Genomic DNA, 57,671 nt, shown 5'->3' on the forward strand with positions numbered 1-57,671 from the left:
ATGGTCACGAAAGCCCTCACGAGTGCGGCCACTACCGCACTTCTGGTCAGTGCCGTAGTCGCATGCGGAAGCACCAGCAATGTAGGCCAAAGCACCACCCAGGCCGCGCAGGACGGCCAGATCTGCGGCGCAAACGCGGCCGCCACACCCGACTATCCTTTGCCCATCAAGAAACTCGACGGAGCCGCGAACACGTTGTCGGGAGCGGGCTCTACATTTGTAGCCCCGGTGATGTCGATATGGACCAAGGACTACAGCACCTCCGACGGCGTGCAAGTCGCTTACCAATCAATCGGATCCGGTGGAGGCGTTCAGCAAATTAGCGCAGCCACAGTCGATTTCGGTGCGTCGGATACGCCGATGAAGGACAGTGAACTCGCCGCGGCGAAGGGCGGGCCCATCCTGCACATCCCGCTGGTGCTCGGTGCCGTCGTCCCCGCCTACAACGTCAAAGGCGTGGACAGCGGCCTGAAGTTCGACGGCGAAACGCTCGGTAAGATCTTCGCCGGGAAAATCACCAAATGGAACGACGACGCCCTCAAGGCGCTTAATCCCGGTGTCAACCTTCCCGACGAACCCATCGCGGTCGCACACCGTTCCGATGGGTCGGGCACTACCGCGGTATGGACCGATTACCTGACCAAGGAAAGCCCGACCTGGGTCCGTGCCCTGGGCGGATCCGACAAGAGCTTCGGAAAGGAAGTGGCCTGGCCTGTCGGGATCGGCGGTAAAGGCAACGAAGGCGTGTCAGGTGTTGTCAATCAGACCGAAGGTGGTCTGGGCTACGTCGAACTGGCCTATGCCATACAACAGAACCTCCGATACGGCCAGGTGAAGAACAAGGCCGGCAAATTCATTCAGGCGTGCACCGCCACCATCACCCAGGGCACCGTAGGCACGATTTACCCTCCGGATCTGCGCGCCAGCTTCACCGACGGTGCTGACCCGAATGCGTACCCGATCACCGGAACGACGTATGCGTTGGTGTACGTCAACCAACCTGATGCCGCCAAAGGTAAGGCGGTGGTCAACTTCTTCGCTTGGGTGCTGTCCAACGGCCAGGACGAGGTAGCGCGCGTCAACTACGCGCCGCTCGGAAAAGACTTGCAGCAGAGGGCCGTTGAACGGCTGAAAATGATCACGATTGCCGGAGCACCGCTGGGCTAATGACACGGGCGCGCAGCGCTGAAGAAGGTGGAGCGGCCCGTGCGACGAAGGCCTTCCTCCCCGATCGGCCCGTCAAACGCCACCTCCACTTCTCTGCGCGAAATCACCGAGGCGATGCGACGTTCCGATCCCTGACGGCGGGCGCTGCCGTCTTCGTGATGCTGACCCTGGCGGGAACCGCGCTCTACCTGATCCTTCAGGCCTGGCCGGCACTTACTCACTACGGCCCATTGGGATTTCTGACGTCCGACCGGTGGGCGCCGTCAGAGGCAACCCTTGAATCCAGAAACCCCAATCCGTACGGGATCTTGCAATTTGTCGTCGGAACGCTGGTGACTTCGGCCATCGCCCTGCTCATCGCCGTTCCCGTATCAATTGCGCTCGGGCTCTACATCACAGATGTGGCTCCCACACGAATGCGTCGATCGTTGTCGTCGCTAGTCGATCTGCTTGCCGCGATCCCCAGCGTCGTCTATGGATTCTGGGGCGTGTTCGCCTTGCTGCCTGTGATCACACCGATCGGCACCACACTGAGCCGGCTATCAGTGCTCCCCGTGATCGGCAGCATCTTCCGTGGTCCGTTCTTCGGCTACTCGGTGTTCTCGGCCAGCATCGTCCTAGCAATCATGGTCCTTCCGATCGTGACCGCCATCTGCCGCGAGGTATTTGCTACCGCCCCCGTGGCCGAAAAGGAGGCAGCACTCGGGCTCGGAGCCACCCGATGGGAAATGCTGCGACTCGCCGTGATTCCCCGCTCCCGCGCCGGCATCACCGGCGCCGCCATCTTGGGTCTCGGCCGCGCCTTCGGCGAAACCATCGCCGTCACGATGCTAATCGGCAACAACGTCCTGTCGCTCCCCAAAAGCATTCTCTCCCAAGGAGCTACCATGCCCAGCGTCATCGCCAACGAATTCACCGAAGCCAACCAGCCCTACCACCTCAACTCACTATTCGTCGTCGCCAGCGCGCTGCTGGCAGTGTCACTGTTGGTCAACTTCATCGGCAAGTGGGTCGTCAGCCGCGCGGGTGAACACATCGCATGATGGTCACCGCACCAACGCTCAGCATCGAAGCCGCACGTACCGGGCGCCGGCGCACATTCACGAACTGGGCGATGACCGCTCTTCTGACCGCCACGATGGCCGCCACCATCGCCGTATTGCTATGGGTCCTAGGCTATGTCGCCGCCGAAGGACTGAAGTACCTAGGGCCCGAATTTCTCACTCAAACTCCTCCGGGCAACCCTGCTCAGCCAGGTGGCGGATTCGTCAACGGCATCATCGGCAGCCTCATCATCGTGGGGATCGCGACCGTGCTGTCGATTCCGATCGGACTCGCCGCCGCCATCTACTTCGTCGAATACGGCGGCCGCCTCGCGAGGTATGCGCGGTTCGTGACCGACGTGATGGTCGGGATCCCAACCATCGTCACCGGCGCTTTCGTATACGCAGTCTGGGTCGTGCATTTCGGCTTTTCCGGCATCGCCGGTGGGATCGCCCTGGCCCTGATCATGCTCCCGCTGATCATCCGATCGGTCGAGGAAATGCTACGGCTCGTACCCAACGAGATTCGAGAGGCATCACTTGCGCTCGGAGTCACCCGGGCGCGCACGATTGTCGCGGTGGTTCTGCCCACCGCCAGCTCGGGCATCATCACCGGCATCATGCTCGCCGTCGCACGAGCAATGGGCGAGACGGCCCCACTGCTGTTGACGGCGTTAGGCAACGACCTCTTCACGGAACTCAACCCGGACAAACGGATGTCGACACTGTCGTTACAGATATTCGGCAACGCCATCACTGGCTTCAAAGCGGCTCAAGCACGGGCCTGGGCCGGCGCCCTGACGCTCGTTGTGTTGGTGCTTCTGTTCACCCTGGCAGCCAGGCTCATCGCTCGCCGTTCCACCATCAGCCAGGGACGCTGAGAACCGCAAAACCCTACAACGCCAAAGCTATTGGCATCCGCCGATGACCATGGACGCGGCTTTCTACCGAGATGGCACAACGTCAGCTACAGCAGTTTGGGTCGAGAACCGCGCAGAGGGCTGCCATCGCATCTCGATGGGGGCGGTGGTAGACGCTCATGCCGCGGCGATCCGATTCCACCAGCCCCGCCGTACGGAGTTGGCTGAGGTGGTGGCTGACGGTCGACTCGCTCAATTTGAGAACAGCCGCAAGATCACGTGTGTTCTGCTCGCGAGCAGACGAATTGAACAGCAGCGACATGATCTTGACCCGAGCCGGGTCGGCCAACGCCTTGAGCCGCAGAGCTACCCGTAACGCATCGTCATCACTCATCGGCCCAGCGGCCAGCGGCGAGCAACATACCGGCGCTGCGATGTCGATCACGGGCAGGGTTCTTGGCATCCCACCATTCTGCCACAGAGATTTGACATATATCAAAAAGGTGGCATCCTGGGGACGTCAGACGATTTCGATATATGTCTCACACCTATGGAGGTCCACTCTCATGTCGCGCGTCCAACTCGCCCTCAACGTCGATAACCTCGACGAGGCAATCTTGTTCTACTCCAAGCTCTTCAACATCCAGCCTGCGAAACGCAAGCCGGGGTACGCCAATTTCGCCGTCGCCGAGCCCCCACTGAAGCTCGTGCTCCTGGAGAACCCGGGACAAGGCGGCACGCTTAATCACCTCGGCGTCGAGGTCCAGTCCAGCGATACGGTGCATGAGGAGATCGCCCGCTTGCAGGGTGAGGGAATGTTCACCGACGAGGAGATCGGAACGACGTGCTGCTTCGCCACACAAGACAAGGTCTGGGTTACCGGACCGGGTGGCGAGAAGTGGGAGGTCTATACCGTGCTCGCCGATTCCGACACCTTCGGCACCAGCCCACAGCATTCGGAGGGCGGCACTGCCGAAGGTGGGGTCTGCTGCGGCGGCACAACCTCCGAGGAGACGGAGCAGGCGTCCCGCACGACATCGTGCTGCTGATCAGACAGATCGCGTGCTCGACCGGTTGCGCATCTGCAAGTGAGGGTGCGCAACCGTCTTGTACGGTCGAATCGGCGCACTTGCTCAGGCCATTTCGATCCAGTTTGCGGCAACCCCGACCCCGCCATGTCTGAAGAAGTTCAAACGCAGTCCCATCCAGCCAACGAGCGCGGTCTGCGTTGGACGCTAATTGCCTTGTGCCTGACCCAGATTACGAGTTGGGGCGTTTTGTACTACGCCTTTTCGGTGTTATCGGTCCGGATTTCTGCGCGAACTGGTTGGTCCCCTCCGGCAGTCACCGCGGCGTTCTCAGGAGCGTTGGTCACCTCGGCACTGGTCGGCGTCATCGTGGGTAGGTGGTTGGATCGACATGGCCCGCGTGGCGTTATGACCGCCGGTGCGGTGGCCGGCCCACTTGCAGTGGTGGGCGTTGCGCTAGCTCCGACGTTTCCGTGGTTCGTGGCCGCATGGGTGGCGGCAGGAGTGGCCATGGCCGCGGTGCTGTATCCGCCTGCGTTCGCGGCGTTGACGCGCTGGTTCGGCCCCCGCCACGTCGGCGCCCTGACGATTCTGACGCTTGTGGCGGGGCTTTCGAGTACGGTGTTTGCGCCGCTCACCGCCGCGCTGGCCGACCGACTTGATTGGCGCACAACCTATCTCGTTCTCGCGCTGCTATTGGCGGCCGTGACCATTCCGGCGCACTTCTTTGGCCTTCGCCAGCCATGGCCGGCGGCGCCGGGGGTACACGTCAGCGAACCACCCAGCCGAATCACACGGACTCGCCCGTTCGTTGCACTGGCAGTCGCGCTCACCTTGGCTGCCTTGGCCTCCTATTCGGTCATCGTCAACCTCGTGCCGCTGATGACTGAGCACGGTATCGACGCGCGCATGTCAGCCATGGCGCTCGGCCTGGGCGGCATTGGACAAGTGTTCGGCAGACTCGGCTACCGAACGCTGATCACCCGCTGCGGCATACGGGCGCGAGTGGCATCGATTTTGGCAGGAGTGGCGGTGACGACGGCACTACTGGGAATCTTCAGCTCGGTGGTGCCGCTGATCGTCGTGGCGATTCTCGCGGGCTTCGTGCGGGGCATCATGACCCTGCTACAAGCGACTGCCGTCACCGAACGTTGGGGCCATTCCCACTACGGACATCTGAACGGCGTCCTATCCGCCCCAATCACCTTGGCCACCGCGACCAGTCCGTGGATCGGTGCCGCCCTGGCGAGCTGGCTCGGCGGATACGGCTTGATGTTCATGGCGCTCGGCGCTTTCGGAGCTCTTGCAGCCGTCATCGGCTTGGCCAGTGTTCCCGCTCGCTCCGATGACAGCGATGTTCCACGTCTGTCGCCGAGCGCTCACGCGGATTAAACTTGCACGTGCGCCTGAGTCCATCGTCTGGCGCCGACGCCCGCTATCTCACTCCGTCCACGGCTTGCGTTTCAGTTCGATAAGCATCAATATAGATGGGTGTCTAAATCACGGCTTCCGCTTCCAGACGCGTCCGTGTGCGCGTACGCACCTTTAGTAACCGAGCCGCTCTCACCCGAGGCGGCCGCCGACATCGCGGCCAAGCTGAAAGCACTGGCTGATCCGATCCGACTGCGCCTATTCAGCATGGTGGCCAGCCGCGCGGGCGGCGAGGCATGCGTGTGCGACGTATCTGAGGGATTCGACGTAACCCAGCCGACCATCTCGCATCACCTCAAGGTCCTCAAGGATGCGGGGCTATTGACCTCCGAACGGCGCGCCTCTTGGGTGTACTACGCAGTCGTCCCGGAGGCATTGACGAACTTGTCGACGGTACTCAGAGTTGACGTTTCCGCGGCGAAGGCATCGGCATGACCACCACCCAGTCGCACGGTCATCCCGCCGTCGTCGAAAAGCTTTCGCTCCTGGACAGATTCCTGCCCGTCTGGATTGGCATCGCCATGGGCGCCGGCTTGTTGTTGGGCCGGCTCGTACCGGGGCTCAATACCGCTCTTGAGCGCGTCCAGGTCGACGGCATCTCGCTGCCCATCGCGCTTGGCCTGTTGATAATGATGTATCCGGTATTGGCCAAAGTCCGCTACGACAAGCTGGACTCGGTAACAGGCGACCGACGGTTACTGCTCAGCTCCCTGATTTTGAACTGGATACTCGGGCCCGCCGTGATGTTCGCCTTGGCGTGGCTTCTGCTACCCGATCTGCCCGAATACCGCACCGGATTGATCATCGTCGGCTTAGCGAGATGCATTGCGATGGTGATCATCTGGAACGACCTCGCCTGTGGAGACCGCGAGGCCGCAGCGGTCCTGGTTGCATTGAACTCGATTTTCCAGGTGGTGATGTTTGCAGTCCTGGGCTGGTTCTATCTGTCAGTCCTGCCGGGCTGGCTCGGCTTACCGCAGACCACAATCAGTACCTCCCCCTGGCAGATCGCCAAGTCGGTACTGATATTTCTTGGCATCCCTCTACTGGCCGGGTACCTATCGCGGCGTTTCGGCGAGAAGGCCAAGGGCCGGACCTGGTACGAAAACAGGTTTCTCACGGTTATCGGTCCTTGGGCCCTGTACGGCCTGCTATTCACTATCGTGATCCTCTTCGCCTTACAGGGCGATCAAATCACCAGCAGGCCATTCGATGTCGCCCGAATCGCTTTGCCGCTGCTGGCGTACTTCGCCATCATGTGGGGCGGTGGATACCTCTTGGGGGCCGCGCTCAACTTGGGCTATCAGCGCACAACCACGCTGGCTTTCACGGCTGCCGGCAACAACTTTGAACTCGCGATAGCAGTTGCGATCGCGACGTACGGGGCGACCTCCGGGCAAGCCCTCGCCGGGGTCGTCGGCCCTCTCATCGAAGTACCAGTGCTTGTCGGCCTCGTCTACGTCTCTCTGGCGTTGCGGCGACGTTTCGCCGCGGATGCTTCGAACGCCGCGCCGGCCAGCGGAGCACACCATGACCGATAGCTCGCCGTCACCCAGTACAGACCAGCTCGGGCATCAATCAGGCGACCAGCAACTGGCCCCGAAGGACGTTACGGATCGGCTCCACGCCGAGTTCGGCGAGCACGTCGGCCGCGACGATATCGAGCGGTCGCTGCGCTCCTATTGCGAACGATTCAACGGTCGCGCCATCGATGCGAAATCGCTAACCGCGCGAGCGGAACGGTGGACGCGCCAACGCCTCGCAGCACGCGTGCGTGTCAGCGGGCAACTCGTTGACACGCGCCCGACTGTCTTGTTCTTGTGCACGCATAACGCCGGGCGCTCACAGATGGCTCTCGGATTCTTCAATCACCTCGCGGGCGACCAGGCAGTGGCGTGGTCGGGCGGATCTGAACCCGGCGATCAAATTAACCCGTCCGCGGTGCAGGCCATGGCGGAAGTCGGTGTCGACATCACCCGTGAATTCCCCAAACCGTGGTCCGACGAAATCGTTCAGGCCGCCGATGTCGTCGTCAAGATGGGATGCGGCGACACGTGCCCCCTGTTTCCCGGCAAGCGTTACGAGGATTGGGAACTCGAGGATCCCGCCGGGCAAGGGGTCGAAGCCGTGCGTCCCATCCGCGATGAAATCGAAGAGCGTGTTCGCCGACTGCTGTCCGAACTAGGCATACAGTCGCAGCGGTAATCAAGGAGCAGAGCCATGAATGAAGCCAAGCCGCCCTCGGTGCTGTTCGTGTGCGTTAAGAACAGCGGGAAGTCGCAAATGGCGGCCGGCCTAATGCGCAAGCTCGCCGGTGACGCAGTTCTTGTTTACTCGGCCGGAACGAAGCCGGGCGAGGGCATCAACACCCTGTCCGCCGAGTCGCTGGCCGAAATCGAAGTCGACATCTCCGGCGAAAGACCCAAACCCATCGATCCAAACCTCCTTCAGAATGTCGACTTCGTGATCACGATTGGGCGCGAAGCCAAGGTCCAGCGCGCGCCCGGGATTACCGTCGAGAACTGGGACACCGACGAACCCTCCGAGCGCGGAATCGACGGCATCGAACGAATGCGCCTCGTACGCGACGACATCGCGACACGTGTTGCCGATCTCTTCAGCCGCATCCGAGCCGGCGCAACGTAGAGCCACAAGATCTGGCCGTCGCGATGGTGGCCCGGCTAGCCCAGGAGGTGATCAACCTCGACACCCGAAATCGCCGACACTGAGACAATGATCGGGGAGCGATTTCGCCGCCACCGGTACGCCGAAATCATCCTGAGCTTGCCCGGGTTCGGGGTCATTCTTGGCGCCGAATTCCTCGCCGCGACAGGGGGAAACATGAGCGCTTTCGACTCCGCCGATCGTTTGGCTGGTATCTGCGGGCTCGCACCGGTACCGCGTGATTCCGGGCGCATCAGCGCAACCTCAAACGCCCCCGCCTCAATCACCGACGACTCTTGCGCACCTGCTATCTTGCCGCTCAAAGTGCCGCCCGCACCGACCCCGCTTCCCGGGCCTACGAAGGCCGCAAACGTGCTGAGGGCAAACACCACCGACAAGCGGTCCTGGCCCTGGCCCGGCGACGCCTCAACGTCCTGTGGGCCATGCTGCGCGACCACACCACCTACCAAATCCCAACCGCCGCAGCGGCTTGATAAGCCCATTGAGAATCGATCCCGCCGTGTTCCTCCCGTATTACGGGCGGGGGGAGAGGGTGTTTGGGACATGGGCAGTCCGGATCGTTTGGGACGGTCGGGGTTGTTTGGGACGTTTAGGGCCTACGGGGCCTATGGGTCCACAGTTGAGGCCGACGATGCAGCCGCTCAGACTGGCCCCGGGTCTACCGTCGGCTGGACCTGCGGAAGGGGCCGGAGGTGTGGGCACTGGCGTCACGACGAACGCAGTTGTCGTCATTCTCGGTGTGCTTGGCAACTTGTCGTAGCCCACACCATTAAATCCGAACGCGAAAACAACTGCAGCCGCGCCACCGAACAGCGAGAGTGCTCTTCCGATTTCAGTTTTCATTAGATTCTCACTTCTCTATCGTTTTCTTCGTTTAGTCCCGCGGTCGTGCGCCGAGGCCAAGACCGGAGAGGAAATTTGCGCCCCAGCACGCGGGGCAACAGGTTCTGTGGTTGCGAGGGATCTTCCGCACGCGGTGGTGATCGTTCGGGTTCTTGATCGAAAGCTCATCCGACGATGAGCCAGCCACCACGAGCGTGGTCCGATCGCCGCTTCGACAGCGGGTTCTCCCTTTAAAGTGCGCCCTTGACAAGGTCATTGGTCACTGGCCGCAGTGGCCAATGCACAACGGCCTGACGCTGACCGATCAGCGACGCGCTAGACAGAACCGCGTCAAGATATCTCGACCCGAAAGGGCGACAGAGACGCCGCGGGGCGGGCCCCGCCTCCCGGGTGACACACCGTCGGTGACTGAGCCGACGGCGGTGGTCACTGCTACGCCGGACCCCAGCGTGACCAGAGCCGTGGCCGACAGTGGCAGCACCGCAATCGCGAACGCTTGGGGGCATTCCGGTGACGCGGTGCAGTCGGCAGCTGAATGGTCAGCGTTGACCGCGAATTCAGCGCTCAGGGATGCGTAAGAGGCGTGTGCTGAATTCGATTGAGAAGACTCAGACTGCACCAACCAACAACCGGCGACGCCGACGAGCACCCACACCGTGAGCAAGATCATCGTGACCGAGCGCGATCAAAGTGCCCAGGAGGTCATCACATGGCTAACCTCACCCGACGGGCGGCACTCGCTGCACTCGGCGCCAGCGCGGTGGCGGGTATCGGGTACGCGCTTCGCGGAGTCCTCGGTTCGCCCGTCCTGCGCGTTCGCCTAACCGACGGCGGCATGATGGGTGCCAGTCCGGCCGACATGAGCCTCTACATGGACATGTTCAACCGACACACCGAGATCACCCGCACGGTCGAGGAGATTCCCGGCGGCGTACGCACCAGCACCCAATCAAACGCCGCCGAGCTCACCGCCAAACTGCACGCACACGTATCGAGCATGTACTCCCACCTCAACCAGGGCTCCGAAGTCATGTGCATGAGCCAAAGCCTGCCAACACTATTCCGCAACGCCGGCAACTACCGCCGCCAGCTGACGCTGACGCCTACCGGCGTCGTCGCCGAGGAAACCTCCGACGATCCCATCCTCACCGACGCAATCCGCGCCCACGCTCGTGAAGTCACCGGCTTCGTACGCGACGGAATGCCCCCGATGATGCAAGGCATGATGGGCGGAATGATGGGACCTGGCGACATGATGGGCCCCCGCGGCCGACCATAATCGCCGGCAACGCTGCAGAATCTCACTGTTCTTGTTGGAGCGAAAGGCGGGCTCCTAGCCCCTAAATGGGGGCTGTCCTGAACAACCTGAATCGAACTCCAGATGCGGTCGCGCTGGTTGTCGACGACGCATGATGGGACTAGACGCCGAAGTTGCGGACAAGGGAGGCGGCGTGGCGAATCTGTCGGAGCTTCAACATCCGCGGTTTGCGCGGATGTATCAGCGGATAGCGCCGATTCCGAGATCCGTGGAACGGCCGAACACCGAGACCGGGCGCTGGCTGGGCTGAGCGGGCGTGTGATCAAAGTCGGCGCCGGCAACGGAATGAACTTCGCGCATTACCCCGGGACCGTGGCCGAGGTCGTGGCGGTCGAGCCAGATGATCACTGCGACGATTGGCCAAACGGGCCGCCGCTAACGAAGTGACGTTGTCGGCGCTGATGGAGCTGATGGGAAAGATCTTTTCGCCGAAGAATCGGCCAACGTTGTCCTACGGTGCGGCCAATTGTCCTGGTGCGAGGGCCGGCCCGCCGGCGTCTTACTGTCCGGCCACCAACACCATTATGGTCGATCTACCTGCCCTGGTGGCGATGGGGAAGCCCGCCGACATGACAGAGCATGCCCTGCCGCAAGGTGACGACACCGCCTTGTCGATCGTGATGTCGAGGTACGCCCTGGCGGTGCAGCATGAGCGCGGCCTGCCGATGCAGAGTCTGTGGACTGCGTTGCGGACCGCGTGCCTGACTGGTGTCGTGCATCGCAAGATGGCTGACCCGATCGAACTGCCTTCGCGCAAGACGCTTTTGCTGACCGCAGGTGACCTCGACAAGGCTGTGTCTGGGTTGCTCACCAACCATTTGGTGGCCAGCGACGTTGATGGTGTCAGCGTGCCGGCCGGTTTCACGCGGATAGCCGCGTTTCGTGCCGGCCTCGACGGTCGAACGGAAACGTGTTACACCCGGTACCCGGTATAGCGGGAGAAGGCCATTCGCAGGCGATTCCGATCCCAGCGCGCCCGGGGAGCAGCGATCTCCGAGACCGTGGACGAGGTCGACGGGCCACCACTGACCGGTGGCGGGTTGCCGACCGCCCGCTACATTCGGCCGGGATGCGCTGGAGCACCTCGAGCAGGCCGTCACCCGAAGCGCCTGGAGTCAGGCTTTGGAGAGTTGGTGTGGGCAATAGAATTTCGCCGAGATCAGCGCGAAGTCCGATGCCATCTCCATACTCATTCCGGGGTTGTGGTTTTTCACGTCGTGCACCAGCTCCAGGCCCGATTCGCCGTTGTTCAAGGATGAGCACACAGCTCTGCCGGCCGCGATGGCAGCACTTTCGCTGGAAAAGGTGAAGCCGGCTTGGCGCAGCGTAGCCAGGAAGGCCCCGTCGTCACCGTCGGGGTCGGGCACTGGTTCGGCGTACGCCGGCGCCGCGAAACCAATCATCGCGAACACACCGAGTACCGCGAATAGTCGCTTCATCAATTACCTTCTTTCGTGCTGCCACATCACTGAATTAGGTTGTTCCTCAACCTAATTGCGCATCTTCGGACGGGATGACCTTGGACTTGCCCTTCTTCAGATGCACCGCGTGGATACCCGGCTTCTTGGCCAGCTGCTCGAGCAGCGCGTCGAGACCTTTCTCATCGACGTTGTGATGCTGCACGGTTTCGGGCTTCTCCGAAATCTGTGCCACCAAACGTTTCAGGTGGTCCGGCGAGTTCTTATCTTTGAGGTCTTTGAGCGGTTTCATCCGGTTGCGGACGCTGGCGTTTACCACGGTGGGACCTCCGGCACCCATCGCGCTGCCCAGCATTCCCGCCATCCCTAACGAGCTGAACAGGCTTCCCTCGCTTAGCGCCGCCGCCGGGATGGCCTCCGGGCCGGCGGCGGTCAAGGCGGCGGCCACCGTCCTGATCGCCGGCGTCGACGAGGCCCAGCTGGGCGGAACCGTCAGCGATCCGACCAGCGTGCCCCGAGCGAAACCCGCCGTCGGCGAGATCGCGCCGAACAGGGTGCCCCGGGTGAAGCCCAACGCGCCCAGACCAGCGCCCAGCGCGTCCTTGGGGAGTGCGCCATACGCCACCGGAGGCGCGAACTTGAGCCACTGCGACACAGGGAAGTTGATCAGCAGCCCGATGTCGTTGAACCCGGTGGTAAAGCTAAGTGGGCCCTTGAGGCCGGTGTAGACGGCGTTAACCCACGCTGATCCGTTTGGCCCAAGGGCCGAGTTAAAGAGCCCGTTGATGAAGTTTGTGTACTCGGTGGCCAGCTGCGAGAGAAATTGCAGCGGGCCGCCCGCGGTCGCGCTGGCGGCGGCTGCGGCTGGCGCCGCGGCCGCTGCGGCTGGTGCGGCCGCCGCTTGCATCTCTGTGCCTGCGGGGTTGGTGGTCTGTGGCGCCTCGGTGAACGGCGTCAACTCGGACGCAGTTGCCGAGGAGGCGAAGTAGGTGTCCATCGCCTCGCCGTCCTGGGCCCACATTTCGGCGTATTGCGCCTCGGTGGTCGCGATCGCCCCGGTGTTCTGCCCGAAGAGGTTGGTCGCCATCAACTGCGTCAGCAGTTCACGGTTGGCCGTGATGAGCGGCGGCGGCACGTGCGCTGCGAATGCCGTCTCGTACGCGCCGGCCGCCTCCGTCAATTGGGCTGCCGTTTTGGCGGCCTGGGCCGCGGTTTGCTGCATCCACGCCACGTAGGGCGCGGCCGCGGCCGCCATGGCCAGCGACGACGGACCCACCCAGGCCCCGCTGGTCAGATTCGAAACCACCGACGAATAGGCGGTCGCCGCGGACTGCAATTCGGCGGCCAGGTTCTCCCAGGCCGTCGCCGCCGTCACCAACGACTCCGCTCCCGGACCGCTGTACATCCGGCCCGAATTGAACTCCGGTGGAAAGGCTGCGTAAAACATGTCTAGTCCTCCAGCTCCGGGATGACGATGATGGTGGCGGCGGCGGGGTCCGCTTCGGCGACGAGGCTGCCCAGGGCGGCTGCCGTCGCGGCATTGCTACTCACCGTGTGGGTCGAGGTGGCGGCGATGGCGCGACCGGCCAGGCTGGACAAAGCCATCTGGCTGAACGCGCCTTCCTCGCCGATCAGCGAGGCGGCCGGGACGGCCGCCAGGTTGGCGGGCAGCGACTGCGCGAGCATCCTGATGTTCGGGGCGGCTTCGGTCCAGCCCTGTGGCACCGACATGCTTCCGACCAAAGCCGACTTGCCCATCGAGCCCGTCACCGGCGCCCCGCCGACAGCAGAGCTCAGCATGGGGTGAACGGCGCTGGGCACCCTGGTCAGCGGTTCCAACGCCCCCTTGATGAATTTCGGCCCGGACAGATAGGCCGCGGCGCTCTGCCCGTTCTGGCCCCAGGCGTACGCCTGACCGAACGACAAGAACGGACCACCGGGTATGGAAGTTAAGCCCTGCAGGGAATACGGGCCGGAGGCGATGGTCGAGAAGATGTTGTTCCACGCGGTCAGGGCCGGCGGCACCGGCGGCAAGTTGATTGGTGACGTCGCCGCGGGCGCCGCGGCCGCCAGCTGGGACACCTGTGTCGCGGTATTGGTGCCCGACGAGGTGCTCGACTGGGCCACCGCGGCCGCCTGCATCCCCGAACCGGAGTCGTTCGTGGTCTGCGGCGGCTCGCTGAACGGCTGCAGCTGCGACGCCGTCGCCGACGAGCCGGCGTACCCGTACATCGCGGCGGCGTCTTGCGCCCACATCTCCATGTACTGGGCTTCGGTGGCCGCGATCGCCGGGGTGTTTTGGCCCAGGATGTTGGTGGCGATCAATGTCGCGAGCAGCGAGCGGTTGGCCGCGATGACGGGCGGCGGCACCGTCGCCACGAAGGCCGCCTCGTAGGCACCCGCGGCCAGCTTGGCCTGGGTGGCCGCCTGCTCGGCCTGCGCCCCCGTCGCGCTCATCCACTGCACATACGGTGTGGCCGCGGCCGCCATCGCGATCGAGGAGGGACCGGTCCAGGGCCCGACAGACAGGCTTTGAATTGTCGAGCCATACAGAGCCGCGGTCGAATAGAGCTCGGCGGCTAACTCGTCCCACGCCGCCGCGGCGGCCAGCAGCGGCCCCGATCCCGCACCGACATACATTCGACCGGAGTTGATCTCCGGCGGTAACGCCCCGAAGTCCAACATCTCATGCCCCCTCAACTGGTCGCAGCCGCGCCGGCGGCTTCACTGCTTGCGCAAGAATCCGAGCAATCGGCCCCCCGTAACGGTGTGCTGGGTCCCCCTGTAGAACGTTGTGTCGCCATAGATCTCGCGCCTGGCCGGGTATTTCTCCTCGGGGACCAGGTGGATCTCTGAGGGTGCCCCTCGTATGCGACCCGCCCAGCAGATGAAGGCTTCGCCGCACAGGAGGTGGCGTTGCCACCGGAAGGCCGCCGGTAGCGGTGTCGCTCGTTAAATCCGTTATGCGTAGCCATCTTTAGTGGTTCCGTCGGGTCGGATTAACGTCGACAGGCCGAAAATCTTCTGCCGCGCTGGGGTGTAGGCCTACCCAGTTCGCGAGGGGTCGGCGGTCCGGGTGGCCTGCACTGGTTCGGGCGCATTGCGGGCCAACAGCCGCCACACCATTGGGTAGGCGGTAGCAAAGCCTAGCCACATACCCACCCACATAAGCAGCCAGAACGCCGCTGTCGTGGGTCCGTAGTGCAGCACGAATGCCACCAAAACCATGATCGCACCCATACCCAGATCGAAAGCCAGGATCGCCAGCACCGAAATCCGCACCGCCATCTGGAGTCGCCGAGCCTTGGAAGGAATCTGATCAGCCAGGGAACGGTACTCGAAACCGATTAGCAGTGGCAGCGCGAACACCGCGATCAGCAGGATCATTGCCCAGACATGTTTGCCAGCGATTGTCCACCCGGTCCACATCACGAGGGGCACCGCAAGGGTGTGTCCGATGAATGACGCGGCCCCGCCCGCGATGGTCTGGGTGACCGCGGTTACCCCTAAACCCCATTGGGGCGACCGCTGTTGCTGTTCTTGCCATTTCGTTGTGAGGGGCCGACCCCACTTGTAGTAGGCCCACAGCGCCAGCGGGCCGGAATAGACGGCGGTGATCGGCCAAACGGCTTCCATCGCACGCTCCGGCTGGCGGTAACCACGCACATAAATGTCGACGATCATCATCGCGGCCACAACGAACCCCGTCCACGTGATAATCCAGCCGGCGATGGTGAGCCACGTCGGCGCTGTACCCATGGCCATATTCATATTCATATTCATGACGTCACCGCGTCCCTTCACCAACGGTGCTGGCGCCGATCGGATATCTGCGCGGCTTCGCGCCGGTCGTTGTGCGCTGGGGGTGAATAGCTTCTCCCGAGCGCAAGCTCACATTGAGCAGCATTTTCTTTATCCTCCTTTGATGGGTAGTTGTTAATCGTTGCGCGCAGGGGGTTCAGGCCACGCCGTACCCTGAAGGAGTCCGCAAGCCGAGCTGACGCTTCGGTAAGAGCAGCCCCGCGACAATGTGAAGCCGACGCCGCCGTGGCTATAGTCGTGCGCGATTGGCGCCCCTGGCTCGCGCACACCGGTGCTACGGAAAGGCCGCAGCTCCAACCGTATTGGGTCAACTGTCTCTAGCCGAGCTTTCTGCAGGATCGGCGTGAAGTCGGTGCAGCGCTTGAGGATCTCCCGTGTCGGCGGGTAGTTGTTGAGGGTGAGGTCGGTTTCGCATTCGCCGGGTTCGACCAATCCGTCGAGCAGAAGGTGGTCGTCGGCGCGTGGCGCGATGAAGACCACGTTACGGTGCTCGGTGCTCGTGTCGATTGCCAGCGCAGGGTCTACGGTCACACGAGGCATCGCGGTGCCATCGTCGAGCACCCACGGTCGGAGACCACGGTGACATTCCAGCGGTGAGGCGCCAGGACTAACGCGGCAGCGCATCCAGTTACCCCGGTGCCGATCACTGGGGCCCTTGGGGGTTCGGTTCGATATGTGCTGTCATGACCACACCGCCTGTCGCTTGTTAACGATCTGGGCTGCGAGGCAGCGAGTGCGTTGGAGGTTCCTCATGAAGTTCTCTTTTCTGCATCAAAATGCCGCGACGTTGTGCGGCGACGGATCTGAACATCGCCCACTGGCCGCGGTAACCGAGCACCACGGCCAGTGGGCGCAGATCGATCAGCGACGAGAGATGCAGAGGCGGGTCAGGATAGCTTGACCCGATTGATGGACGACAACATCAACGGGGCGGGGAGGGCCTCGCGTTGTCGACCGGACCGGCCCGGCCAGCGAAGCAACCATGGCCACAACCGTGACGATGAGGTCAAGCGCAACCAAATCGGGTATTCGGCATGCCAGCATTAGATGAGTACCGACCTTGAGTCCCACCGAACAGCAATCGACACCCGCGCTCGGCCTGTGCGGCGATTCAGCAACCATCGTTTTGCCAGCAGCGGTCAACACGGACCCGCCGTGAAGCGCGGGGTGTCCCGAATGGGGCAGGTGGCAACCAGCAGTAATACCGAGCAACCAAACACCGACCGCCGCGCTGGTTACGTATCGCAACCAGCGTTTTGGATGACGTTCCCGGGGGCGCATAGCTACCTTCACGCTAGCATTTCCGGGGGGGTATATGCCAGAGATCGCCGGCATAACAGCTGTCAGTCGGTCTGAAAAGACCGGACTTTCCAGGAAAAAGCGGCGACCGATGCCGCGCCGGGCGACGTTTGCCCAATCGATGAGGTACCTACTACCTGTAACGGGTATCAATGGCTGTACGTCATCGGCGGAGGCAACCGAGCGGCAGATCAGATCGCCTAGGGTGTCTTCATCGTCTGCCTCTTTTTTCGTTGGCCGTGCGTGCATCGCGTCGCTGATCGATGTGGCATGTCAGCGCGGTTGTCGCGTTCGGGGTGCGCGAAACTGCGGCCAGCGACACCCGGGGGCAAGTGCTGGTCGACGCGGACCCCCTCGGGCTAGCGCAAACCTCACCAGGGCGTCATCATTGTTAGCTTCACGCTAGCCGTCGCGAATCAATTCGATCGTCAGTTCCAGCGCGGGCCAGGTATGAGCCCTGGACTCCCCGATGGCTCCACTCGATGGCGGCGGCGTACGCCATTTGGTAGACACGGGACCAGCGGAGGTCAGTCTGTGCGCAGGGATGACGTTGCACACCAGACGTTTCAGTCGCTTGTTGTGTTACGCGAACTTGCTCCATTCGCGTTATCTCTTCATCCGAGACCGAAGGCCCGCCAGGATCAGCCACGCGGTAGATCTGGACCATTGACGAGATCCCAACGATGAGAACTGTTATGCCCACGATGGTATGCAGGAGAATCCGGGGCTTTTGGGATCCCTGTTCCGTGATGCGCAACATGACGAGGCCGATCACGATTGCCAGCAGGGCGGCCGAGAAGTGATCATTGTGCTGCCACGGGCGGCGAGTTGGTGCAAGAGAGGGCTGGGGTTGGCCGTCAAGTGGTAGAGCCAGAGCCCGGCGTTTGCGGTGATTAGCGCCAATATCATTGTGGCGCTTGCTAGTATTAGCGTGAGCCACAACGATTGGCTCGTCTAGCGGCCGGCCACAATCCGCACACGATCTCCAGCAGTGCGGTCAACGGCACGAGCGCCGCGACCAGGGAGGCCCTGTTCCCGGATGGCAATCGTCTCGCCCGGTAGCTAACTGCTTGGCAGAGTTGCGATTAGGTGTGACGCGAGACTTCCGCGGCTGGCAGAAGCTTCCTTGCGCGCACGCCCGCCGGTGATTGGACGGCGAACTCTCGCACTTACGATGGGTGGCGCGGTGGCCCGCAGGAAGGTCATCCACAACACGGTTGATTGCGTTGCGCGACGTGACCATTCCCGCGTAAGGGCGTCCTGCCGGCGTTGGCATGTGCGGATACACAGCGCGTCCGATATCGAAGCGCAGACCGATGACAGTGCCTGAAGCGAGTGGAACGAACATCGCGAGTACTGCGGCCCGTTTCAACCTAGCCATCTTGACTGGCGGTATTCCCGCAGCAGCGTAATGCGTTGCGGCGTTTGTCTTCGTCGGTCTCGCCGGACGCAAAGCCCTCCGAGAGTCCGTCTTGAGGCTGCATCGACTGGTCGTGGGGCGGACCGATTAGCCCCGGGTCGGCGATGGCAAGAACGGTCTGGGTCGTGGCCGCCGTCGAAAAACAACACGATGATGATGCACATCAAACAATCAAGCCGACGATCCACATCGAGCCGTTGCCGCACGTGCTGTTGTCATACATCGTGGTCGACGTGGAGTTTCGGGACCTTGCTCTCAATGGTGAACGGGGCCCGTACTACTTCGGGTTAGGCTTTTCGGACGGAGCGGCAGCCCGCTGGGTGTTTTAGGGCCGTTGGTCCCTACCCCGGCAGGGTATATGTGTGGCAGCGTCTAACGCATGACGCAAACTCCAGAAGCTAGGGAATCGATAAACGTGACTGGCCAGCCGAATTATGATGCGCGATCTGATCGGCCTAGTCGGCTGGGTCAGGCCGCTGCGTGGGTGGGCATCATTGCCGGTGTCGTGTTCATAGTGGCGGTGATCTTATTCTCGGGGTTCTTCTTGGGCTTATCCTCAGGCGGCCCGTACAGCTGGCATCGGGGTTCCAACGTCGGCCGTGACGTTAGCTGTCCGATGATGGGATCTGGAGGCATGATGGGACCTGGCGGCGGCATGATGGGACCCGGTGGAATGGGTCCGGGCGGACCGACGGGTCCTCAGCAAACCCCGAGCACGACGGCACCTACCATGCCGCGGCCCTAACGCTGAGCAAGAATAAACGGGCTCGGAGCAGAAGCCACCCGGATGCGGGGTCGCGCCACTGCCTCACAAACACTCGCTAGTTCCTTGACATCTCACCGCTGGCACGTGGCGGATGGCACGGTTCAAAACTGGGACTGGGATATTCGTTTGCGCCGCCGGGCACTCCGCACAGTTGGGCAATGGTGGCGGGTCAGCGTCGACGTATTAAGGAGTGGATCGCGTGTTGTGTCCCTGCGGTCGGGTCGCTATTGGTGTCGATGTCGTTGTGTCGCTTGATAAAAATGCCGCCACCGACTCCAGCCGCTACTGCCACGGTGGCGACACCGCCTACCAGTGCGGTCCGGGTTTTGATTCGAGAGCGTACCGATCGCTCCAATCCGCATGGGCGACTTTCTGCCCCCACGTCCTACCACCTACTCTTACAGGGTAATTCATTCAGGGGCTCTACGCTCGGTGGTGTGGTGACTAGAGGCGCGGGTGCACGAGTGGTGCTCGTCACGGTGGCCTTGCGACCAGGACCTGATCAAATGGGCGTGGAGCGACGAGCCGCTATTTCCTGACGGCAGCGCACTAAGCGTGAACGTGTCACTGATCCTGCCGGACTGCGATACCTACCGCGTCGACGTTCAACATTGCTGATTGTGTCGGGTCGTGTTCACCCGCCGCGACCATTGGCGCGGTGGCTCCGTTCACCGCAGCTGTGCTTACCGACCCCAGCAGCGCCGCGGCGATGTCTGCGCAGCGACGGCAACGCCCACACGAGTTGTGCAGATTGCCTAGTGTCTAGTGCCGCGGCGAATGTGACGCCCCAAGCGCGGGCGCACCGCAACGCCAGCCCGACGTCATCGTTCATCGTCTGGGATGAGCTGACTTATCACCTCATGATTTTCGCCGGGTGAGAGCATTGCCTCGGTGCCACCGAGAGGCCGGTGACTCTCAGCTCCAATGCGAGCATCAGTCTTGCCACGTCGTCGAGGCAGGTCGAATTCGCGGAGGCGTCCACCAAGGGGACCCGTCAACGGGATCTCTTTCGAAGTGCTCCTGCCAATGATCGGCTAGACCAGCGTTGGCTGCGTGACTGCTTCACAAAGACCTGACGGTTGCCATGGAAATGCGTGTAACCGGCGGTTAGCGAACAAATGATGGTGGCGACCGCCAGCATCTGGGACCCATTGGCAACCAGGCTAATACCTCCGCCGACCGAAGCGCCAACGATGAAACTTAGGTACAGCAGAAAGTATCCCAGCCACGCAGACGCGGAGCCGCCGTTGATGTGACGCTCGATACCCTGGCCCATCTTGACCAGCGTGCCGACCGCGTAGCTCAACGACCTCGCCGTCCTTCACAAAAGAAGTGTTGAGAGCACCAACTCCGAACGCAACAAAAAGATCGGCGTAAGTGAGAGCTCGCCTGTCGCCGACCATCCGTGTGTGGCAACGCAGACCACAGTGGCAGCGGCCAGTGACAAGGCGGTGAGTACCGTCGGGCCATGGGCGTGCTCCACCCAAAAGTGGCGCCGGCATAACGATGCAACAACCACGCCAACGACGAACGCCGCCAACAGCAATGACGCTGTCAGAGCCAGCCAGGGCTGATGGCGGAAGTACCCCAACGCCGCACGTTCGGTGTTGCCGGTCATGAACGTCACAAAGTATCCGGCGGAATGGGTAAATGCCGCGGCCCCAATCAACCCGGCCAACGCGGCCAGGACCCATGACAATCGCGTTTCGCTATCGAACATTTCGCGCATACGGCTAATTCTACAAAGCAGTCGGCTCCTGGCGGTGCGGGCGAGTAGCCCGCGGCTGGTTGCAACGCCATGTTGGCGCCAGCCACCGGCCCGTCGCGAGTGTCGGCGGACAGGGGCGTCCCCAGCTGTGGCGCGGTTGGATGTCGGCCACGAGCAAACCGCGAGCGACATCCTTATAGGCGAGTGCACATCTATGAAATTTGCTGCGCTAAAAGCTGTTTCGTGCTCGAAATCGTGTTGTTGTCTGCACTGAAGGTGACATCCGCTTGCGCAGCGGTCCGCGAACTTGGCCGCGGATCGGCGGAAGAGATTGAGCTGGAACGCATCTCACGTAGCTGAACATCGAAGTGCAGCAGTGTTCTGCGCTCACACTCGTTGCAGTGGGCATCGATTGACCAACGGCCGCGCCACCGTCCATCCGACAGTGTGGGCAGGGCGACTGTGCCCCTGCAATCCCATGGGTGCCCGGAGGCCTCGCAGGTCAGCTGGTGTGACCTTCACTGGCTTTAACGCCAGCCGCGCTTATTTATTACCCCGGTAGGGTATAAAGTCGTGTCCGCGGGGGACAGTCATGGTGGTGAGCGCCGATTGCCAGCGGCAAGTCCGGTCCCCATTTCGACACGCCGGCCGTGGACCTGGTACGCCTCAATTGTCACAGCGGTGTTTCAGTCATTGGATTGTTCCTCTGGTGTTCAACGTGATTAATGTGCCTGCGTGATCGCCATCGGAGGCGTCTCGTCTTGGCCGATACGCGTCGGCGAAACTCGGAAATCACCGTCATCGCGACGTCGGCCACCATCGCGCCGAGCAGCGGCCAAAACTCACCGTACAGGGGCGAACCGCCCAGACTCTGGCGCGGCGCCTGCCCATCGCGTGGGTTCTGTCGGGCTACATCCGGAGAGGACTTAGGTCCCTACCCCCGCAGGGTATAAGAGGTTAAGTTTGACGGTGATGAGGGCGACAGCCCTTGCATAGAAGGGAGAACATGATGAAGTCCCACAGCAAAACCGCGATCACACTGGCCGGCGGAGCAACCATTCTGGCCTTGGCGGTTGGATTCGGCGCAGGTGAATTGTCGAACAACACCACCACACCGATCGCAGACCCTGCCTCCAGCGTGACGCCGGCGCCCCCAGCGGATCCTTCTGCGCCGGCTACCAATAGCATTGTCCCCGATCCAAGTAACGGCGGGTGTATTCCGGGGTTGAATTGCGGCCCTATTAACCCGCCAAGGCCCACTCCCGCGAAACCGCAGCCGTGACCCAGGGATTCGTGTACACAACGTACCGATAATGTTCAGTCCGCTGCGCGGTCAGGTGATGGACGCTCACCCAGCCATGGGCTACGCGCGCCATGATTGTCCGGTTGGGGTGAAGGTGGCATTCGCCTGCGCTAGCACGGTATTGCTGGTAGCAGGATGCTCGACGGTCGTCGACGGGCGTGGGTTGTCGATGTTTGACAATCCATTCAGGGTGGGGGGACTGCTCGCGATTAACGGTCCGAGCGGGATTCGTTCCAACGCACCCGGTCCCACCGGCACGGTGGTCAACACCGACAACGGGAATATCGATAAGTTGTCGTTGCTATCGGTCAACGAGCTCGAGGAGTACTGGCAGGCAACTTACGGCGAATCACTGAGCGGCACTTTCGTCCGGGTTGGCACGCTAGTCTCCTACGACTCCACTGATCCGACGAGTCCGATGGTGTGCCGCAACAAGACCTACCAAGTCCTCAACGCCTTTTTCACCTCAGGGTGCAACTTTATCGCCTGGGATCGGAGGGGGTTCATGGCGGTTGTGCGGCAGTACTTTGGCGACATGTCTGTCACTGCTGTGTTAGCGCACGAGTACGGGCACGCCCTGCAGCAGATGGCGAAACTGGTGACGAGGAAAGACCCCACCCTCGTGCGTGAGCAGCAAGCCGATTGTTTCGCAGGTGTCTATCTGTTTTGGGTAGCTCAAGGTAAGTCGCCACGCTTCACGCTAAGTGCCGCTGACGGGCTCGACCACGTGCTGGCCGGGATCATCACCACGCGTGACCCCGTGATGGACTCCGATGCCGAAATGGATGACGAACATGGGTCGGCGTTGGATCGGATCAGTGCCTTTCAGATAGGTTTTCTCGGCGGCCCCTCGGCGTGCGCGGGTATTACTGTGAAGGAAATCGAGCAACGCCGCGGCAATCTGCCGACGATGTTGCGGGCCAAGCCCGGCGAAGCCCCGGAGACCGGTGAGGTTCCGATCAACGAAGTGACGTTGTCGGCGCTGATGGAGCTGATGGGAAAGATCTTTTCGCCGAAGAATCGGCCAACGTTGTCCTACGGTGCGGCCAATTGTCCTGGTGCGAGGGCCGGCCCGCCGGCGTCTTACTGTCCGGCCACCAACACCATTATGGTCGATCTACCTGCCCTGGTGGCGATGGGGAAGCCCGCCGACATGACAGAGCATGCCCTGCCGCAAGGTGACGACACCGCCTTGTCGATCGTGATGTCGAGGTACGCCCTGGCGGTGCAGCATGAGCGCGGCCTGCCGATGCAGAGTCTGTGGACTGCGTTGCGGACCGCGTGCCTGACTGGTGTCGTGCATCGCAAGATGGCTGACCCGATCGAACTGCCTTCGCGCAAGACGCTTTTGCTGACCGCAGGTGACCTCGACAAGGCTGTGTCTGGGTTGCTCACCAACCATTTGGTGGCCAGCGACGTTGATGGTGTCAGCGTGCCGGCCGGTTTCACGCGGATAGCCGCGTTTCGTGCCGGCCTCGACGGTCGAACGGAAACGTGTTACACCCGGTACCCGGTATAGCGGGAGAAGGCCATTCGCAGGCGATTCCGATCCCAGCGCGCCCGGGGAGCAGCGATCTCCGAGACCGCCGACCGGCCGCTGGATTCGGCCGGGATGTGCTGGAGCACCTCGTGCAGGCTGTCACCCGAAGCGCCTGGAGACACACGAGGCGAAAAGCCTGGGCAGCGGAGCCCTGTCACTTGCGGTCGCCTGCATCTGTCAAGACGATGCCGCTGGCGAACAACTGAAAAGATCACGAACAACACGGATTCAATGTCCTCGGAGGTTGCGGTGACCGATTGGTCGGGTGAGTGTTTCGACGACCCGGAGGCAAAACGCGGATCCAATCAGACCGACCAGGACCCGCCGGGCGGGATCGGGCCACGCCAACACGGTCCGAATGATCCCGCGCGGGATCTCGGGTCACTGGACGTGTCGCCGTCACTGCCGACCGGGCAACCGCGGCCGGTGCCCCCCGGCGCTGACCACCAGGTTGTGTCGGGTTCGCCTGCGTTTCGGTGGCCGCCGGTTCCCACGGCACGCACGAGCCGCAAACGGCTACTCATCGCAGTGATGAGCGCCGGCGCAATGCTGGTAGCGGTGGCAGTCGTTTTGGTCCTCACTGTGGCCGACCGGCACGACGGGCAGGCCGCCCGGTCAGCCGGCGATGCGGTCAGAAACTACCTGGAAGCACTCGCCCGTGGCGACGCCGAGACGGCCCTGTCCTATGGCACGGAGCAGCCCGCCATCACAGAATTCCTGAACAGCGACACCCTCAAAAAGCAAGTCGCGCAATGGCCAATCCACAATATTCGGATCCTGCACGACAACTCGACGGCACCCAACGCGGCATTGAGCATGGCTCATGTGCATGTGGTCGTCACCTTCGGTGATCAAACCTCAGATGCAACTTTGGATTTGAGAACGGACCACAACCGCTGGAAGCTGGCTTCGGCGGCGTTCAAGTTCACACCGGGCCTGGGTGCTTCGGTAGGCAACGTCGCCGCGAAAACACTCACGCTATTTGGCAAGCCCATTAGCGCGTCCACGGTTTATGTGTTTCCCGGGTGGATCGACATCGGCACCACCAACGCCTATTTGACGGTGACGGTCCAACCGCTTCTGCTCGACCAACTCACGCCCATGGCTCCATTCTGGGTCCATCCCACCTTCGCGCTGTCGGATAAGGGACGCGCCGCGGTGAGCGCGCAGCTGGCTATAGAGATGGCCAATTGTCAACAATCCAATCTGTTGGCACCTTGGGGCTGCCCGGTGCATCTCGGGTCCAGCGGCCTGGCCGAGGGTACCGCCGCCTGGGGGAGCGCCGACCTAAGCGCGGTCAAGCTCAACGATTTTGACCCTTACCGTCTGACCGTGACGTTCTCCGGTCAAGTCACCGTCCCGGTGACCGCAAGAACGTCGGCCGGGGCTACCAAGCAGGAGGATGTCATCGAATTCTTATCGGGGACTGCTGATATGGCCAAAATGCCGCCCGAACTCACCTTTCAGTAGACCAGGACCGCACCGCCATCACCGAACGCGCCAGCGACATGTCTGACCCGGCCGCGTTCACCGCGTGTTGTGTACAGCCGGGTTCGCTTCCGATGTGTACGGGTCATTTTTGTTCATGCGGCAGCGCTGGTGCGTGTCATCATCACACCGTGTTGGGCTCGGGCGGTGAGGGTGGTACGACACGAAAATCAGCACAGAGCGTGGCTGCCTCGATCACGAGCACACGACGCGCCAGCCGAGGTGGCGCCGAGACGATCGTGGTCGTGCCCACGCCGATGATCGCCGGCCTCTTGTTCTGCTGCCATACCCTGCAGTGGGCGTGCGCCGCTGCCGGCCTGACTGGGCACCCTCATCAGCCACGGTGGCTGGTCGCCGGTGGTGATATCCGTGGCTGACGCTTCGGTCGTCTCGGCGCGGCTGCGACCGCCGCGGCCAGGGAGGATGCTGATCGTGACTGCGGGCTGGGGCGCCTGTTTCGTGGGGATCCGCTATGGGCTAGTTGATGCTCCGATCTTGTGGTTCGCTGCGCTGCGGGCCCTGCTGGCTGGCGGGGTGTTGTTGGCGGTCGGTTGGTGTGGTCGGCGCCCGGCGCCACCGCGGTCGGCCTGGCCCGGCATCGTGGTCTTGGGGTTGGTCAATGTGAGTGTGGCGTTCGCTGCGATGTTCGCTGGCACCGCCGGAGTGGCTGGCGGCGTGGCGGCGGTACTGTCCAACGCGCAGCCAGTCCTGATCGTGCTACCCGCTTGGCTGCTGTATGGAGAGCGGCCACGGCCGCGGGCCATGGCGGGGCTGGTGGTCGGGTTCCTCGGGCTGATCGTGGCGGCAATTCCGGCCGGCACGGGCAGCGGCGCGTTGTCGGCACTAGCGGCGTCGGTGGCGATCACCGCTAGTACGCTGCTGGCGCGCCGACTGGGCGCCGGCGTTGACGTGGTGATGTTCTCAGCGTGGCAGTTGGTGTGCGGCGGTATCGCGTTAGCCAGCTGGGCCGCCGCGGTGGAGGGCGTGCCTGCCGTGTCGTGGACACCGCATTTTGTTGCGGCCCTGTTGTTTTTGGCCTTGGCCAGTACCGCGTTGCCCTACATGATCTGGTTCAGTGAGCTGCAGCGGGCACCGCTGGTGACGCTGAGCGCATGGACCATACTCACCCCGGTCTTCGGGGTCGCCTTCAGTTGGGTCCTGCTCAATGATCGGCTCACTGAGATGCAGGGCATCGGCCTGTGCCTCGTTCTGGCTGCGATGCCGATCATCCTGCTGCCTCATCGGCATGCGGACACCGGAAACTAAAGCTCCGGACTTCCGTCGCGCACACAGGGACTGGCACTGGTGTAGAAACATGCGGACCACCCAGTCGATCCCGACGTGATGCCTTGTTGTTTCGTCGCCGTTACGTGCCGCTTCTGTTCAATACCCCCGGGGGGTGCTAGCGTGGGTGTTGCCATGATCGTGAAAATTGCTCGCTACAGAAGGTGGCTGCGCTATACCACCGTGGTGGCGGCCGTCTTCTGGGTGATCGCCGTGGCCGGCGGGTGTCGCTTTCCCGCTATGAGCATGTCCGATATGGGCGTTTCCGGTGTTCGAAGTTCGTCGATCTCCACCGCGGTCAGCGACCATACCGGCGCTGCAGTAGTCCAGTCTGCATCGGTTGGCGACGGCTCGGATCTCCTGATCGATCGCGGATGCAAGCATGCCGTACAGTCCTGCGCAACAACCGATCTCGTTGCGCTCGCCGCTGTTCTCGCGCTGGTGTTGTTGACCGGGTCGCTGACTTGGCCTGTGGTGTTAGCATCCCGCGGCCCGCCGCGGCCTATCGCCTTTGCCTTTCCTCGTTCGGGTCGAAGTATCTTGACCCGCTTTTGCATCACTCGTACCTGATTGCTCAGTCTTAAGCCGTGGGTGGGTTGCCCCGCGGCTTTTGCTGCTGTCGGTAGTCGTCGCCACAACCCTGCTCGCGGCGTTCACCACAGAACATGAGTCCGGCCTATCTGGGCCTACTAACTAGCTCTAGTCCATCAAGGACAAGCGCCGACGGGAGGTGCGGTTGTGAGGGCGCGAACACATCAGCCGAGCGCACTGGTGATCGGGGCCGGTATCAGTGGAGGGACCACCGCACTGGTGTTGGCCCGGCGAGGATGGCGAGTCGTCGTAGCGGCCAACCGCTTTGACGCTGACACGGTGTCGAGTGTCGCGGGCGCTGTGTGGGAGTGGCCACCATCGGTGTGCGGTCGCCACCACAACCAGGCGGTGCATGCTCGCGCGGCCGTGTGGGCGTTGGATTCCTACCTGCGCTTCAGCGGACTAGCCGCCGATCACCGCACCGGCGTCATCGTGCGACCCACGGTGTTCTATTTCTCACGCCCCATCGAGCAGGATCGGGCTGCGATGACGAAAATGGCCGTCGTCAAGCAGCTACTGCCCCGGTTTGTGCACGACGTCGGGCTGATCGCCGAATACGGTGTCAACGCGGGCTGTGGGGTGGTGGACGCCTATTCCTATCCGGCACCCACCATCGATACCGCCAAGTATCTGAGATGGCTAGCTGGGCAGGCCCAAGCCGCCGGCGTGACCGTCGTTCGGCGCAGCATCTGCGGCCCGCTAGCCGAGCAGCACGACAAGCTGCTGGCCGAATTCGGGACAGACCTGATTGTGAACTGCTCTGGTTTGGGAGCCCGCGAATTGGCCTGCGATCCGACCGTGCAACCGCACCGGGCTGCGCTGTTACGGGTAGTCAATGACGGCACCTCCATGCCGCGCGTGACCGCGGTGCACGCGGTGGCCGGCGATCCGAGCACGGACAACCACGACGCCGTCTTCATTGCACCCCGCGGTGCTGATCGACTTTTGTTGGGCGCTCTGGTGGAGCCGGGCAAATTCGACACCGATCTCACGCTGGACAACTACCCGCCGCTGCGCGAGATGCTCGACCGCTGCACCGAATTCCTGCCGACTTTGCGGGTTGCCCAACTGGACTCGTTCGACCCGCTATGGGTGGGCCTGCAGCCGTTCCGCGAAGGTGGGGTACGACTGCAGATCGAACCCGACGCTTGCATCGTTCACAACTACGGCCACGGCGACGCCGGCGTCACCCTGTCGTGGGGCTGCGCCCGCGAGGTTGCTGACCTGGCCGCCGTGTTGCTCGCTCACCAGCGCCGTCTCAAAACCCGCCGTCACAGCAACAGCGAAGCGGCGAGCCCACTCGGCCTCTTCATGAATAAATCGCAAGTGTTTCAACAGGATTCAGCGCCTGCGTCGCCACAGGAAGGACAAAAACAATGATGACAAAGCCCGCACCGACGTGGATGACGCCCTTGCCATCGGTCGTGACCATTCTCGCGATGATGGTGGCCGGCGTCATGATCGCAGACATCGATCTGGGCGGTGGCCGGCCGCCGCTGCCCGCGATGGAAGCAGGTTGGCCGATCTCCGCGATCTCTATTAGTCCACCGGCCGGTGGTTCTGCGGGCGCGAAAGAAATGCCCAGCCAACCCGATGTGCACGCCCCTCGGTTTGTTGTCGCGAACAATTGTCCCAAGCGTAAGGGGCGCCGGCCGAGGCAGTGCTAACACCCTCGAAGTAGGAGATGATCGGTTTCGTGACATATCCGCCGAGGTGCAATTCGGGGCAGATACACGTTGGCGCGGTGGTGGCCCGCTGGCGTCCGGCCGTACGGGAAGCGTTGAGCGCCGGGCTATTACACGACTAGGCTCACATGATGCGCAGCGCTCGCTGCGCGTGGTATTACGTCACTGGCCAGCTCGTTCCCCCCGTCGGGGCCGGCCATATAATGGACCCAACGACTGCTAGATAACTCCCCAAAACCGCTGTGATGTCTAGGTTGGTGTGGCTGATTCGCGAAACCAAACGCGCGTGGCTTTACTGATTCGCAGACCGTTGCTGATGCTTGGGGTGGCGCGCAACGATCACCGGTATGCGGGCCGCTTGAGCCACTGCGGAGCTGACTGAGCCGAGCATCATTCCGGCGAATCCGCCGCGGCCGTGGCTGCCGACGACGAGGAGCTGGGCTGACTTGGAACGCTCAAGCAGGTGGGCGGCCGGCTGGTCATACACAACAGCGCGGAGCACGCTGACGTCGGGATAGCGTTCCTGCCAGCCGGCGAGTCTTTCGGCGAGGACTTCCTTGGCTGCCGCTTGCTGCACGGAGTCTTCCATGCTCGCAACCTGGGCTGCATCGGTGTCGGTCCACGCGTGTAGAGCCACCAATCGAGCGCCCCGCATCGAGGCTTCTTCGAATGCGATTGCAGTGGCCAATTCCGACGCTGGTGATCCATCGACGCCCAACAGCACGGGCCCACCAACGGCAGCCGGCGACGGGGCCGAGACCTCCCGGTGAATAACGGCGACAGGGCAATGGGCTCGATGGATCAGTCCGGAGCTGACCGAGCCCAGCAATACGCGACGCACGGTGCCCAGTCCACGGGCGCCTACGACGACCAGGTCCGCGGCTCGAGACATATCGACCAGAGTCGGAATGGGCGGGGAAAAGTGCAACTGACTGTCGATTTCCGCTGGATCGGCGTCTCCGACAGCGCTTTCGGCGATCCTGGTCGCACGGTCGTTGATGGCTTGCAGGTCGCCTTCGTGGCGGTGCTGCGCCTCTGCGGGAGTGAAAGGAGCGAGGCGCGGTAGTGCCGATCGGGGTGCGGCGTACACAAGCGTGAGCCGCCCCTTACGAAGCACTGATTCGCGCGCAGCCCACCGGACGGCGGCATCGGAACCAGCTGACCCGTCAACACCTACCAGCACGCCGAAATGTTGGTTCTTGCTGACCATCTGACTGTCCTTTTGTGGGGCCGGCGACTACGGGCATCGCGAGGCTGTGCAATGCGTTGTGTACGAACATCGAACGGCGGGGCCGACGTTCTCATAGTGCTCCGTGGGGCATCCACGTTACGTCCCCGCGCGGGGGCGGGTTCAACAGGACGCCACAGTAGGGCTCGACGCAGTCAGGAGGATTGCGTGTCGCGCGGTCAGGAGTGATCGGCGATGGAGGGGGCGCCACGCTGGAAGTTGGAGCAGCGGTCTGCGCGGGTAGCGTTGTGTTGCCTCGTAACACAACGCTACCGATCCCGGCTGCTAACGCAAACATGACAGCGCCGCCGGCCAGCGCGACCTCGGCCTTCGGTCGAGATAACATCGCGCTCTCCGCTCGTGATTGGGTGTTCGTGCGAAGACCAAGTCTTCCAGCCGACGCCCTCCGGGGGTAGGGCATTCGGTCCCTATTGTGAAAGGCAATCCAGCCTCCATGGCGGCGTCGAGGCGAAGGAGCGGGCCGCCTGTGATGGCGGATATTTTGACGAGGCAGCCCACGCGCTGCCTCGATCCCTTCACCTTTTGCAGCGCAGCGTGCCCGCGAACCCAGCGAACGGTCATCACCTATAACACGCGGCTTGATCGCGCCAACTACCGAATTGGGAGAATTCCTCACCATCCTGCCCATGCCCTTCGAGATCGGCGCCGTCATGCTGGACTGGACCACCATGGCGGCGGTTGACTCGATGCTCTTCCTACGTGCCCAGATTGGATTGACTTTCGCCATGAGAAGTGACTGAAGCCAGTCCAGGCGCGGCCGTGCGCAGTCAGCCATCGCGGCCTGGCCCACATGCGCCTCTCGATGCAGTCGATTCAGGTGTCGATGCAGGCCACCGCCACTTGGAGGCCTGATTGCCCTACCTGCGGTGACCTAAGTCCCTACCCTGTGGGGGTATCTGTACGCAACATTGGGGTTGTTAGGACGATACGACCAAACACAGGAGAGTCTGATGAAATCTCAAACGAAAGCGGCGATCGCGCTGTTCGGCGGAGCGGCAACACTAGTTTTAGCGGTCGGATTTGGCGGCAGCGAATTGGCAAGCAGTCCGACCACACCAATTGCGGACCCTGCTTCGAGCGTGACGCCGGCGCCCCCCGCCCCAGGCGGCCCCGACTTTGCGGCTCCTGGCGGTGTCGACGGAGCGGCAGCACCCCCCACGGGCTTAATCGTGTCGCCGCACCCCGCGCCCCCGGTGCCGCGCACAAACCCAAGGCCCTGAGCGCACACGGCTTTTCGGGTAGTGTCCGCGGCCGAGATATTTTTGTGTTTAAGGTCCGATGAATGGCCAATCTTGGAGTGCGCGGAGGTGCCGAATCGATGGCCCGAGGTTGAAGGGTTCGCAGTCAGGACCGTTGCTGACCACAAATAAACGGGAAAACCCCATTGCGGGGGCAGCGCGTAGCTGGTCAAGCAGCCCGGGGCGCTGGCAGCGGGGGCGATGGTGCAGAGCCGGAGCACTAGTTGGTCTTGATGGTGCCTAATGTCTTGCGGGGCAGCAGGATCCCACCCCCGACACCACGCAGATCGCTACGGACCGGGTCCTGCATCGGCGTGCCTGCGGCGCAGTCAACGCACCAGGATGATGCGCTGGGAGCCTCCCAGGGCTAGGTGGCCTGAGCCCACGCGCGTGATCAGCAAGCTCGTGCACGTGAAATGCGTCGTGGAGTTTGTCGGCGTGGGACGCCAATGGTGTGCGCCCCGGCGAGCGCATGCGTTGGAGGCGTGAGTGGCGGCAGAGGCTCGCCGCCTACACCCCATCAATTAGGAGCGAACCAGCCGGGCAATGGCGGCAGAGGCCTCGGCCAGCTTCACTTCGACTTCGTCGCCTCCGTGGGTAATCGCTTGACTTATGCAATTATCCAGGTGATCGTCGAGCAAGTTTAGAGCCACGGCTCGCAGAGCGCTGCTGGCTGCGCTGATCTGGGTGAGGATGTCGATGCAGTACTTGTCGTCGTCGATCATCTTCGCGATGCCACGGACCTGGCCTTCGATTCGGCGCAGCCGTTTGGCGTAGCCGTCCTTGTGCGCAACATATCCGTGTGTGGTTTCCAACTGGCCTCCCAGCATTTTCGTCGACGGGTCGCTCTCGGCGTTGCCGCTGCGGTGACCAGTAGGTCGGCTACCAATGAGACCACTGACGCCTAGTCTAGCCTGCGGGGTTTATAGAATATCGGTTTCGTGCCTGCGCGTGCGTTCGCGCGATTAGTGACGTCAGCCAAGGCCGCCGGGGGAAGCGACGTGATCTTCGTGGCCGCCCCGGCGTTTGTGTCACAGGCCAGACCTACGTGGCGAGGGATTCGCGTTGACCAGCGCCGACTTCCCGGTGGGGTTCGACCGCGGGTGCCTCAGTGGTCGGCAGCGGCTTGATGGGGTAGTGGCGTAGGCGGTTGGCGTTGCCGACGACTGATAGTGACGATAGGGTCATCGCGGCGGCGGCGACCATCGGTGAGAGCCGCAGCCCCAGCAGCGGATACAGCGCGCCGGCTGCGAGCGGTATGCCAACGGCGTTGTAGATCAGCGCGAAAAAGAGGTTCTGCCGGATGTTGCGCATGGTGGCGCGGGAGAGCCGGATCGCGGTAACCACCCCGGCCAGTGACCCTGAAATCAGGGTGATGTCGGCGGCTTCGATGGCCACATCCGTGCCGGTGCCGATCGCTAATCCGACGTCGGCTTGGGCCAGGGCGGGAGCATCGTTGATGCCGTCACCGACCATACCGACCTGGCGTCCTTCGGCTTGCAGCCGGCGGACCTCACCCGCTTTGTGTTCGGGCAAGACCTCGGCGAGCACTCGGTCGATCCCGACCTGGGCTGCGATCGCAGCCGCGGTACGGGCACTGTCCCCGCTGATCATCACCACGTGCAGACCCAACGCGCGTAGTGCGGCGATGGCGGAGACGGAGTCGCCCTTAACGGTGTCGGCCACGGCGATGACACCGGCCGGGTAGCTGTCGACCGCGGCGAGAACCGGGGTCTTGCCCGCGGCTGCGAGCTCGGTGCTGATCTGCTCGAGTTCGGCTGTGTCGATACCGTTTTCAGCCAGCAAGGTCGCAGTGCCAACCAGGACACTACGGCCAGCGACCGTGGCCTGGACACCTTTGCCGGTGATTGAATCAAACGCCGCTGGGGCGGGAACGGTGATGCCGCGGCCACGGGCGCCGGCGATTACCGCGCTGGCTATGGGGTGCTCGCTGTCGGCTTCGGCGCCGGCAACCAGCATGAGCAGTTCGTTCTCCGCCACGGTCCCGGTTGCGCGGACGTCGGTGAGAGCAGGTTTGCCAGTGGTGATGGTTCCGGTCTTGTCCAGCACGATGGTATCGAGGTTTTGCGCGGTCTCCAGCGCCTCGGCCGAGCGGATCAAGATGCCTGCGCGGGCGCCTTTGCCGGTGGCGACCATAATCGATAGCGGGGTTGCCAGGCCCAGTGCGCAAGGGCAGGCGATGATGAGCACCGCCACTGCCGATACCAACGCTTGGGTCAACGTGGGTGTCGGGCCGGCGATGAACCAGATTACGAAAGTGATGAGGGCAGTGGCGATCACGACCGGCACGAAGTAGGCCGAGAGGGCGTCGGCTAGCCGCTGGATCGGCGCTCTGGATGCCTGTGCCTGCTGCACCATGCGGACGATCTGGGCCAGCATGGTGTCCGCACCGACCTTGGTTGCACGCACCCGCAACGAGCCGGTGGTGTTGAGCGTCGCGCCGATGACAGCGTCGCCAGTGTATTTGGTGACTGGTATCGATTCGCCGGTCACCATCGACTCGTCAACGGCAGACTGCCCAGACAACACTGTTGCATCGACCGGGATTTTCTCACCGGGGTGGATCACGATCTGGTCGCCGACGATGACCTCGTCGACGGGAAGCTCGGTTTCGATGCCCTCGCGCACGACACGGGCGGTGCGGGCTTGCAACCCGAGTAACGCGCGGATAGCTTCACCGGTGCCAGCCTTGGCGCGGGCTTCTAGCAATCGGCCCAGCATTAACAGGGTCAGGATCACCCCGACCGCCTCGAAATACACGTCGCGAACATCGGCCGGTAAGACCCCAGAGGCGACGGTGACCAACAGACTGTAACCATAGGCCGCCAGGGTGCCCAACGTGATGAGGCTGTTCATGTCGGCGCTGCGGTGCGCTAACGCCAGCCAGCCGGTGCGGTGGATCGGCCACCCCACGTAAAACATCACCGGGGTGATGAAGGCAAGCTGCACCCAATGGTCGAACAAGATCCCCGGCACCCACTTCGCGCCCAAGGGGTGAACCATTACCGCATACAGCACCGGAAGGGTAAACGCTGCGCCGATGACCACCCTACGGATCAGGTCGGCGCTCTCGGCGCGACGTTCTTCGGCCTGGGTAGCCTCGACCTCGGCGGCGGTCGGCTCGGCCACACCATCGACTGGCGCGCAACCTGAAGCAGCGGTGGGCGTTTCAGATTCGCCAGAGGGCGTGGCCACGTCGTTGGGGGTGACGACGAGTGTGCCCGAGACCATGTTCATGCCGCAGGCGAACCCGAACGATCCCGCCTGCTCCGGGGTAAACCGCACTGTGGTGCGCTGGTAACCGGGCAGGGCCGCTGACAAATGGAGGTCGGGAAAGACGACCCGCGATGTGCAATCCCCGGTCTCTTGCCGATCGAACTCGATCTCCACCGGAACACCTTGGCGCACCTCTACAACGTTTGGGCTATACCCACCACTCACCCTAACCTGAAGCCGCTGCACACCATCGCCGACGGTTGCGGCCTGCGCGCGTCGCGGGGCAAAGAAATACCACGCCAACCCCGTGATCACTAACGCCGCCCCAACCAGAACGGCAACGTCTACACCGGACATCTTTAACTCCTCTTCAACTGAGACGAATTAGGAATTAGGCTGTGGATGGCCCAGATGGCCTGTCCGCCAGCTCCTTCGGCAAGATCTGATACGCCCCAGGCGTCGACACCCCAGACAGCCGCTGGCGGATGACAATCACGGCTACCCTCAGGGCGTGACACCGCCACGAACCCACAGCGGTGGGCGACAGCACTTGCTTGGAAAACCCATCGGCGGACGCTAAGCCGCGTCGGCGCGGCGTGCTCGGCACTCCTGAAGCGGGAAAGCCGCATGACCGGTCCAACATGATCCGAGCCTACCCCCCCGGGGTAGGTATTGGCGTCACATGGTCGAAGACACCGAGGGCAGACAAGCGCAGGTTGGGTCGCCGCCCTGGTGACCAGCGGTCTACCTGATTCGCTTCATGCGGGTGAGGGTCCTGGCCTGTGAGCTCGAGCCGGCCCTATTCGTCAGAATCGCCCAACCACCCGATGTTGTCACTCCGAGGGATTCGGCGCGATGGACGCTGAACCGCCTCGGCCCGTGTCCGGACATGCCGGGGCGTTTCAATCAGCCAAGGACGGTGGGGAGGGTCCCAGGTTTGGGTCACATTTTCACATAATTGGGAGCAGCGAGCCTCTGCAGCGTTGCCGGCGATTATGGTCGGCCGCGGGGGCCCATCATGTCGCCAGGTCCCATCATTCCGCCCATCATGCCTTGCATCATCGGGGGCATTCCGTCGCGTACGAAGCCGGTGACTTCACGAGCGTGGGCGCGGATTGCGTCGGTGAGGATGGGATCGTCGGAGGTTTCCTCGGCGACGACGCCGGTAGGCGTCAGCGTCAGCTGGCGGCGGTAGTTGCCGGCGTTGCGGAATAGTGTTGGCAGGCTTTGGCTCATGCACATGACTTCGGAGCCCTGGTTGAGGTGGGAGTACATGCTCGATACGTGTGCGTGCAGTTTGGCGGTGAGCTCGGCGGCGTTTGATTGGGTGCTGGTGCGTACGCCGCCGGGAATCTCCTCGACCGTGCGGGTGATCTCGGTGTGTCGGTTGAACATGTCCATGTAGAGGCTCATGTCGGCCGGACTGGCACCCATCATGCCGCCGTCGGTTAGGCGAACGCGCAGGACGGGCGAACCGAGGACTCCGCGAAGCGCGTACCCGATACCCGCCACCGCGCTGGCGCCGAGTGCAGCGAGTGCCGCCCGTCGGGTGAGGTTAGCCATGTGAGACCTCCTGGGCACTTTGATCGCGTGTCGCGGTGAATGAGCTTGCCGCTCAGGGCTTCACGCGCCTACATCAAGCGTCGATAAAAGTCGTCATTCTCTGGTTTGCTTCGGGGAGTGGGGGCCGCTACTTCGTGTTGGGCGCGGCCATAAGGCGCAGCGGCGGCCGGATCGCTTGACCGTCTGCCGGCGGACCGCACCGCAAGGATGATGGCCGTGAAGACGGCACCAAACAACAGCAGCATTACCGGGGTATTGATCATTGGGCTGCACCAGCCCCAGCCGCCGTACCAAGTCGTCATCGCATTGCCTCCCAAACCTCAACAGGGGTTGTTTCGTTGCCCATCGGCACGGACCCCTGGTGACACCCGCTGGGCGGTCATGTGGCATGCCGAAGGCCGAAATGGCTTCTACTGCAGCCAAATCCGCCGTGCCTGTCATCGCTTCTCTCGTTCTTCTGCCGTCAAATCACTGAGTCAATGCGGGTGCCGACACGAGGTGCAGGGCCGGACCGGGTTGCTGGTGGGTGTTGCGGCCGAAGCGGCGTAGCCGTAGTGAGTTAGTGACGACGCTGACCGAGGAGAATCCCATCGCGGCGCCAGCAATGACGGGGTTGAGTAAGCCGAGTGCGGCAAGGGGGATGGCGGCGGTGTTGTAGCCGAAGGCCCAGCCGAGGTTTTGATAGATGGTGCGCAGCGTCTGCCGCGACAGCTCGATCGACTGCACGACACCCTCGAGCCGGCCGGACATCAGGGTGATGTCGGAGGCCTCGATGGCCACGTCGGTACCGGTGCCGATTGCGATTCCCAGGTCGGCCTGCACCAGTGCGGGGGCGTCGTTGACGCCATCGCCCACCATGGCGACCACCCGCCCCTCGTCTTGGAGTGCCCGAATTGCGGTGACCTTGTCCTCGGGTAACACCTCGGCCAACACTCGCTCGATGCCGACTTGCGTGGCGATCGCAGCCGCGGTGCGGGCGTTGTCGCCAGTGATCATGGCGACGTGTAGTCCCATTGCGTGCAGTTGAGCGACCACGGCGGAGGCGTCGTCCTTGACCGTGTCCGCCACCGCGAGTACGCCCACAACCTGGCCGTCGCGGCCGACGAACACCGCAGTGCGGCCCTGGTTTTCGAGTTCTGTGGAAGCTGCGGCAAGGTGTGGGGGCAGATCTAGATTGTGCTCGTCGATGAGCTTGCGTCTCCCGACGAATACGGGGTGACCGTCGATTTCGGCGCGCACTCCGTGGCCCGCGACGTTGGTGAACGCCGTGGCGGCCGGAATCTTGAGATCGCGCTCGCGGGCACCCGCAACGATGGCCGCGCCGATGGGGTGTTCGGAGCCCGACTCGACGGCGGCGGCGATCTCTAGCACGTAGTCGGGCTGTCGGCGCTTACCGACAATGACGTCGGTGAGCTGCATTTGGGCGCGGGTGAGGGTGCCGGTCTTGTCGAACACCACGGTATCGATCTTCTTGGAGGCCTCCAGGACCTCACCGCCCTTGACCAGGATCCCCATGTCGGCACCCCGGCCGGTGCCGACCGTAATCGCGGTGGGGGTGGCCAGCCCCAGGGCGCATGGGCAGGCGATGATGAGCACCGCGACCGCCGCGGTCATGCCCGCGACGGGGTTGCCGGCCAGCACCGTCCAGCCGGCAAACGTCGCAACGGCAACCGCGACAACGGCCGGCACGAACACCGCCGAGACCCGGTCGGCCAACCGCTGCACGGGGGCCTTGCCACCCTGGGCTTGTTCGACCAGGCGCACGATGTGGGCCAGCGCGGTGTCGGCCCCCACGGCGGTGGCGCGCACGGTCAGCACGCCGTCGACGTTCACGGTGGCCCCGGCGACATGGTCACCCACGGTTTTTTCCACCGGGACGGATTCGCCGGTCAGCATCGACTCGTCGACGGCGGCACGCCCGTCGACAACCTGACCGTCGACGGGGATCTTCTCGCCGGGCCGGACCCGCACCAGGTCTCCGACTTGCACTTGGTCGACCGGGACGAGCACTTCCTGGCCGTCTACGAGCAGGCAGGCTTCCTTGGCGCCCATCTCCAGCAGCTTGCTGATCGCCTCCGACGCCTTGCCGGTGGCTCTGGCCTCGACATAGCGGCCCAGCACGACGAACGCGATGATCAACGCGGCGGTGTCGAAAAACAGTGGGCCACCAGCGAACAACTCATAGGTGGAGTAGACGAAAGCGGTCAATGTGCCCAGCGCGATCAGCGTGTCCATATTGGCGCTCAACGCTCGCGCTTGCTGCACTGCCCCTTTGAGGAATGGCCAGCCGGCGACGAATTGCACCGGTAGCGTGGCGGCAAAGGCCAACCATCCCGCCCACGGGTAGGCGCCGAACAGCATCGGCGACGCCATCGCAAGCAGCCCTAGCGGCATGGCCAGCCATAGCCGTCGCAGCCACGTCCGGCGCTGGCGCTGGTTGTCCTCGCGCGGTGACAGCTGCCCACAGCTGGCCGGCCCCGACCCACATCCGCCACCAGTGTTGATCGGCTGATCACCGTCGGGCGAACGGCCGAACAAACGACGGATCCGGCCGGTCAGTGTGCGCACCCCCCCGGTATTGCGGGGATCAGCCGAGTGGGGGGCACGCGCGGGCACTGATTCCGCCGGGGTGTGCCGCGCTTCGGTGATCGCTGCCAAAACCGCAGCGGTGTCGCAACTTTCGGGCGAATACAACACCACCACCGACGCGGTGCGTGGGTAGGCGTACACCGCATCCACGCCGCTCACGTTGGCGACCATGTCCTCGATCGCGACGGCCCGAACTGTGTCGAAGCGAAACCCACTGGCCTGCACACGCATTCGTCCCGACGCGTCCGAGACGACCTTCAGCTTGACTTCGCCATCGGCGATGGTGTCAGTGGTCATCGGTGTTGCCCGGGTCGCTCGCCACCGCTGTGGCGTTGTCCCCGATGCGTTCTTTGGCCTCGGCGATCACGTCGGCCGTGGTTAACCGTGCCCGCTCAGCGCTCTCGCCGGCCTTGCGTTCGGCCTCACGGGCCACGCGGATGCCCCAGGCGGTCACGGTAACGGTCGCCGCGCGCAGCGGAACTTTCGCGATTCCCTTGCGCAACACCTCATAGGCCGCAACCCCCACCGCGCCGGTCACCACGGTGGGTACCGCCTTGGCCACAAATCCATGCAGCACCAACATCTTCAACGCTCCCTTTCATCTCTATTCCTCAGCCACACGGTGGCTGTCGTAGCTAATGGCCAGCACCAAAAGCCGGTGTCGTTACGTGCGGCTTCCTGCCGTCGCCGGCTCTTTGTCGCTAGGTTCACCGACCGCGGCGCCGCCTAGCTGGGCCTGCGGGCCGGTCAATGCCGGGGTGAATTTCACCGCATCAATCAACTCTTCGATGGCGGCTTGCCCGCGGCCACCGAGCACCGCCGAGGAAAAACACGTCTCCAAGTGGTTGTGCAACATCACCCGATTGGCACGCTCGAGCGAGGACTGCACCGCCGAGATCTGCTTCATCACGTCCACGCAGTAAGCGTCGGATTCCAACATCCGAATGATCCCGTCAAGGTGGCCGCGAACCGTCTTGAGCCGGTTCAGCGCCGCGTGCTTTTTCGCCGTCAATTCCTCGCTCATAGCCGCCTCATCACTCCCATCGACATCCGATTCACCCGAGGATACTCCACCCCACCCGGGGTGGGTACTCTTCAAGGAGTTACCGCATTCGGGGAATCACTGAAGGGAGTGTCTTAAGTGGACAACGGCCAAGGGCGTGCATGGTCGCGGACTGATATCTGGTTACCGGCATTCCTGTTAGGTTTGGCGGGTCTGGGCTGGTGGTGGTCAGTGGTCACCGCGGCGGACATGCGCGGCGACACAATGCCGATGGACAGCCAATCCACGACGTCGCTGGCCGCGTTCCTCATCGCGTGGGCGGCCATGATGGCCGCCATGATGCTCCCCGCGGCATTGCCGGTGGTTGGCCGCTACGCCCGCGCCGCCGGCGGCAAGGCCGCTGCAGCGATCGTCTTCGTGACCGGATACCTGGCCGTGTGGACCGTGGTCGGCGTCCCGGCCTTTCTTGCGTCAACCCATCTGAACCCGGTGCTCCATAGCTGTCCGTGGGTAGGCCGCGTCGCCGGTGTGGTCGCCCTGGTCGCGGGGCTGCATCAGCTCACGCCGTTCAAGGCGACATGCCTGCGCTATTGCCGCCGGACCACGTCGTTGTCCGGCGCGTCAGGCAACAACCTCAACAGTCCACCCCGCGCATTGCTCGCCGGAGGCCGCTACGGCATCTACTGCCTTGGCTCTTGTTGGATGCTAATGCTGGTATTAATCGCCTTTGGCACAATGCAATTGGCGTGGATGCTGGCACTGTCGGTCGTCATCTGGCTGGAAAAAGTGACGCCCTTCGGCGACCAGCTCAGGCATGCGACAGCAGCGGCACTCATCATCCTCGGCGTCGCGCTACTGGTACATCCCACGTTAGTCACCCACCTCATCTCATAAAACGGGTGTGGTGGGACCTTGCTCAACTACCGTTATTCGGCTTTGAGCCCGATCCGCCGTAAAGCGGGTACCCCGCGGCACACGATCACCGGGGTCCAAGCGATCCGCCTCATCCATCAAGTCCCCCGGAGGTTCGTCGGGTTCTAAACGGGTCACCTCACCCATCGCGCCGCAGCCGGCGCGATGGGTGTTCTAGGGGGCGCCTCTTCGACCAAAAGGATTCGGTAGTTTCGACATCCCCGTCGAGGTCGGCGAGGAACGACACCAAATAAATCAGTCGGGTGTCTCTTCGCAATGGGCTGACTATCGGAATGCCTAGCTTGCGGCAGTCGTGTGCCGGGAATCGGCAACAGCCGAAGGTATTGACCTTAGCCGAATAGCCGAGGAATTAACGGCTTTCGCGGCTTCCTATACGCCGCTAGTACTGATTGGCTCGCCGCTGGAATGACTCTGCTCCATGATGGCATCGGCATCCAGGTCGCTTTCCAAGATCCAGCACACCGTGGAATGGTCGTGTTCGGTGGGTGCGGCCTGAGAGGCGTACTCGAGAAGGGTCTGCAAGTGACTTTCGAGCGCAACGAGTTCGGCGACCTGCGCGCGGACTTGGTCCAGGCGAGTGGTTAGGACTTGTCGGACGTGCCCGCACGGCACCTCGCCACGGTCGTGGATCGCCAGGATTTGGCGGACCTTCCGCAAGGTCAGTCCGGCGGATTGGCCCCGATGGATGAACCGCAACCGATCCACAATTTCAGGCCCATAGTCGCGATATCCGGAAGCAGTGCGTGCGGGCGGCGGTAGCAGACCCGAGTCCTCATAGAAGCGGATGGTTTTGGCGCTGGTGTTGGCCAGTTTCGCCAGCTCGCCGATCTGCATTGGCGCCTCCCTTGACCTTCTAGTCCACTGGAAGGATAACACTGGGTTTGGGTCGGCAGATGGCCGAAGGCGCGAACAAGATTGGTGGTGATTGTGGCGAGCACAGCGTTCCACTCGCTCTCCGCAATCTCTCGCAGAGCCCCACGGCCGCAATCGAAGGCGTGTACGGGGCGCCCGGTCACGATGATCTTGCTCACGGTGTGGGTGCTCGTCGGCGTCGCCGGTTGTTGGTTGGTGCAGTCTGAGTCTTCTCAATCGAATTCAGCACACGCCTCTTACGCATCCCTGAGCGCTGAATTCGCGGTCAACGCTGACCATTCAGCTGCCGACTGCACCGCGTCACCGGAATGCCCCCAAGCGTTCGCGATTGCGGTGCTGCCACTGTCGGCCACGGCTCTGGTCACGCTGGGGTCCGGCGTAGCAGTGACCACCGCCGTCGGCTCAGTCACCGACGGTGTGTCACCCGGGAGGCGGGGCCCGCCCCGCGGCGTCTCTGTCGCCCTTTCGGGTCGAGATATCTTGACGCGGTTCTGTCTAGCGCGTCGCTGATCGGTCAGCGTCAGGCCGTTGTGCATTGGCCACTGCGGCCAGTGACCAATGACCTTGTCAAGGGCGCACTTTAAAGGGAGAACCCGCTGTCGAAGCGGCGATCGGACCGCGCTCGTGGTGGCTTGGCTCATCGTCGGATGAGCTTTCGATCAAGAACCCGAACGATCACCACGGTCGTGTGGAAGATCCCTCGCCGCCACAAGCCTGTTGCCCTGCGTGCTGGGGCCTCAATTCCCTAACCGGTCTGGGTCTTGGCGCACGACCGCGGGAGTAAGCGGAAAACACGATGGAGAAGAGAGAATCTAATGAAATCTGAAATTGGGAAATCGCTCGCGCTGTTCGGTGGCGCGGCTGCAGTTGTTTTCGCGTTCGGATTTAATGGTGGGGGCTACGACAAGTTGCCAAGTACACCGAGAACGGCGACAACTGCGTTCGTCGTGACGCCAGTGCCCACACCTCCGGCCCCTCCCGTAGGCGTCGCCGATCGCAAGCCCAGGGCTAGTCTGCGCGGTTGCATTGTCGGCCTCAACTGTGGACCCATAGGCCCCGTAGGCCCTAAACGTCCCAAACAACCTCAACTGCACATGCCCCAAACATCCTCGCCTCCTCGAGGGCGCCCGAACTTTGGAATAGTTCAGTAGGGCCGTCAAGATACTGCCGCGGACGGAAGGCTCGGCCGCTCAGGCGACGCTCGCAGCGGCTGTATGTGGCGGGCTTGGCGACGAATTGTCTTGATGCGAGACATGTTGCGCCGCAACATCATCTCAACGTTTTCGCCAAGCAGGTCTTGCGTTTGGCCGATTCTGTGTGGAACAGCTTGGACTAAAACGTGATTGCCTCATCGCCGTCATCGGGTGAGCGCACACGGGATCGCCATGATGTTGAACAACAGATTTGTCGGTGTGACCGCACTGCTGGGAACCTGCAGAACAGTGAAGCACAACCTCGGCTAAATCGACGACTGCACGACCACGTCACGCCGATTGTTGCGGCAATGGATTTCAATCACCGACGCGACGACGCCGAAGGTGTTCGGCGCTGCGGAGTTTGGCGAGCAGTCCGCGGATGGCGGGGACGGACCCGCTGACTCTTAATCAGCGGGTCCGGGTTTCGAAATCCTGACCGCTCTGCGTATGAAACGCTGAGTCCATAGAGGCCACTTAGTGGGTCAACCGATTGCGAGAGACGCAGCGCTGCGATGGCGGTCAGCGCTGGAACATACTAACCGACCAGGCCGCGGAGGCTCGCACGCCATAAGCCGACCTGCGCCGGTCATTGAGTGGTGAAAATGCGCCATCGCGATCTTTTTGGGACAGATGGTCGCAGGTTCAAATCCCGTCAGCCCGGCCAGGCGGTTCGCGGTCCATCTTTCTGGCTGAACATATCCGGTCGAGCGTGCCGGCTGTTGTGACGGTCTGACGTGGAAACGGCATCAAGGCCGCAACATTCATTGCGCCGAGTTGAGCTGCTGCTACATTTAGGGGCACTGTGCGCAGCGACTTAACCAGACAGCGACTTGTGCGATGGGCTAGTGCCGTCGTCGCAGCGGTGTGGCTACTGGGTGGCAACGCCGAGCATGTGTGGCACGTTGCCGGCCTCATCGATCCAGGACATCCATCGATCACCTCAGCCAGTGGTCCACTCGCGGTCAACGCGGACCACACGAATTGCGATCGCGGGTCTCCGCGCTCGTGTCCCGAAGCGGGGACTGCGGTGGATGTTCCCCGCGCCGCCTCTGATTTTCTCGTGGTTGGCGTGTTTGCAGCGGCGGTAGCCGTCGGTTTCTGGTTTGCGTCTTCACAACTAAGAAGGGGTCCGCCTCGCGGGGCCGCCCTCGTTTTGACCGGTCAAGACATATTGAAACAGTTCTGTCTTGCACGTCGCTGATACGGCAGCGTCAGACGTTCGTTGCTGCGTCCGTCTGCGCCGATTCCTTTCGAGAGCTACGCGCTACTGACGGCATCGGCGGATTAACTCTGACTCAGCTTGGGCATCCGCTAATCGAACTGCGTCGATTCATCTGAAGGATGTGTTCACTGCGCCGCTTGGCGCACGCGGTCACTGCCCGTCCTCGGACACCTAAAGAGATCACTGAAGCGACCCCGCTGTGTCGCTTCTGCGAACCAACATCGTCCAGGAGTATGCACATGCCTTGTTGCAGTATCAAACCCGTCTCGGCGGCTGCGGCTGCGGCTGCGGCTGCCGAGACTCATCACGATTGGCGACAGAACCCAGCCCCGCACGCATTGAAAACGCCGGGCGCCGGAATGGTTGTCTTCGCTACGACCTCGCCATCGGGACCAACGTTTGCCGGATGGTCCGCCACGCAGCAGGCGGTCACCGAGTTAGATCTCGGATCACTAGCCATGCGCGCTTGCCTTGGCCGGCGACGAATTGAGCATTGCATATATTGCGATGTACGCATAAGTTGTGGGCATGAGTTGGCAGGGATGGAGGCGCGATGAGCGCCGGTCATAATCACACGCACGGCCATTCGTCGCCGGACTCGGACCGCCGCTGGCTGGTTGGTGCGCTGGCGGTCATCGTGGCTTTCATGCTGGCTGAAGTGTCGGTGGGGATTGTCGCGAAATCGTTGGCGTTGCTTTCCGATGCGGCCCACATGCTCACTGATGCAGCCTCGATTGCGTTGGCGCTATGGGCGATTCGTTTGGCTGCTCGCCCGGCAGCAGGGCGGATGACCTATGGATGGCGTCGCGTCGAGATCCTGTCCGCCCAGGCCAATGGTGTGACCCTGTTGGTACTGGCCGGTTGGCTGGGCTTCGAGGCAGTCAACAGGCTGATTCATCCTCCGCGGGTGGCGGGCACCTTGGTGTTAGTCACCGCGCTAGTCGGCGTGGTCGTCAACGTCGCCGCGACGTGGATGATTAGTCGCGCCAACCGGACCAGCCTCAATGTTGAAGGCGCGTTTCAGCACATCCTTAACGACTTGTTTGCCTTCATCGCCACTGCAGTGGCCGGGCTGGTCATCGTTCTCACCGGTTTTTTGCGCGCGGACGCGATCGCCACGTTGATCGTGGTGGCGCTGATGGCGAGGGCCGGAGTCGGGTTGGTAAAGGCGGCGAGCCTGATCTTTTTGGAGGCAGCCCCCAGTGGCACGGAACCTGCCGTGATCGGTGAGGCGATGGCCGCACACGAAGCGGTGGTGGAGGTCCACGACTTGCACGTTTGGGAAATCACGTCTGGCCAACCGGCGCTCTCGGCGCACATCATCGTTGCCGAGACTCGCGACTGCCACTCCACACGAATTGAATTGGCGCAGCTGCTAGGCCATGAGCATGGTATTTCCCATACCACGTTGCAGATGGACCACGACGGGTCTCAAAGCACCAGTGGGGACGGACATTCGGCCGGTGCGCATTGTGAGGAGCCGCATGGCCCGATACACCGCTCCACCAAGGCATAACGTATGGAGCGGAACGCAATGATGGCTATCATCACCGGGCGTTTATCACTCAAAGAAGTGATATCGGCGGGCGGTATCGCCGGATCGTCTGGTCAGACGACCGGCACATACTCAATAATCATCTTGTAGTTCAAGGGATTACAACGCTTAGCTTGTGCAGATCGACAATGACTGCCGGCAATGACTTTGCGGGGCAACAGCCAGCGTAGACAGCTATTCATTTGCCGACGGCACGACTGCCAACTCATGAGCAAGAGGAAGGTTTGCTATCCAATGTCGGACAACGGAATTGACCAAATCGTCGACTCGGCACCGCAGTGCCGGCGCTGCGATGCAGAAGCCCTATCGCGATCGCGATTCTCGGTGAGCATCTATGAGTGCACCGGCTGCGGGGAGTCGGTCAGCCTGGACTGGGCTCCGCTGGAGTTGCGTATGGGCATCGACACGGCTGCGGACACGGGACTGCGAGAGGCCGCTACTAAAGCCAAGTTTCGTGTGATTTTCGGGCGCGAAGCACGATTGTCGTGGGTATTGGCGATGCTGGGGGGTCTGATCGGGGCGACTGCGTTTACCCACTCTGCCGGCTACTTTGTCACATTCATGACCGGTAACAGCGACCGCGCCGTGTTGGGCTTCTTCCGCAACGAGCCACAGCTTTCGATCGGTGCTGCACTGATTTTGGCGTCCTTTATCGGTGGCGTGGTAGTCGCATCGCTATGTCGACGCCACCTATGGTTGGCGCATCCGCACGGCCCGACCGTGCTCACGGCACTGACCCTCATGGTGGCCGCCGTCGTCGATATCGCGATCGACGGATGGTCGACCAGTCAGGTCTCCTTTGTCCCAGTGTTGTTCCTCGCATTCGCGATTGGTGCGTTGAATACCTCATTCGTCAACGGCGGAGAGGTTTCGGTCCCGCTCAGCTACGTCACCGGCACGCTCGTCAAAATGGGCCAGGGGATCGAGCGCCACGTCAGCGGTGGAGACGCCACGGAGTGGCTCAGTTACTTCCTGCTCTGGTTTAGCTTCGTTGCCGGCGGCGCTATCGGCGGCGGTATTAGCCTGCTACTTAGCGGATGCCAGATGCTCGTGGTTGCGGCACTGGCCTGCACGGCCATCAGCGGCTATACGCATTTCCATGGTGATCGTCGTGCACTTTTGCGCGAATGAGCCACCGCGGCGAGGGCCGTGCCCTGGGTCTGGCTAAGTCGAGGTCGCGCCGCGGGCCCGTCCCATACTTCGCGGCCGCGGCCCTTATCGCGGCCGTGGCATTGCTGGTGGTGGCGTGGGCGGTCCCGTCTAACCAGGCGGGGCTCGCGACATTGGCTTACCTCGTCGCGATCGTGGCCGTATTGGCTATGAGCGCAATGTTTCAACGCGTCAACCGGCACTCACTCGACCCCGGGCCGCGGACGTGGCTGGACAATTCGATGATCTTCGTATTCATCGCCGCCAGCTACACGCCGTTCGCCTGGTTGGCCCTACCGCACCCGACAGAACATCTGGTCGTGGCCGCCAGTTGGGGTGCAGCGCTGACCGGAGTTGCGCTCACGCTGCTCTGTCCGACCGCGCCGCGCTGGGTGGCGGCACCGCTGTGCCTGATGGTGGGGGCGGCGTCGATCTGTTACACCGGCACGATCCTGCAGTACAGCGGCACGATCTTGCGAAGCACCGGCGCAGTAGCGGTAGTCATGTTGTTGGTCGGGGGCGCCTTCTACAGCCTCGGCGGTGTTCTCTATGCATTGCGGCCGGGGGCGCTTCACCATCACGACATCTCCCACGCCTTCATCGTTCTCGCGGCGATGTGCCACTACATCGCTATGTGTTTCGCGGTGTTCTAGACAAATGAATCGGACGAGTCAGCGAACTTGCGAACTGCGCCAGTCGGACGGCGAGCAGCCGATCACACCGGCGTGTCGCTTGCGTGGGGAAAGCGCAAGCGATGCCGAGGAGACCTTCCGGCTCATATCAATATACGTTAGTATATACGGATGGGACAGTCTCCGTTGGATACTTGCGACCTCTTGTGCCTGGACCTGCGGCATGCGGAGTCGATTCGAGCGTCGCTGCCGTCCTTGGATCGAATTGAGGTATTCGCCGCTCGCGCCCGAGCATTGAGTGACCCGACGCGACTCACGATTGCGGCTGCCTTGCTGACGGGTGACGAATTGTGCGTGTGCGATGTGGCCTGGGTGGTGGGTCAGGCGCAGAACCTCGTGTCGCATCACTTGCGTCAGCTCAAAGTCGCCAAGCTGGTGTCCTCCCGCCGGTCCGGCCGACTCGTCATGTACCGACTGACCGAACAGGGCCGGGAGCTCACTTCGGCTGTCATGACCTTCTCCGTGTCACCTGTGAAGGAGCGCAACGATGTCTGATGCGTGCTGTGGAAGCGACGAGGCTGACCAACCGCAGGCGGGGCCGGAAAAACTCTGGCAGGTTCGAGAATTGCAGTGGGCGGCGCTGGCCGCCGTTCTGCTCGCATCTGCCTGGTTGATCGAGGTGTTCGGGCGCACTTCAGTGGCCTCGGTGTTGGAATGCGCTTCAGCGGCGGCCGGTGCGGCGTCATTCGTGCCAGGTGCGTTGCGCGGATTGCGGCATGGCCGCATCGGCGTGGGAACGTTGATGACGATCGCCGCGGTGGGCGCGGTCGCGTTGGGCCAGTTTGCCGAGGCGGCGATGCTAGGAGTCTTATTCTCCATTGCTGAGGGGCTTGAACACTACGCGGTGACACGGACCCGCCGCGGCCTTCGCGCTCTGTTGTCGCTGGTGCCACCGACAGTCACCGTGGTGCGCGGCGGCCGCGAAATCACCGTGGCCCCAGAGGATCTCGCGGTCGGCGAGAGGATGGTGCTACGTCCGGGGGAGCGAGCGGCTACCGACGGCATGATCACGGCCGGGCGTACCAGCCTGGACGCATCAGCCATCACCGGGGAGTCGGTGCCGATCGAAGCCGGCCCGGGCGACCAGCTACATGCCGGCGCCATTAACGGCAGCGGCGCTATCGAGGTCGAAGTGACTGCCGCCGCCAACGACAGCTCACTAGCGCGGATTGTCCACATTGTCGAAGACGCTCAGGAACGTAAAGGTGCCGGCCAACGCCTCGCTGATCGGGTCGCTCGGCCTCTGGTGCCGGCGATCATGATCCTGGCCATTGCTGTTGCTGTGTTTGGCGCACTGCTTGGTGATCCGCTGGTCTGGCTGCAGCGCGCCCTCGTTGTGTTGGTGGCCGCGTCGCCGTGCGCCTTGGCGATCGCCGTGCCCCTGACAGTGGTGGCCGCGATCGGCGCCGCGAGCCGGCAAGGCGCGCTCGTGAAGGGTGGGGCTGCGGTCGAAGCGCTGGGTCGGATACGCACCGTGGCGCTCGACAAGACGGGAACCCTCACCCGCAACAGGCCTGAAGTCATCGACACGATCACCATCGGTGACAGCACCGATACCGACGCTCTGCGGGTAGCGGCTGCGTTGGAAGCCCGCAGCGAACATCCACTCGCGCAAGCGATTCTGGCCGCCATAGAGACCAACATCCCGAGCGCCACCGGAGTCACCGCGGTCCCCGGGCACGGATTGACCGGCCAACTCGACGGGATGACGCTGCGGCTGGGCAAACCGGGTTGGATCGACTCAGGACCACTGCGCAGCGAGGTTGATCGGCTGCAAGGGGCCGGAGCAACCGTGGTGTTGCTCGAACGCGACGGCGCCCTTATGGCCGCAATCGCGGTCCGCGACGAACTTCGACCAGAAGCCGCCGAGGTCGTGACTGCGTTGCGTCGTAACGGGTTCGAGGTCGCCATGCTCACCGGCGACAACTCGCGCACCGCCCAGGCCGTGGCTAACAAGGCAGGTATCACCATCGTCCACGCCGACCTGCTACCCGAGGACAAAGCCCGACTGCTGCCCGAATTGGCCCGCGGTAAGCCGATCGCCATGGTCGGCGACGGGATCAACGACGCGCCGGCGCTGGCTACTGCCGACATCGGCATTGCCATGGGCGCCATGGGCACCGACGTCGCGATCGAAGCCGCCGACGTCGCGCTCATGGGCGCGGATCTGCGTCACCTTCCGCAGACCTTGTCTCACGCCCGCCGGGCTCGCCGGATCATGCTGCAGAACATCGTGCTGTCGCTAGCGATCATTACCGTCCTGATCCCGATCGCCGCGTTGGGCCTACTCGGACTGGCCGCAGTGGTGCTCATCCACGAAGCCGCGGAAGTGCTCGTCATCCTCAACGCGATCCGCGCCGCCAAAACACAGCCGTTGCCGGGCGTCGCCTCGGTGGCGCTCAAATTGACGTCGACACCCCATATCAACATTGGTGCACACCCACCGCTAACCGATCCGTGCTGCGGGCCAACCGCCCAGGCATCGCCGGTTGGTGTTCAGACGCTCACGCTCGTCCCAACCGAGCAGGGATCATGCTGCAGCGACGAGTGCGCATGTTGTCACCCGACCGCACCCGACAAGGGATGAACGTGTCGGCGACCTGGGTCGGCACCTAATGGGCTCGCCCGCACGAGGTTGCACTTGCTTAGTGGAGGCTCAATGCGGTGGGCCCGGCAGTGCGCAGCGGCCCGATGCGGTCTGCACCGGATAAGCGGGTGAGCTTAACCGATTTTTGTCAGGGTAAAGGTGTCGCTCGGATCGCTCAGGCCGCAGGGTGCGGTGCTGTCCAAGAAGATCGCAACCCCGGTGAGCGTCAACGGGTCCCACCATTGATCCACGGTGACCGGATGCTGGCTGAGATCGTTGCTGCAGATTGCGCCCGCCGGCATCGTCCGCTTCACGTCGTAACGACCATCAATCAGCGGGGCGTTGAACCCTTGACCTGGACCGGTCGTGACGTGGGCGACGCAGACCTGCTTGCATGTTGTGCTAATCGTCCACGTTCCGGTATCGCCATCCTCGTCGGCGTAGTGGTAGACACCGTTCATCTTGAGGTCATCGGCCGCGGCGAGTGGCTCAGCTTGGGATGCTGGTGGCGACAGCACGCTGGCAAGGAGTGTGGTCGCCGCAACGACTACGCCGATTTTCATAAATTCCGCTCTCGTGTAGAAAGTCTCCTTCCCGGAGAAGACGAGCCAAACGTATCCGCAAACTGGCTGGGATCCTCGGGAGTCGCGTCGGTGCATATCGAATTGAAAGACCGGCGGTGCACAAGGCCGCTGAATTCTAAGAAATCGGCCAGTATTGAGCCGACTACGGTGTCGCATTCGTGTGAAATCAGCACTGCCGAAAGAAACTCATTCCAACGCAGGGGCTTTAATGAGAGCAACTTGGGAGTTGTTCCTGCGGATGACGGTCGCGCGATGGTCGGCGGTGGCTGGATTGCCAAGGGTTGCAAGGGTTGCAAGGGTAATATTCTACTGTGTATGTACATAGACCGTAGATCACTCCGGATGGCCTATGGTCTATTCGAGGAGGAGACATACAGTCGGTGCTGCCGGGGCTCGCGACCCTGGCCTGCGCTGTCGGACGGGGCTAATGATGCGCACCGACGCACGCGATGGCCGGCAGGCGGCCTTGCACTTCCGAACCCGCCTCGTCATGTATCTCTGCATCTTCGACCCATCGATGCGCAACAGGATCGCCTTGGGCGGACAGTTACCCGATCAGCGTGGTTGCAACCACTATGGTGTCGACCGCCACCACGGCGTCGCGGCGATCGTCCTTTGGGCGATCCGGGCCAGGACCTCCCTCCGCTCGTTCAATTCCTGGCCGCCGGGCCATGAGCATGACCCCCGTGAAATGGAGGCTCAAGATGCCGAAAAACGCGCCAGGTGCTAGGCCAAATGGTGCGAGCAGGAGAAAGGGATTCAGTGTCGCGGCACGGAATGCTGTCGCGCGGGCGCGCGGGGTGCGCAGCGGAGGATGGGTACGGATCGTCTTAGCAGGAATCGTTGTCTTGATCGCCATCGTCGTCATCGCGAAATCGGTTCGTTCTCAACAGAATCAAGCAGTTCCTCCGCAGCTGCATAACCCACCCGTTACCACTGTGGTCGGTCGTCAGACGGCTCCGCCGTGGAGCGCTCCGACCGATGCAGCTGCCGCGGTGCGCGCGGCCGGGCTGCCCATGCTCAATCGCGAGGGCACTGTCGAACACATTCATGCCCACCTCGACGTGCGCGTTAATGGGCAACCCGTTGAGGTCCCAGCGATGATCGGTGTCGACCGGGGGGGAATCAGCCCCGTGCACACGCACGACTCGACGGGGGTGATTCATATCGAATCGCCCGTGACGCGGACGTTTACCCTCGGCGAGTTCTTCACCGAATGGGACGTCGGACTGTCCACCGATAGCATCGGCGGTTTGCAGACCGGTAACGGAAAGACGCTGCGGGCCTTCCTCAATGGCAATCCTGTCACCGGCAACCCTGCGGCCCTGCCCATCAACGCGCACGACGAAATCGTGCTGATCTTCGGGGGCGCCCAACGCGGAGAATCCATACCTAGTCACTATGAATTCGCGTCGGGCCAATAGCGTTGCGCCTTGGAAACCGATTGATGCGACGTGCGTCGAAATTATATCGAGCGTTGCAGCATCACGTGACCGTTGTCGGCCAAAACCACCTGTACTGCAGCGATCTGGTTGATCGGCATCGAAACGCTGCCGGTGGGTGTCGCCGTGTGGCCGGGGATGGCCACCCAAGACGCTAGCCGGGTTTGGCTGCCGTCGCGACCTACCACGACCAATGCCACCGTATCGTGGGAGGCATCCGGTGGAGCCATGCACACGAACTTCAGCGCGATGTTTGTACCCCACTGCTCGCCGCTAAGCGATACCGTCGAGGACAGTAGGGTCGTCCCGACCTGGTCCATTGGCAGGGCCGACACGGTCGACTGCCGCGGGGTGGACGTCAAGAAACTGCTGTGAACCCCGATCAGCACACCGATCGTCAGAATGACGGCAGCGGCCGCCCAGCCCATCCAAGTCATCATGCGGGTTCGGCGGCGACGGGAACGCACCGCGGCCTGTAGCGATGGGAGCAACTCCGGCGGCATCTCCGATGCGGCGGATGGCTGGTCTGCCTTGTTGATCGCGGCGATGTCAGTGCGGTCGAGCTGTGACAGCATGGCCGGGATGCCGCTGAGTTCGGCGACGGCTTGTCGGCATTGCGGGCAGCCGGCGATGTGCGCTTCGAAGTCGCGCCGATCGGTGGCGCATAGTGATCCCAAGACGTAGGCGGCATCCCACAGCGCGTGGTGGTGGTTGTCACCAGTCGGGCCGAGCCCGCGTAGCGATGTCCTCATCATCTTCCATCCCCAGCTGCTAGCACGCATTTGGGATTGAGGGCGTGGACGGGCTGGCGGACGGCTTCAGGCTCAAGCCAACCGCCTTGCGCCATTTGGCATTCGCCGCCGATGGGCCTCTGGATGAGTGGCCGCGGGATAACATGAATCGAGACTCCACCGCCGCTGCGGCGATTCCAATGTCTGAAGCAATCTGTGTGGTAGTCGATCCCCGACGGCACGAGCAGTTCGATCACGGCCCGATGCCCGGCCGACGGTTGGCCGATTGCGTCGAGGATCACCAGCTGGCCCAGCGCGGCGCCGATCTCGTCAGGAGTGGTCAGCCGAGGCGTGCTTGAGTTGATGCGTCGCTCGTCGATGAGCATGCCGCGCGCCGTGGTGAACAGCGGCCCTCCCGCCGATCGTTCGGCGGCTGCGGCTCGTGATTGCTCCCGCCTCCGCTGGCGCGCCTCGCGGACGACGTCTTCGGTGCGACACTGGACGCCCGTTAACCCCATTGTGTATCGCCATAAGCCGGGCGGCGCGCTCGTCGAAGAGAGGCGCCATCGCCGCGACTTGCCCCTCCGATCCTGCGGTTGGCTCCTGGCACTCAATCACCTCCTGTTATGACACGAGTTGAGTACCTGGCAAGTTCACCAGCCCAAGCGCTACCATCCTTACTATCTACGATATCTGTACGTAGATAGTAAGCCTCATATTTCGCCGTGGCCACGCTGGTTTCGTCCAACTCCCCGGCGACGCACAAGACGAACGCGATAAATGACGTGCGATCGGGCTGGCTCCTGAAATGGTTGGCCGGGCGCAGCAAGGGCCGCGTCGGCTCCGTTCATTGCGGGCACCGTCCGCCTAACCTACTAACTATGCACATAGGAAGTAGGGATACCTGCTGGACGGCAAGTCGTTGCGGCACCGGCTCTGGCGGCATGACGGGACACGGCGGCATTATGGGGCCACCGTAGCCGCCGACGAACGCGAAGTCACTTCGCACCAATGCCACTGCAAGGCAGCCATATTCGACGTGCTGCAGGCAGAGCCCCTGGGCCCGGCATGGTTTACTTGCGTCGGCGTCGTCTGGGCAGCCGCTGCAACGCAGCACGCAACCGCGCGGATTCTTCTGGGCTGATCTGTTCGAGGAAGTGGCTAAGCACCAGCTCGGAGCGCCCCCCGCCGTCGAGCGCCTCACGCATAAGCCGGGCACTGTGCTGCTCGCGGGTCAACGTCGGCCAGTACCGGTAGGCCTTGCCGTCTCGTTCACGCGCCAGCCACCCTTTGGTGTGCAGGTTGTCCATGGTTGACATGACGGTGGTGTAGGCGATCTCGCGTTGGGCAGCCAGCTCGTCGAAAATTTCGCGGACGCTCGTCGCTCCATCCCGGTCCCAGATGCGGTCGATCACCACGGCTTCCAACTCTCCGAACCCGCGCACCCGCACCGTCACGCCTCCCACCGGCCCCGCATCCCACACCGCGCGATGTACTCAACTACGTATGTGCATAGTAGATTAAACTATGGCGCACACACAATGTCGGGTATCCGACCACGACCGCCGATCTTGGCCGCATGCGCGCGGCCCCAGCCTTGGCAATATATAGGCGCTCCCAGGGCAGGACTTGGCGATTGGGGTTGCGCGCTGTGTCTTATTGGTTTCGTACTTAGACCAGCATTGCTCGTTGGCTGCTAGCTGTCGTGAAGCGGACCTCGTGTAATCGGGTGGTTGGTGCTGCGTGCTGTTGGAGGGGGTTGGTGGGGGTGTGGGTAGGGGCGTCTGGACATCGGACCCGTTATGCGACGACTTGCACGGGATCGCCGATAGTGACGCGTTCGAAGTACCATGCGGCGTTGTCGGGATTGAGGTTGATGCATCCGTGGCTGACATTGGTGTTTCCCTGGGAGGTCACTGACCAGGGTGCTGAGTGCACATACACGCCGCCCCAGGTGACGCGGACCGCGTACTCGACGGTGAGCTTGTACCCCTCTGAAGAGTCCAGCGGGATACCAATGGTTCGCGAATCCATCACTACACTGCGTTGCTTTTCCAGCACCGTGAAGGTGCCGACCGGGGTCGGGCGGCTGGCCTTGCCCAGCGATGCTGGCATGGTCCGAAGTACCTCTCCGTTCCTGCTGACGGTGAATGTGTGTGCGGAGATACTGGCCACTCCCAGCAGCGCATCGCCGGTGTCGAATCCCGTGTCAAGCTCGTGCACGCTTACCGTGACATGGGAGTGCGCGGGCCAGTAGCGAACTGGAACCCACTGCACGACATGGGCATCGACCCACTCGAAGCGACCGGTGATGTCACCCGGTGACGCGACGCGGATGGTCCGCTCGATCGCGGCGCGATCAGTCGCCGGCACTGCCGCGGTGAAGATCACCACGACTGGGTGCCCTACGCCTACAAGCGCCCCATTGGCGGGAAGGATCGCGGCAACGCGCGGTGCCCCGTCAGGGGAGGGGACGGCCGCCGAACTGGAAATCGGGGGGCGGGCCGCTGCCATCACCGCCAAGGCGACCACAACGGCGAGATAACGAACCGATCGACGCATCACATTCACCCTCCTTCTGCTCGGTACTGCGGTGGCGGCCGAGTTACCGATCGAACACATCGACACTGTCAGGCAGCGCCGACAGCACGGGTTTGAGCTAGCGTGCCCTCTCAACTAGCTCTGTGTCGGTGATCTCGGCCGGGCTCAGCGACTTGGTTGCGTCGTTCTTGAGCCACCACCACACCACGGGATAGGCGGTCGCGAAGCCCAGCCACATGCCGGCCCACATGATCAGCCACAGCGCCATCGACGTGCCCGAATACTTCAATACAAAGGCCACAAACAGCATCGAGGCGCCCATGCCGACGTCGAATGCAAGGATCGCGAGCGTGGAGAGCAGCGATGCGGCCCGCAGCCGCTGACCGGCGGTCTGCGCTGAGCCGGTGCGTGAGAGCCAGTGGTATTCGAAGGCAATTAGCAGCGGCAGGGCGAACGCCGCAATCAGTAAGATCATCGGCCACACGGCCTGGTGGGCGATGGTCACGCCGGTCCACATCACTAGCGGCATGGCGATCGCGTGCCCAATCATTGACGCGGCGCCACCGGGAATAGTTGCGACTGCGACCGTCGCGGGAAATCCCAATCGAGGCGGTTCCCCGTGTTGCCGTTGCCATTTCCGGGTCGCTGGTCGGCCCCAACGGTAGTAGGCCAGTAATGCGAACGGGCCGGCATAAATCGCGGTGATCGGCCACACGGCCTCCATCGCGTGCACGGGCTGCCGATGACCGCCAACGTAGATGTCGGCGAGAATGACACCGGCCAGCACGACCCCGACGCTCGTCACCACCCAGCCCAATACCGTCACCCACTCTGGGGCGGGCATAGCCATCATCATCATTATCTTGGTCCTTTCCCTTTCGATCGAACAACGAACTTCCGCCGGCACTTTCGGCGGCCTCGCCACGGCAGTCTCAGACGGCAGCCTGCCGCACTAGCATCGCGCCGGCTAGGTCGGCAACGTCGTGAGCACAACCCCACGACAAAGTCACGCCCGCACCGCCGTGACCGTAGTTGTGCACGATCCGAGTGCCAGGCTGCATTTCGAGTCGCACACCTCCTTCACGGAACGGCCGCAACCCCACCCGCAGAGGGTCGACCGGATCCAGCCGGGCACCGCGCAAAATCGGCAGGAACTCTGTGCAACGCTCGAGCATCTCGCGCAGCGGCGGATAGGTGTCCAGGGTGAGATTCGTGTCGTATTCACCGGGTTCGACGAGCCCACCCAGCAACAGCCGGTCAGCTCCACGCGGCACGATGAAGACCATGTTCTGGTCGTCGCTACCGGTGTTGTTGGCTACCGCATGGGCCGCCGTCACCGGTGGTATCGACGACCCGTCGTTGATCACACGCAGCAGCGCTCCACGGTGCGGGTCCATGGCCCGGTCGCCGGCCAGCTGACGCGCTCCCAGGCCGCTGCAGTTGACGATGAGGTCAGCTCCGTATTCGGAAAGCAACCGATCCTCGTGTTCCTCGAGCGGACCGGAGATACTTGCCCGGATGGCCTTGACACCCTCGGCCTCGGCTTGGCTGGCCAGCCAGGTTAGGTATCTGTCGGTATTTATGGTGGGTGCCAAATGCGAATACGCGTCGACGACCCCGGCGTTCGGGTTGACACCGTGGGCTTCGATCAGTGCGGCGTCATGCACGAACCCCGGTACATACTTTTCGAGCTCGAGCATTTTCTCTAACTCGGCCGGATCCTCGCGCACGGAGCGGGAGAAGTAGAAGACCGCGGGCCGAAGACTTACCCCGGTGCGCGGATCGGCGGCAAGCCTCATGAAACGCTCATAGGAATGCATTGCCCAACCGGCTGAACGGGCAAGCACAGCCTGGTCATCGTGATGGCGGCCGCACACCGAGGGAGGCCATTCCCACAGCGCACCAGCCACTGTCGACACCGTGTCGGAGCCGAACCGGTCGGCGACCACAGCGACTCGCCAGCCCTGGCGAGCCAGCACCAACGCGGTGGTCCACCCGCTCACTCCGGCACCAATGACCAACGCACCTGGCTGGTCCTTGCGTGCCGTCACCAACGCAGCTCTCGCCGCTGCTTGACCCTGGAATGTAGACGCGACAAAACTCATGAATTTCTCGTTTCTGTTTCAACGCCGCAACCTGCGCGGCGACGGATCCGGACAACACCAACGAGCCGAAGCATTCAGCGCAACAGCTTGAGGGGCTGACCTATCAGATACGAGCGGTACAGAATTGGATCAAAATACTTCGGCCCGAACAGCCTCTAATGGCGTATAAGGCGCGAAAAAAAGGAGGACCGCGCGTCGGCGGAATCGCTGACCCTGCCATCACGCCAGCCAAAGCCGCTATTGCGACAGTGACGACAAACCCAGCTGCGCCCGTTGTCGGTGACATCCGTAGGCATCCGCCGACGATCGGCGTCGATGCGTGCGCGTTCGACACCTGGGACGCCGTGACGCCGCTCATTTCGTGGCCGGCCTGGGTCGTCGACCCGGACGCCACTGCTGGCGCCGCGCTAGTCATATGAACGAAGTGGCACCCAGCGCCCAGGCTCACCGCCCAAAAGAGCACGGCGACTGCGCTTACATAGC

General features: G+C 62.8%; 50 protein-coding genes and 5 pseudogenes (1 of these 55 running past the window's edge). 30 read left to right on the plus strand and 25 right to left on the minus strand.

What is annotated here, in order from left to right; translation table 11 throughout:
* From pstS to pstA, 3 genes are all read left to right on the plus strand, one after another.
* The gene (gene pstS / locus MJO58_RS27480; protein WP_061559453.1) at nucleotides 1–1,167 is read left to right on the plus strand and encodes a phosphate ABC transporter substrate-binding protein PstS; all 1,167 of its coding nucleotides are present in this window, start codon (nucleotides 1–3) and stop codon (nucleotides 1,165–1,167) included.
* Nucleotides 1,167–2,210 (plus strand): phosphate ABC transporter permease subunit PstC, encoded by a 1,044-nt coding sequence (gene pstC / locus MJO58_RS27485; protein ID WP_082811599.1) that lies wholly within the window; start codon nucleotides 1,167–1,169, stop codon nucleotides 2,208–2,210. The genes pstS and pstC overlap by 1 nt, the downstream gene beginning before the upstream one ends.
* A 71-nt stretch (nucleotides 2,211–2,281) precedes the next feature.
* A complete protein-coding gene (gene pstA / locus MJO58_RS27490) occupies nucleotides 2,282–3,091 on the plus strand; it encodes a phosphate ABC transporter permease PstA (protein WP_175364737.1) in 810 nt (269 codons plus the stop codon).
* Nucleotides 3,092–3,173: 82 nt separating this feature from the next.
* Here pstA and MJO58_RS27495 read toward each other — a convergent pair whose 3' ends face one another.
* Nucleotides 3,174–3,533 carry an Rv2640c family ArsR-like transcriptional regulator gene (locus tag MJO58_RS27495; RefSeq protein WP_061559456.1) on the minus strand — a complete coding sequence of 120 codons (360 nt, stop codon included), beginning with the start codon at nucleotides 3,531–3,533 and terminating at the stop codon, nucleotides 3,174–3,176.
* 103 nt (nucleotides 3,534–3,636) lie between these two features.
* Between MJO58_RS27495 and MJO58_RS27500 the strand changes: the two genes are divergently transcribed.
* The 7 genes and pseudogenes from MJO58_RS27500 to MJO58_RS27530 form a co-directional block, all read left to right on the plus strand.
* A complete protein-coding gene (locus MJO58_RS27500) occupies nucleotides 3,637–4,119 on the plus strand; it encodes an ArsI/CadI family heavy metal resistance metalloenzyme (protein ID WP_061559457.1) in 483 nt (160 codons plus the stop codon).
* Nucleotides 4,120–4,245: 126 nt separating this feature from the next.
* Complete coding sequence (locus tag MJO58_RS27505) at nucleotides 4,246–5,490, plus strand: MFS transporter (protein ID WP_061559458.1); 1,245 nt, start codon at nucleotides 4,246–4,248, stop codon at nucleotides 5,488–5,490.
* A gap of 99 nt (nucleotides 5,491–5,589) precedes the next feature.
* Nucleotides 5,590–5,964, plus strand: coding sequence for an ArsR/SmtB family transcription factor (locus MJO58_RS27510; RefSeq protein ID WP_061559459.1), 375 nt, complete (start codon nucleotides 5,590–5,592; stop codon nucleotides 5,962–5,964).
* Nucleotides 5,961–7,068: pseudogene (arsB, locus tag MJO58_RS27515) on the plus strand (ACR3 family arsenite efflux transporter); the annotation flags it as partial. The gene MJO58_RS27510 and the pseudogene arsB, both read left to right, overlap by 4 nt.
* A 54-nt stretch (nucleotides 7,069–7,122) precedes the next feature.
* Nucleotides 7,123–7,734: an arsenate reductase ArsC gene (locus MJO58_RS27520; protein ID WP_420845456.1), complete on the plus strand. Its 612-nt coding sequence runs from the start codon at nucleotides 7,123–7,125 to the stop codon at nucleotides 7,732–7,734.
* A gap of 15 nt (nucleotides 7,735–7,749) precedes the next feature.
* Nucleotides 7,750–8,175, plus strand: a complete 426-nt coding sequence (locus MJO58_RS27525; RefSeq protein ID WP_061559462.1) for an arsenate-mycothiol transferase ArsC — start codon at nucleotides 7,750–7,752, stop codon at nucleotides 8,173–8,175.
* Nucleotides 8,109–8,687 (plus strand): annotated as a pseudogene (locus MJO58_RS27530) (transposase); the annotation flags it as partial. The gene MJO58_RS27525 and the pseudogene MJO58_RS27530, both read left to right, overlap by 67 nt.
* A 674-nt stretch (nucleotides 8,688–9,361) precedes the next feature.
* Here MJO58_RS27530 and lpqS (MJO58_RS29025) read toward each other — a convergent pair.
* Entirely contained in the window at nucleotides 9,362–9,727 is a 366-nt protein-coding gene (gene lpqS / locus MJO58_RS29025; RefSeq protein WP_473143704.1) for a putative copper homeostasis (lipo)protein LpqS, read from the minus strand.
* Nucleotides 9,728–9,766: 39 nt separating this feature from the next.
* Here lpqS (MJO58_RS29025) and MJO58_RS27535 point away from each other — a divergent pair, with 39 nt between their 5' ends.
* From MJO58_RS27535 to MJO58_RS27545, 3 genes and pseudogenes are all read left to right on the plus strand, one after another.
* Nucleotides 9,767–10,336, plus strand: coding sequence for a hypothetical protein (locus MJO58_RS27535; protein ID WP_061559464.1), 570 nt, complete (start codon nucleotides 9,767–9,769; stop codon nucleotides 10,334–10,336).
* Nucleotides 10,337–10,508: 172 nt separating this feature from the next.
* A pseudogene (locus MJO58_RS27540) lies at nucleotides 10,509–10,749 on the plus strand (SAM-dependent methyltransferase); the annotation flags it as partial.
* Between the two features lie 3 nt (nucleotides 10,750–10,752).
* Nucleotides 10,753–11,310: pseudogene (locus tag MJO58_RS27545) on the plus strand (peptidase); the annotation flags it as partial.
* A gap of 180 nt (nucleotides 11,311–11,490) precedes the next feature.
* Here the strand turns inward: MJO58_RS27545 and MJO58_RS27550 are convergent.
* From MJO58_RS27550 to lpqS (MJO58_RS29030), 6 genes are all read right to left on the minus strand, one after another.
* Complete coding sequence (locus MJO58_RS27550) at nucleotides 11,491–11,814, minus strand: DUF732 domain-containing protein (protein ID WP_061559568.1); 324 nt, start codon at nucleotides 11,812–11,814, stop codon at nucleotides 11,491–11,493.
* 46 nt (nucleotides 11,815–11,860) lie between these two features.
* Nucleotides 11,861–13,240: a PPE family protein gene (locus tag MJO58_RS27555; RefSeq protein ID WP_061559569.1), complete on the minus strand. Its 1,380-nt coding sequence runs from the start codon at nucleotides 13,238–13,240 to the stop codon at nucleotides 11,861–11,863.
* 2 nt (nucleotides 13,241–13,242) lie between these two features.
* Entirely contained in the window at nucleotides 13,243–14,478 is a 1,236-nt protein-coding gene (locus tag MJO58_RS27560; RefSeq protein WP_061559570.1) for a PPE family protein, read from the minus strand.
* 360 nt (nucleotides 14,479–14,838) lie between these two features.
* The gene (locus MJO58_RS27565; protein WP_239723500.1) at nucleotides 14,839–15,552 is read right to left on the minus strand and encodes a DUF4396 domain-containing protein; all 714 of its coding nucleotides are present in this window, start codon (nucleotides 15,550–15,552) and stop codon (nucleotides 14,839–14,841) included.
* 177 nt (nucleotides 15,553–15,729) lie between these two features.
* Nucleotides 15,730–16,176 (minus strand): hypothetical protein, encoded by a 447-nt coding sequence (locus MJO58_RS27570; RefSeq protein ID WP_061559571.1) that lies wholly within the window; start codon nucleotides 16,174–16,176, stop codon nucleotides 15,730–15,732.
* 300 nt (nucleotides 16,177–16,476) lie between these two features.
* Nucleotides 16,477–17,163 (minus strand): putative copper homeostasis (lipo)protein LpqS, encoded by a 687-nt coding sequence (gene lpqS, locus MJO58_RS29030; protein ID WP_491562437.1) that lies wholly within the window; start codon nucleotides 17,161–17,163, stop codon nucleotides 16,477–16,479.
* A 1,296-nt stretch (nucleotides 17,164–18,459) separates the two neighbouring features.
* On the opposite strand from lpqS (MJO58_RS29030), the gene MJO58_RS27575 reads away from it, so the two are divergent.
* Nucleotides 18,460–18,663: a hypothetical protein gene (locus MJO58_RS27575; protein WP_139043420.1), complete on the plus strand. Its 204-nt coding sequence runs from the start codon at nucleotides 18,460–18,462 to the stop codon at nucleotides 18,661–18,663.
* Nucleotides 18,664–20,094: 1,431 nt separating this feature from the next.
* On the opposite strand, the pseudogene MJO58_RS27585 reads toward MJO58_RS27575, so the two are convergent.
* Nucleotides 20,095–21,000, minus strand: a pseudogene (locus MJO58_RS27585) (DUF1275 family protein).
* A 1,148-nt stretch (nucleotides 21,001–22,148) separates the two neighbouring features.
* Here MJO58_RS27585 and MJO58_RS27590 point away from each other — a divergent pair.
* From MJO58_RS27590 to MJO58_RS27610, 5 genes are all read left to right on the plus strand, one after another.
* Nucleotides 22,149–23,630 (plus strand): neutral zinc metallopeptidase, encoded by a 1,482-nt coding sequence (locus tag MJO58_RS27590; RefSeq protein ID WP_420845457.1) that lies wholly within the window; start codon nucleotides 22,149–22,151, stop codon nucleotides 23,628–23,630.
* A 552-nt stretch (nucleotides 23,631–24,182) separates the two neighbouring features.
* Complete coding sequence (locus tag MJO58_RS27595) at nucleotides 24,183–25,121, plus strand: DUF4878 domain-containing protein (RefSeq protein WP_175364750.1); 939 nt, start codon at nucleotides 24,183–24,185, stop codon at nucleotides 25,119–25,121.
* 387 nt (nucleotides 25,122–25,508) lie between these two features.
* The gene (locus MJO58_RS27600) at nucleotides 25,509–26,405 is read left to right on the plus strand and encodes a DMT family transporter (RefSeq protein ID WP_239723501.1); all 897 of its coding nucleotides are present in this window, start codon (nucleotides 25,509–25,511) and stop codon (nucleotides 26,403–26,405) included.
* A gap of 141 nt (nucleotides 26,406–26,546) precedes the next feature.
* The gene (lpqS, locus tag MJO58_RS27605) at nucleotides 26,547–26,993 is read left to right on the plus strand and encodes a putative copper homeostasis (lipo)protein LpqS (protein ID WP_139043419.1); all 447 of its coding nucleotides are present in this window, start codon (nucleotides 26,547–26,549) and stop codon (nucleotides 26,991–26,993) included.
* A gap of 168 nt (nucleotides 26,994–27,161) precedes the next feature.
* A complete protein-coding gene (locus MJO58_RS27610; RefSeq protein WP_082811604.1) occupies nucleotides 27,162–28,394 on the plus strand; it encodes an FAD-dependent oxidoreductase in 1,233 nt (410 codons plus the stop codon).
* A 597-nt stretch (nucleotides 28,395–28,991) separates the two neighbouring features.
* Here MJO58_RS27610 and MJO58_RS27615 read toward each other — a convergent pair.
* Complete coding sequence (locus MJO58_RS27615) at nucleotides 28,992–29,909, minus strand: universal stress protein (protein ID WP_061559498.1); 918 nt, start codon at nucleotides 29,907–29,909, stop codon at nucleotides 28,992–28,994.
* Nucleotides 29,910–30,526: 617 nt separating this feature from the next.
* Here MJO58_RS27615 and MJO58_RS27620 point away from each other — a divergent pair.
* Complete coding sequence (locus MJO58_RS27620; protein ID WP_175364749.1) at nucleotides 30,527–30,688, plus strand: hypothetical protein; 162 nt, start codon at nucleotides 30,527–30,529, stop codon at nucleotides 30,686–30,688.
* A gap of 1,022 nt (nucleotides 30,689–31,710) precedes the next feature.
* Here MJO58_RS27620 and MJO58_RS27625 read toward each other — a convergent pair.
* The 6 genes from MJO58_RS27625 to csoR all read right to left on the minus strand — a co-directional run bounded on the left by MJO58_RS27625 (nucleotide 31,711) and on the right by csoR (nucleotide 39,599).
* Nucleotides 31,711–32,001, minus strand: coding sequence for a metal-sensitive transcriptional regulator (locus MJO58_RS27625; RefSeq protein WP_239723502.1), 291 nt, complete (start codon nucleotides 31,999–32,001; stop codon nucleotides 31,711–31,713).
* A 229-nt stretch (nucleotides 32,002–32,230) separates the two neighbouring features.
* Nucleotides 32,231–34,780, minus strand: a complete 2,550-nt coding sequence (locus tag MJO58_RS27630) for a heavy metal translocating P-type ATPase (RefSeq protein ID WP_061559500.1) — start codon at nucleotides 34,778–34,780, stop codon at nucleotides 32,231–32,233.
* 636 nt (nucleotides 34,781–35,416) lie between these two features.
* Nucleotides 35,417–35,986 carry a hypothetical protein gene (locus MJO58_RS27635; RefSeq protein WP_061559464.1) on the minus strand — a complete coding sequence of 190 codons (570 nt, stop codon included), beginning with the start codon at nucleotides 35,984–35,986 and terminating at the stop codon, nucleotides 35,417–35,419.
* A 468-nt stretch (nucleotides 35,987–36,454) separates the two neighbouring features.
* Entirely contained in the window at nucleotides 36,455–38,806 is a 2,352-nt protein-coding gene (locus MJO58_RS27640; protein WP_090610009.1) for a copper-translocating P-type ATPase, read from the minus strand.
* Between the two features lie 55 nt (nucleotides 38,807–38,861).
* The gene (locus tag MJO58_RS27645) at nucleotides 38,862–39,155 is read right to left on the minus strand and encodes a DUF1490 family protein (protein ID WP_061559662.1); all 294 of its coding nucleotides are present in this window, start codon (nucleotides 39,153–39,155) and stop codon (nucleotides 38,862–38,864) included.
* Nucleotides 39,156–39,239: 84 nt separating this feature from the next.
* Nucleotides 39,240–39,599: a copper-sensing transcriptional repressor CsoR gene (gene csoR / locus MJO58_RS27650; protein ID WP_061555869.1), complete on the minus strand. Its 360-nt coding sequence runs from the start codon at nucleotides 39,597–39,599 to the stop codon at nucleotides 39,240–39,242.
* A gap of 117 nt (nucleotides 39,600–39,716) precedes the next feature.
* On the opposite strand from csoR, the gene MJO58_RS27655 reads away from it, so the two are divergent.
* The gene (locus MJO58_RS27655) at nucleotides 39,717–40,472 is read left to right on the plus strand and encodes a DUF2182 domain-containing protein (protein ID WP_175364736.1); all 756 of its coding nucleotides are present in this window, start codon (nucleotides 39,717–39,719) and stop codon (nucleotides 40,470–40,472) included.
* Nucleotides 40,473–40,880: 408 nt separating this feature from the next.
* On the opposite strand, the gene MJO58_RS27660 is transcribed toward MJO58_RS27655, so the two are convergent.
* Nucleotides 40,881–41,345 (minus strand): heavy metal-responsive transcriptional regulator, encoded by a 465-nt coding sequence (locus MJO58_RS27660; protein WP_061555867.1) that lies wholly within the window; start codon nucleotides 41,343–41,345, stop codon nucleotides 40,881–40,883.
* A 183-nt stretch (nucleotides 41,346–41,528) separates the two neighbouring features.
* On the opposite strand from MJO58_RS27660, the gene lpqS (MJO58_RS29035) reads away from it, so the two are divergent.
* From lpqS (MJO58_RS29035) to MJO58_RS27685, 7 genes are all read left to right on the plus strand, one after another.
* Complete coding sequence (gene lpqS / locus MJO58_RS29035; RefSeq protein ID WP_473143704.1) at nucleotides 41,529–41,894, plus strand: putative copper homeostasis (lipo)protein LpqS; 366 nt, start codon at nucleotides 41,529–41,531, stop codon at nucleotides 41,892–41,894.
* 1,518 nt (nucleotides 41,895–43,412) lie between these two features.
* Nucleotides 43,413–43,781: a putative copper homeostasis (lipo)protein LpqS gene (gene lpqS, locus MJO58_RS29040; RefSeq protein ID WP_491562439.1), complete on the plus strand. Its 369-nt coding sequence runs from the start codon at nucleotides 43,413–43,415 to the stop codon at nucleotides 43,779–43,781.
* A 574-nt stretch (nucleotides 43,782–44,355) separates the two neighbouring features.
* On the plus strand, nucleotides 44,356–45,318 hold the full coding sequence (locus MJO58_RS27665) for a cation diffusion facilitator family transporter (protein WP_061559501.1): 963 nt from the start codon (nucleotides 44,356–44,358) through the stop codon (nucleotides 45,316–45,318).
* A gap of 432 nt (nucleotides 45,319–45,750) precedes the next feature.
* Nucleotides 45,751–46,488, plus strand: a complete 738-nt coding sequence (locus MJO58_RS27670) for a YoaK family protein (RefSeq protein WP_082811761.1) — start codon at nucleotides 45,751–45,753, stop codon at nucleotides 46,486–46,488.
* A complete protein-coding gene (gene trhA, locus MJO58_RS27675; protein ID WP_061559502.1) occupies nucleotides 46,485–47,159 on the plus strand; it encodes a PAQR family membrane homeostasis protein TrhA in 675 nt (224 codons plus the stop codon). The genes MJO58_RS27670 and trhA overlap by 4 nt, the downstream gene beginning before the upstream one ends.
* A 150-nt stretch (nucleotides 47,160–47,309) precedes the next feature.
* Nucleotides 47,310–47,693: an ArsR/SmtB family transcription factor gene (locus MJO58_RS27680; protein WP_061559503.1), complete on the plus strand. Its 384-nt coding sequence runs from the start codon at nucleotides 47,310–47,312 to the stop codon at nucleotides 47,691–47,693.
* The gene (locus MJO58_RS27685) at nucleotides 47,686–49,785 is read left to right on the plus strand and encodes a heavy metal translocating P-type ATPase (protein WP_061559504.1); all 2,100 of its coding nucleotides are present in this window, start codon (nucleotides 47,686–47,688) and stop codon (nucleotides 49,783–49,785) included. The genes MJO58_RS27680 and MJO58_RS27685 overlap by 8 nt, the downstream gene beginning before the upstream one ends.
* Before the next feature lie 134 nt (nucleotides 49,786–49,919).
* Here the strand turns inward: MJO58_RS27685 and MJO58_RS27690 are convergent, their stop codons facing one another.
* Nucleotides 49,920–50,348 (minus strand): hypothetical protein, encoded by a 429-nt coding sequence (locus MJO58_RS27690; protein WP_084954131.1) that lies wholly within the window; start codon nucleotides 50,346–50,348, stop codon nucleotides 49,920–49,922.
* Nucleotides 50,349–50,796: 448 nt separating this feature from the next.
* On the opposite strand from MJO58_RS27690, the gene MJO58_RS27695 reads away from it, so the two are divergent.
* Nucleotides 50,797–51,099: a hypothetical protein gene (locus MJO58_RS27695; RefSeq protein WP_061559506.1), complete on the plus strand. Its 303-nt coding sequence runs from the start codon at nucleotides 50,797–50,799 to the stop codon at nucleotides 51,097–51,099.
* A 118-nt stretch (nucleotides 51,100–51,217) separates the two neighbouring features.
* Nucleotides 51,218–51,793, plus strand: coding sequence for a hypothetical protein (locus MJO58_RS27700; protein WP_175364748.1), 576 nt, complete (start codon nucleotides 51,218–51,220; stop codon nucleotides 51,791–51,793).
* 41 nt (nucleotides 51,794–51,834) lie between these two features.
* Here the strand turns inward: MJO58_RS27700 and MJO58_RS27705 are convergent, their stop codons facing one another.
* The 7 genes from MJO58_RS27705 to lpqS (MJO58_RS29045) all read right to left on the minus strand — a co-directional run.
* Nucleotides 51,835–52,563, minus strand: coding sequence for an anti-sigma factor family protein (locus MJO58_RS27705; RefSeq protein WP_061559507.1), 729 nt, complete (start codon nucleotides 52,561–52,563; stop codon nucleotides 51,835–51,837).
* On the minus strand, nucleotides 52,563–52,928 hold the full coding sequence (locus MJO58_RS29005) for a sigma-70 family RNA polymerase sigma factor (protein ID WP_276327253.1): 366 nt from the start codon (nucleotides 52,926–52,928) through the stop codon (nucleotides 52,563–52,565). Before MJO58_RS29005 ends, MJO58_RS27705 begins: the two co-directional genes overlap by 1 nt.
* A gap of 687 nt (nucleotides 52,929–53,615) precedes the next feature.
* Nucleotides 53,616–53,993: a BlaI/MecI/CopY family transcriptional regulator gene (locus tag MJO58_RS27715; RefSeq protein ID WP_061560258.1), complete on the minus strand. Its 378-nt coding sequence runs from the start codon at nucleotides 53,991–53,993 to the stop codon at nucleotides 53,616–53,618.
* A gap of 349 nt (nucleotides 53,994–54,342) precedes the next feature.
* Nucleotides 54,343–55,104 (minus strand): L,D-transpeptidase, encoded by a 762-nt coding sequence (locus MJO58_RS27720; RefSeq protein WP_061559509.1) that lies wholly within the window; start codon nucleotides 55,102–55,104, stop codon nucleotides 54,343–54,345.
* A gap of 97 nt (nucleotides 55,105–55,201) precedes the next feature.
* Nucleotides 55,202–55,927 (minus strand): DUF4396 domain-containing protein, encoded by a 726-nt coding sequence (locus MJO58_RS27725; RefSeq protein WP_239723503.1) that lies wholly within the window; start codon nucleotides 55,925–55,927, stop codon nucleotides 55,202–55,204.
* A gap of 88 nt (nucleotides 55,928–56,015) precedes the next feature.
* A complete protein-coding gene (locus MJO58_RS27730; RefSeq protein ID WP_061559510.1) occupies nucleotides 56,016–57,134 on the minus strand; it encodes an FAD-dependent oxidoreductase in 1,119 nt (372 codons plus the stop codon).
* 157 nt (nucleotides 57,135–57,291) lie between these two features.
* A protein-coding gene (gene lpqS, locus MJO58_RS29045; protein ID WP_491562438.1) for a putative copper homeostasis (lipo)protein LpqS crosses the window boundary here: on the minus strand, nucleotides 57,292–57,671 show its 3' portion. 91 nt of this gene lie beyond the right edge of the window; the window shows 380 of its 471 coding nt (coding positions 92–471); its start codon lies beyond the right edge, outside the window — the gene reads right to left on this strand; it ends in the stop codon at nucleotides 57,292–57,294.

Source organism: Mycobacterium lentiflavum, from assembly GCF_022374895.2.
Classification (GTDB): Bacteria; Actinomycetota; Actinomycetes; order Mycobacteriales; family Mycobacteriaceae; genus Mycobacterium; species Mycobacterium lentiflavum.

What these genes read in the sequence shown, in the direction of transcription:
- MJO58_RS27725 (WP_239723503.1), bottom strand. Translation starts at nt 55,927, where the DNA reads ATGCCCGCCCCAGAGTGGGTGACGGTATTGGGCTGGGTGGTGACGAGC.
- MJO58_RS27705 (WP_061559507.1), bottom strand. Translation starts at nt 52,563, where the DNA reads ATGAGGACATCGCTACGCGGGCTCGGCCCGACTGGTGACAACCACCAC.
- MJO58_RS27695 (WP_061559506.1), top strand. Translation starts at nt 50,797, where the DNA reads ATGATGCGCACCGACGCACGCGATGGCCGGCAGGCGGCCTTGCACTTC.
- trhA (WP_061559502.1), top strand. Translation starts at nt 46,485, where the DNA reads ATGAGCCACCGCGGCGAGGGCCGTGCCCTGGGTCTGGCTAAGTCGAGG.
- MJO58_RS27635 (WP_061559464.1), bottom strand. Translation starts at nt 35,986, where the DNA reads ATGGCTAACCTCACCCGACGGGCGGCACTCGCTGCACTCGGCGCCAGC.
- MJO58_RS29005 (WP_276327253.1), bottom strand. Translation starts at nt 52,928, where the DNA reads ATGCTCATCGACGAGCGACGCATCAACTCAAGCACGCCTCGGCTGACC.
- lpqS (WP_491562437.1), bottom strand. Translation starts at nt 17,163, where the DNA reads ATGCACGCACGGCCAACGAAAAAAGAGGCAGACGATGAAGACACCCTA.
- pstS (WP_061559453.1), top strand. Translation starts at nt 1, where the DNA reads ATGGTCACGAAAGCCCTCACGAGTGCGGCCACTACCGCACTTCTGGTC.
- pstC (WP_082811599.1), top strand. Translation starts at nt 1,167, where the DNA reads ATGACACGGGCGCGCAGCGCTGAAGAAGGTGGAGCGGCCCGTGCGACG.
- lpqS (WP_473143704.1), top strand. Translation starts at nt 41,529, where the DNA reads ATGATCTTGCTCACGGTGTGGGTGCTCGTCGGCGTCGCCGGTTGTTGG.
- MJO58_RS27525 (WP_061559462.1), top strand. Translation starts at nt 7,750, where the DNA reads ATGAATGAAGCCAAGCCGCCCTCGGTGCTGTTCGTGTGCGTTAAGAAC.
- MJO58_RS27685 (WP_061559504.1), top strand. Translation starts at nt 47,686, where the DNA reads ATGTCTGATGCGTGCTGTGGAAGCGACGAGGCTGACCAACCGCAGGCG.
- MJO58_RS27565 (WP_239723500.1), bottom strand. Translation starts at nt 15,552, where the DNA reads ATGGGTACAGCGCCGACGTGGCTCACCATCGCCGGCTGGATTATCACG.
- MJO58_RS27500 (WP_061559457.1), top strand. Translation starts at nt 3,637, where the DNA reads ATGTCGCGCGTCCAACTCGCCCTCAACGTCGATAACCTCGACGAGGCA.
- pstA (WP_175364737.1), top strand. Translation starts at nt 2,282, where the DNA reads ATGACCGCTCTTCTGACCGCCACGATGGCCGCCACCATCGCCGTATTG.
- MJO58_RS27615 (WP_061559498.1), bottom strand. Translation starts at nt 29,909, where the DNA reads ATGGTCAGCAAGAACCAACATTTCGGCGTGCTGGTAGGTGTTGACGGG.
- MJO58_RS27690 (WP_084954131.1), bottom strand. Translation starts at nt 50,348, where the DNA reads ATGAAAATCGGCGTAGTCGTTGCGGCGACCACACTCCTTGCCAGCGTG.
- csoR (WP_061555869.1), bottom strand. Translation starts at nt 39,599, where the DNA reads ATGAGCGAGGAATTGACGGCGAAAAAGCACGCGGCGCTGAACCGGCTC.
- MJO58_RS27590 (WP_420845457.1), top strand. Translation starts at nt 22,149, where the DNA reads ATGGACGCTCACCCAGCCATGGGCTACGCGCGCCATGATTGTCCGGTT.
- MJO58_RS27665 (WP_061559501.1), top strand. Translation starts at nt 44,356, where the DNA reads ATGAGCGCCGGTCATAATCACACGCACGGCCATTCGTCGCCGGACTCG.
- MJO58_RS27720 (WP_061559509.1), bottom strand. Translation starts at nt 55,104, where the DNA reads ATGCGTCGATCGGTTCGTTATCTCGCCGTTGTGGTCGCCTTGGCGGTG.
- MJO58_RS27495 (WP_061559456.1), bottom strand. Translation starts at nt 3,533, where the DNA reads ATGCCAAGAACCCTGCCCGTGATCGACATCGCAGCGCCGGTATGTTGC.
- MJO58_RS27535 (WP_061559464.1), top strand. Translation starts at nt 9,767, where the DNA reads ATGGCTAACCTCACCCGACGGGCGGCACTCGCTGCACTCGGCGCCAGC.
- MJO58_RS27660 (WP_061555867.1), bottom strand. Translation starts at nt 41,345, where the DNA reads ATGCAGATCGGCGAGCTGGCGAAACTGGCCAACACCAGCGCCAAAACC.
- MJO58_RS27505 (WP_061559458.1), top strand. Translation starts at nt 4,246, where the DNA reads ATGTCTGAAGAAGTTCAAACGCAGTCCCATCCAGCCAACGAGCGCGGT.
- MJO58_RS27670 (WP_082811761.1), top strand. Translation starts at nt 45,751, where the DNA reads ATGGGCATCGACACGGCTGCGGACACGGGACTGCGAGAGGCCGCTACT.
- MJO58_RS27640 (WP_090610009.1), bottom strand. Translation starts at nt 38,806, where the DNA reads ATGCGTGTGCAGGCCAGTGGGTTTCGCTTCGACACAGTTCGGGCCGTC.
- MJO58_RS27560 (WP_061559570.1), bottom strand. Translation starts at nt 14,478, where the DNA reads ATGTTGGACTTCGGGGCGTTACCGCCGGAGATCAACTCCGGTCGAATG.
- MJO58_RS27680 (WP_061559503.1), top strand. Translation starts at nt 47,310, where the DNA reads ATGGGACAGTCTCCGTTGGATACTTGCGACCTCTTGTGCCTGGACCTG.
- MJO58_RS27595 (WP_175364750.1), top strand. Translation starts at nt 24,183, where the DNA reads ATGAGCGCCGGCGCAATGCTGGTAGCGGTGGCAGTCGTTTTGGTCCTC.
- MJO58_RS27550 (WP_061559568.1), bottom strand. Translation starts at nt 11,814, where the DNA reads ATGAAGCGACTATTCGCGGTACTCGGTGTGTTCGCGATGATTGGTTTC.
- MJO58_RS27555 (WP_061559569.1), bottom strand. Translation starts at nt 13,240, where the DNA reads ATGTTTTACGCAGCCTTTCCACCGGAGTTCAATTCGGGCCGGATGTAC.
- MJO58_RS27630 (WP_061559500.1), bottom strand. Translation starts at nt 34,780, where the DNA reads ATGTCCGGTGTAGACGTTGCCGTTCTGGTTGGGGCGGCGTTAGTGATC.
- lpqS (WP_473143704.1), bottom strand. Translation starts at nt 9,727, where the DNA reads ATGATCTTGCTCACGGTGTGGGTGCTCGTCGGCGTCGCCGGTTGTTGG.